This is a genomic window from Burkholderia sp. BKH01, assembly GCF_025685725.1.
GTDB lineage: Bacteria > Pseudomonadota > Gammaproteobacteria > Burkholderiales > Burkholderiaceae > Burkholderia > Burkholderia pyrrocinia_C.
The window spans coordinates 1-57,218 of the sequence record NZ_JAOTQT010000001.1 but is presented as its reverse complement, the minus strand read 5'-3'; the positions used below and the strand labels follow the sequence as shown (position 1 = coordinate 57,218).

Annotated in this window: 50 protein-coding genes and 4 pseudogenes; 39 read left to right on the top strand and 15 right to left on the bottom strand. The window is 66.5% G+C overall.

Annotation, left to right across the window (positions count from 1 at the left end):
- Positions 1 to 131 precede the first annotated feature (131 nt).
- Positions 132 to 413 carry a XapX domain-containing protein gene (locus OEJ37_RS00270; RefSeq protein WP_174419840.1) on the bottom strand — a complete coding sequence of 94 codons (282 nt, stop codon included), beginning with the start codon at positions 411 to 413 and terminating at the stop codon, positions 132 to 134.
- 309 nt (positions 414 to 722) lie between these two features.
- Here OEJ37_RS00270 and OEJ37_RS00265 point away from each other — a divergent pair, with 309 nt between their 5' ends.
- The 19 genes and pseudogenes from OEJ37_RS00265 (at position 723) to OEJ37_RS00175 (ending at position 20,486) form a co-directional block, all read left to right on the top strand.
- Positions 723 to 1,409, top strand: coding sequence for a hydrolase (locus tag OEJ37_RS00265; protein WP_174419839.1), 687 nt, complete (start codon positions 723 to 725; stop codon positions 1,407 to 1,409).
- A gap of 170 nt (positions 1,410 to 1,579) precedes the next feature.
- The gene (locus tag OEJ37_RS00260) at positions 1,580 to 1,747 is read left to right on the top strand and encodes a DUF1427 family protein (protein WP_044847131.1); all 168 of its coding nucleotides are present in this window, start codon (positions 1,580 to 1,582) and stop codon (positions 1,745 to 1,747) included.
- Positions 1,748 to 1,766: 19 nt separating this feature from the next.
- Positions 1,767 to 3,656, top strand: a complete 1,890-nt coding sequence (locus tag OEJ37_RS00255; protein ID WP_263342783.1) for an amidohydrolase — start codon at positions 1,767 to 1,769, stop codon at positions 3,654 to 3,656.
- A gap of 1 nt (position 3,657) precedes the next feature.
- On the top strand, positions 3,658 to 4,104 hold the full coding sequence (locus tag OEJ37_RS00250) for a DoxX family protein (protein WP_175919606.1): 447 nt from the start codon (positions 3,658 to 3,660) through the stop codon (positions 4,102 to 4,104).
- Positions 4,105 to 4,144: 40 nt separating this feature from the next.
- Positions 4,145 to 4,596 (top strand): annotated as a pseudogene (locus OEJ37_RS00245) (glyoxalase); the annotation flags it as partial.
- A gap of 388 nt (positions 4,597 to 4,984) precedes the next feature.
- On the top strand, positions 4,985 to 5,875 hold the full coding sequence (locus OEJ37_RS00240) for a transporter substrate-binding domain-containing protein (protein ID WP_411859224.1): 891 nt from the start codon (positions 4,985 to 4,987) through the stop codon (positions 5,873 to 5,875).
- A 107-nt stretch (positions 5,876 to 5,982) separates the two neighbouring features.
- Positions 5,983 to 6,705: an ABC transporter permease gene (locus OEJ37_RS00235; protein WP_174421774.1), complete on the top strand. Its 723-nt coding sequence runs from the start codon at positions 5,983 to 5,985 to the stop codon at positions 6,703 to 6,705.
- A gap of 12 nt (positions 6,706 to 6,717) precedes the next feature.
- Complete coding sequence (locus tag OEJ37_RS00230; protein ID WP_175919604.1) at positions 6,718 to 7,464, top strand: ABC transporter permease; 747 nt, start codon at positions 6,718 to 6,720, stop codon at positions 7,462 to 7,464.
- A gap of 27 nt (positions 7,465 to 7,491) precedes the next feature.
- Positions 7,492 to 8,283, top strand: coding sequence for an ABC transporter ATP-binding protein (locus tag OEJ37_RS00225; protein WP_174421776.1), 792 nt, complete (start codon positions 7,492 to 7,494; stop codon positions 8,281 to 8,283).
- 7 nt (positions 8,284 to 8,290) lie between these two features.
- Complete coding sequence (gene hutH, locus OEJ37_RS00220; protein WP_263342782.1) at positions 8,291 to 9,784, top strand: histidine ammonia-lyase; 1,494 nt, start codon at positions 8,291 to 8,293, stop codon at positions 9,782 to 9,784.
- Positions 9,785 to 9,854: 70 nt separating this feature from the next.
- A complete protein-coding gene (gene hutC / locus OEJ37_RS00215) occupies positions 9,855 to 10,610 on the top strand; it encodes a histidine utilization repressor (protein WP_263342781.1) in 756 nt (251 codons plus the stop codon).
- A gap of 614 nt (positions 10,611 to 11,224) precedes the next feature.
- Complete coding sequence (locus tag OEJ37_RS00210; RefSeq protein WP_263342780.1) at positions 11,225 to 12,727, top strand: MFS transporter; 1,503 nt, start codon at positions 11,225 to 11,227, stop codon at positions 12,725 to 12,727.
- A gap of 9 nt (positions 12,728 to 12,736) precedes the next feature.
- The gene (locus OEJ37_RS00205) at positions 12,737 to 13,324 is read left to right on the top strand and encodes a hydrolase (protein WP_263342779.1); all 588 of its coding nucleotides are present in this window, start codon (positions 12,737 to 12,739) and stop codon (positions 13,322 to 13,324) included.
- Between the two features lie 57 nt (positions 13,325 to 13,381).
- The gene (locus OEJ37_RS00200) at positions 13,382 to 14,545 is read left to right on the top strand and encodes a zinc-binding alcohol dehydrogenase family protein (protein WP_263342778.1); all 1,164 of its coding nucleotides are present in this window, start codon (positions 13,382 to 13,384) and stop codon (positions 14,543 to 14,545) included.
- 102 nt (positions 14,546 to 14,647) lie between these two features.
- Positions 14,648 to 15,886, top strand: coding sequence for a CaiB/BaiF CoA transferase family protein (locus tag OEJ37_RS00195; RefSeq protein ID WP_263342777.1), 1,239 nt, complete (start codon positions 14,648 to 14,650; stop codon positions 15,884 to 15,886).
- Positions 15,883 to 16,755, top strand: coding sequence for an HpcH/HpaI aldolase/citrate lyase family protein (locus OEJ37_RS00190; RefSeq protein WP_263342776.1), 873 nt, complete (start codon positions 15,883 to 15,885; stop codon positions 16,753 to 16,755). Before OEJ37_RS00195 ends, OEJ37_RS00190 begins: the two co-directional genes overlap by 4 nt.
- Complete coding sequence (locus OEJ37_RS00185; protein ID WP_263342775.1) at positions 16,752 to 18,245, top strand: MmgE/PrpD family protein; 1,494 nt, start codon at positions 16,752 to 16,754, stop codon at positions 18,243 to 18,245. The genes OEJ37_RS00190 and OEJ37_RS00185 overlap by 4 nt, the downstream gene beginning before the upstream one ends.
- On the top strand, positions 18,242 to 19,261 hold the full coding sequence (locus OEJ37_RS00180) for a cyclase family protein (RefSeq protein ID WP_263342774.1): 1,020 nt from the start codon (positions 18,242 to 18,244) through the stop codon (positions 19,259 to 19,261). Before OEJ37_RS00185 ends, OEJ37_RS00180 begins: the two co-directional genes overlap by 4 nt.
- 295 nt (positions 19,262 to 19,556) lie before the next feature.
- Positions 19,557 to 20,486, top strand: coding sequence for a LysR family transcriptional regulator (locus OEJ37_RS00175; RefSeq protein WP_175945835.1), 930 nt, complete (start codon positions 19,557 to 19,559; stop codon positions 20,484 to 20,486).
- Between the two features lie 8 nt (positions 20,487 to 20,494).
- Here OEJ37_RS00175 and OEJ37_RS00170 read toward each other — a convergent pair whose 3' ends face one another.
- The 3 genes from OEJ37_RS00170 to OEJ37_RS00160 form a co-directional block, all read right to left on the bottom strand.
- Positions 20,495 to 21,973 (bottom strand): MmgE/PrpD family protein, encoded by a 1,479-nt coding sequence (locus OEJ37_RS00170; protein ID WP_263342773.1) that lies wholly within the window; start codon positions 21,971 to 21,973, stop codon positions 20,495 to 20,497.
- Between the two features lie 46 nt (positions 21,974 to 22,019).
- Complete coding sequence (locus OEJ37_RS00165; protein WP_263342772.1) at positions 22,020 to 23,102, bottom strand: porin; 1,083 nt, start codon at positions 23,100 to 23,102, stop codon at positions 22,020 to 22,022.
- A gap of 193 nt (positions 23,103 to 23,295) precedes the next feature.
- Entirely contained in the window at positions 23,296 to 24,198 is a 903-nt protein-coding gene (locus OEJ37_RS00160) for an HpcH/HpaI aldolase/citrate lyase family protein (RefSeq protein ID WP_263342771.1), read from the bottom strand.
- A gap of 231 nt (positions 24,199 to 24,429) precedes the next feature.
- On the opposite strand from OEJ37_RS00160, the gene OEJ37_RS00155 reads away from it, so the two are divergent.
- From OEJ37_RS00155 to OEJ37_RS00080, 16 genes are all read left to right on the top strand, one after another.
- Positions 24,430 to 25,194: an IclR family transcriptional regulator gene (locus tag OEJ37_RS00155; protein WP_175945828.1), complete on the top strand. Its 765-nt coding sequence runs from the start codon at positions 24,430 to 24,432 to the stop codon at positions 25,192 to 25,194.
- A gap of 73 nt (positions 25,195 to 25,267) precedes the next feature.
- Positions 25,268 to 26,548 (top strand): CaiB/BaiF CoA transferase family protein, encoded by a 1,281-nt coding sequence (locus tag OEJ37_RS00150; protein WP_263342770.1) that lies wholly within the window; start codon positions 25,268 to 25,270, stop codon positions 26,546 to 26,548.
- 66 nt (positions 26,549 to 26,614) lie between these two features.
- Positions 26,615 to 27,634, top strand: a complete 1,020-nt coding sequence (locus OEJ37_RS00145; RefSeq protein WP_263342768.1) for a cyclase family protein — start codon at positions 26,615 to 26,617, stop codon at positions 27,632 to 27,634.
- Positions 27,635 to 27,717: 83 nt separating this feature from the next.
- Positions 27,718 to 29,208: an MFS transporter gene (locus OEJ37_RS00140; RefSeq protein WP_263342767.1), complete on the top strand. Its 1,491-nt coding sequence runs from the start codon at positions 27,718 to 27,720 to the stop codon at positions 29,206 to 29,208.
- Between the two features lie 348 nt (positions 29,209 to 29,556).
- The gene (locus OEJ37_RS00135) at positions 29,557 to 30,819 is read left to right on the top strand and encodes an MFS transporter (RefSeq protein ID WP_175945813.1); all 1,263 of its coding nucleotides are present in this window, start codon (positions 29,557 to 29,559) and stop codon (positions 30,817 to 30,819) included.
- Between the two features lie 139 nt (positions 30,820 to 30,958).
- Positions 30,959 to 32,638 carry a flavin-containing monooxygenase gene (locus OEJ37_RS00130; RefSeq protein WP_263342764.1) on the top strand — a complete coding sequence of 560 codons (1,680 nt, stop codon included), beginning with the start codon at positions 30,959 to 30,961 and terminating at the stop codon, positions 32,636 to 32,638.
- A gap of 82 nt (positions 32,639 to 32,720) precedes the next feature.
- The gene (locus tag OEJ37_RS00125) at positions 32,721 to 33,425 is read left to right on the top strand and encodes a CoA transferase subunit A (protein ID WP_263342763.1); all 705 of its coding nucleotides are present in this window, start codon (positions 32,721 to 32,723) and stop codon (positions 33,423 to 33,425) included.
- Position 33,426: 1 nt separating this feature from the next.
- Positions 33,427 to 34,068: a CoA transferase subunit B gene (locus tag OEJ37_RS00120; protein WP_174379066.1), complete on the top strand. Its 642-nt coding sequence runs from the start codon at positions 33,427 to 33,429 to the stop codon at positions 34,066 to 34,068.
- A 151-nt stretch (positions 34,069 to 34,219) separates the two neighbouring features.
- A complete protein-coding gene (locus OEJ37_RS00115) occupies positions 34,220 to 35,617 on the top strand; it encodes a KamA family radical SAM protein (protein WP_263342759.1) in 1,398 nt (465 codons plus the stop codon).
- Entirely contained in the window at positions 35,614 to 36,522 is a 909-nt protein-coding gene (locus OEJ37_RS00110) for an N-acyl homoserine lactonase family protein (RefSeq protein ID WP_175945804.1), read from the top strand. The genes OEJ37_RS00115 and OEJ37_RS00110 overlap by 4 nt, the downstream gene beginning before the upstream one ends.
- Positions 36,519 to 38,456 (top strand): FAD/NAD(P)-binding protein, encoded by a 1,938-nt coding sequence (locus tag OEJ37_RS00105; protein ID WP_263342758.1) that lies wholly within the window; start codon positions 36,519 to 36,521, stop codon positions 38,454 to 38,456. The genes OEJ37_RS00110 and OEJ37_RS00105 overlap by 4 nt, the downstream gene beginning before the upstream one ends.
- A gap of 5 nt (positions 38,457 to 38,461) precedes the next feature.
- Positions 38,462 to 39,115 carry a maleylacetoacetate isomerase gene (gene maiA, locus OEJ37_RS00100; protein ID WP_411859223.1) on the top strand — a complete coding sequence of 218 codons (654 nt, stop codon included), beginning with the start codon at positions 38,462 to 38,464 and terminating at the stop codon, positions 39,113 to 39,115.
- A 2-nt stretch (positions 39,116 to 39,117) separates the two neighbouring features.
- Positions 39,118 to 39,636 (top strand): cupin domain-containing protein, encoded by a 519-nt coding sequence (locus OEJ37_RS00095; RefSeq protein ID WP_175945791.1) that lies wholly within the window; start codon positions 39,118 to 39,120, stop codon positions 39,634 to 39,636.
- Between the two features lie 61 nt (positions 39,637 to 39,697).
- Complete coding sequence (locus OEJ37_RS00090; RefSeq protein ID WP_175945789.1) at positions 39,698 to 40,519, top strand: acetoacetate decarboxylase family protein; 822 nt, start codon at positions 39,698 to 39,700, stop codon at positions 40,517 to 40,519.
- Between the two features lie 136 nt (positions 40,520 to 40,655).
- On the top strand, positions 40,656 to 41,093 hold the full coding sequence (locus OEJ37_RS00085; protein WP_175945787.1) for an acyl-CoA thioesterase: 438 nt from the start codon (positions 40,656 to 40,658) through the stop codon (positions 41,091 to 41,093).
- Positions 41,094 to 41,493: 400 nt separating this feature from the next.
- A complete protein-coding gene (locus tag OEJ37_RS00080; protein ID WP_263342756.1) occupies positions 41,494 to 42,813 on the top strand; it encodes an MFS transporter in 1,320 nt (439 codons plus the stop codon).
- A gap of 202 nt (positions 42,814 to 43,015) precedes the next feature.
- Here OEJ37_RS00080 and OEJ37_RS00075 read toward each other — a convergent pair whose 3' ends face one another.
- Positions 43,016 to 43,939 (bottom strand): LysR family transcriptional regulator, encoded by a 924-nt coding sequence (locus OEJ37_RS00075; protein ID WP_175945783.1) that lies wholly within the window; start codon positions 43,937 to 43,939, stop codon positions 43,016 to 43,018.
- A 236-nt stretch (positions 43,940 to 44,175) separates the two neighbouring features.
- Positions 44,176 to 44,980, bottom strand: a pseudogene (locus OEJ37_RS00070) (IS5 family transposase).
- A 215-nt stretch (positions 44,981 to 45,195) separates the two neighbouring features.
- Between OEJ37_RS00070 and OEJ37_RS00065 the strand changes: the two are divergent.
- From OEJ37_RS00065 to OEJ37_RS00050, 4 genes and pseudogenes are all read left to right on the top strand, one after another.
- The gene (locus OEJ37_RS00065) at positions 45,196 to 45,552 is read left to right on the top strand and encodes a lysozyme inhibitor LprI family protein (RefSeq protein WP_263342754.1); all 357 of its coding nucleotides are present in this window, start codon (positions 45,196 to 45,198) and stop codon (positions 45,550 to 45,552) included.
- Positions 45,553 to 45,561: 9 nt separating this feature from the next.
- Positions 45,562 to 45,863, top strand: a pseudogene (locus OEJ37_RS00060) (PAAR domain-containing protein).
- Positions 45,864 to 45,990: 127 nt separating this feature from the next.
- Positions 45,991 to 46,239 carry a hypothetical protein gene (locus OEJ37_RS00055; protein ID WP_263342753.1) on the top strand — a complete coding sequence of 83 codons (249 nt, stop codon included), beginning with the start codon at positions 45,991 to 45,993 and terminating at the stop codon, positions 46,237 to 46,239.
- 176 nt (positions 46,240 to 46,415) lie between these two features.
- Positions 46,416 to 46,568 (top strand): annotated as a pseudogene (locus tag OEJ37_RS00050) (ISNCY family transposase); the annotation flags it as partial.
- A gap of 144 nt (positions 46,569 to 46,712) precedes the next feature.
- Here OEJ37_RS00050 and sctC read toward each other — a convergent pair.
- From sctC to OEJ37_RS00005, 9 genes are all read right to left on the bottom strand, one after another.
- Positions 46,713 to 48,533, bottom strand: coding sequence for a type III secretion system outer membrane ring subunit SctC (gene sctC, locus OEJ37_RS00045; protein ID WP_175947122.1), 1,821 nt, complete (start codon positions 48,531 to 48,533; stop codon positions 46,713 to 46,715).
- Positions 48,534 to 48,649: 116 nt separating this feature from the next.
- The gene (locus tag OEJ37_RS00040; RefSeq protein WP_263342752.1) at positions 48,650 to 50,332 is read right to left on the bottom strand and encodes a type II secretion system protein; all 1,683 of its coding nucleotides are present in this window, start codon (positions 50,330 to 50,332) and stop codon (positions 48,650 to 48,652) included.
- Positions 50,332 to 50,811 carry a type IV pilus biogenesis protein PilM gene (gene pilM / locus OEJ37_RS00035; protein WP_263342751.1) on the bottom strand — a complete coding sequence of 160 codons (480 nt, stop codon included), beginning with the start codon at positions 50,809 to 50,811 and terminating at the stop codon, positions 50,332 to 50,334. The genes OEJ37_RS00040 and pilM overlap by 1 nt, the downstream gene beginning before the upstream one ends.
- A gap of 36 nt (positions 50,812 to 50,847) precedes the next feature.
- Positions 50,848 to 51,399: a type 4 pilus major pilin gene (locus tag OEJ37_RS00030; protein ID WP_263342750.1), complete on the bottom strand. Its 552-nt coding sequence runs from the start codon at positions 51,397 to 51,399 to the stop codon at positions 50,848 to 50,850.
- Between the two features lie 32 nt (positions 51,400 to 51,431).
- Positions 51,432 to 52,508: a type II secretion system F family protein gene (locus OEJ37_RS00025; protein WP_263342749.1), complete on the bottom strand. Its 1,077-nt coding sequence runs from the start codon at positions 52,506 to 52,508 to the stop codon at positions 51,432 to 51,434.
- Positions 52,498 to 54,108: a GspE/PulE family protein gene (locus OEJ37_RS00020; protein WP_174416980.1), complete on the bottom strand. Its 1,611-nt coding sequence runs from the start codon at positions 54,106 to 54,108 to the stop codon at positions 52,498 to 52,500. Before OEJ37_RS00020 ends, OEJ37_RS00025 begins: the two co-directional genes overlap by 11 nt.
- Positions 54,105 to 54,593, bottom strand: a complete 489-nt coding sequence (pilP, locus tag OEJ37_RS00015) for a type IV pilus biogenesis protein PilP (RefSeq protein ID WP_174417221.1) — start codon at positions 54,591 to 54,593, stop codon at positions 54,105 to 54,107. The genes OEJ37_RS00020 and pilP overlap by 4 nt, the downstream gene beginning before the upstream one ends.
- 13 nt (positions 54,594 to 54,606) lie before the next feature.
- The gene (pilO2, locus tag OEJ37_RS00010; RefSeq protein WP_263342744.1) at positions 54,607 to 55,896 is read right to left on the bottom strand and encodes a type 4b pilus protein PilO2; all 1,290 of its coding nucleotides are present in this window, start codon (positions 55,894 to 55,896) and stop codon (positions 54,607 to 54,609) included.
- 11 nt (positions 55,897 to 55,907) lie between these two features.
- Positions 55,908 to 57,218, bottom strand: a 1,311-nt coding sequence (locus OEJ37_RS00005; RefSeq protein WP_263342743.1) for a PilN family type IVB pilus formation outer membrane protein, incomplete at its 5' end; no start/stop codon positions are given.

The following is a 57,218-nucleotide window of genomic DNA, read 5'->3' as shown; positions in this document are numbered from 1 at the left end:
ATGGGGGAGCCGTGCCGAATGGGCCCGGGTTTCGCGGGTGCTTCGCGTTGCGGCTCGCCTGCGTGTCGTCGGCGTCGGGAGATTGACCGGCCCGCCGATCGGCCTCCCCGAATCCGGTCGGTCAACGTGGGTCACGACGGCGTCGATTGACGTTTCTTCGCGGCGGCATCGGATGCCTGGGCGCCGGGCAGCGCGCCGAACATGTGCTGGCTGCACTTCGCCTCGTTCCACGCGGCTCTCAGATGAATCCCCGCGAGCATCCGGCGTGCGATCGGCAGGATCTGTTCGCCGGCAAGGATGCCCAGCAGGCCGGCCAGTGCGATCGTGGGCGGAGCCGGCGACGGCACGCCAATCAGGTAGTAGACAGCACCGGCGAGCATTCCGGCAAGTAGCGATGAAATGTACGGCTTCATGATGCAGTTACAAGTGAATGACAACCGTGTGAAAAATACGGATAACTACCGATCCGGAGACGAGCGTGAATTCATTCGATAGCGTAGCAGGTCTTTTCTGATGTGATCATTCAATTCGACGGTTTTAAGATCTTTTAAGGCCTGGTTTTAGGGATTTTATTAATAGAATTGATTAAGTGGCGTTACCATGAATTCGCGTGTTGAATGACAACGGCTGGCAGGCGAACCTTCCGGCACAGCGCATTGGGCGCCTCCCTGCTTGCCGGCGAGGCAGGCAATTTTTTCTCCGCATCAAAGGACATGACCGCCATGAGCAATCCGAAGCTTGAAGTACTCACCCCCCATAACAGCCAGCTGATCTTCATCGACCAGCAGCCGCAGATGGCGTTCGGCGTGCAGTCGATCGACCGCCAGGCGCTGAAGAACAACGTCGTCGGGCTCGCGAAGGCCGCGAAGGTGTTCAACATCCCGACCACGATCACGACGGTGGAATCCGAGAGCTTCTCGGGCCACACCTATCCCGAGCTGCTCGACGTGTTCCCGAACCAGAAGACGCTCGAACGCACGTCGATGAACTCGTGGGACGACCAGAAGGTGCGCGACGCGCTTGCTGCGAACGGCCGCAAGAAGGTGGTCGTGTCGGGCCTGTGGACGGAGGTCTGCAATACGACGTTCGCGCTGTGCGCGATGCTCGAAGGTGACTACGAAATCTACATGGTGGCCGACGCTTCGGGCGGCACGTCGAAGGACGCGCACGACTTCGCGATGCAGCGGATGGTGCAAGCCGGCGTGGTGCCGGTGACGTGGCAGCAGGTCCTGCTCGAGTGGCAGCGCGACTGGGCACACCGCGAGACTTACGACGCCGTGATGGCGATCGCGAAGGAGCACTCGGGCGCGTACGGGATGGGCGTCGACTACGCGTACACGATGGTCCACAAGGCCGAACAGCGCACCGCGACGCCGCACGAGTCGATCGCGCCCGTGCCGGCGAAGTAAACGAAGGCAGTCTCGACTGTCGACGCCGATGCGGCGTGTTCCATGCGTACACGTGGCATCGGCAATACGAAATCGCGGGCGGCGTACGTGGTCGATTCACGGATGCCGCCCGCAGCGTGTTTGCCAGGACGTTACGACCTGCATTCCAACCTGTCCGAGAAATTGATCGTATGGAACCTTATCTGGTTTCCCTTGGTGCGGGCTTGCTGATCGGTGTCATTTACAGCGCAATCAAGGTCCGCTCTCCGGCACCCCCGCTGATTGCCCTGGTCGGGCTGCTCGGCATGGTGATCGGCGTGCAGGCCATCCCCACCCTCAAACAGCTCTTTGGCTTCTGATCGAAACGAGGTGATGTATATGACCGCAACCGAGTCCCAACCGGATCTGATCCTTCACAACGGAAGGTTCACGACCCTCGACCGCGCAAACCCCACCGCGACAGCGGTGGCGATCGCCGCTGGCCGCTTCGTTGCGGTCGGCACCGAAGCGGACGTGATGCCGCTCGCCGGCCGTGCGACGAAGGTCGTCGATCTCGGCGGCCGCGCCGTGCTGCCGGGTCTGATCGACAACCACTGCCACGTGATTCGCGGTGGCCTGAACTACAACATGGAGCTGCGCTGGGACGGCGTGCCGTCGCTCGCCGTCGCGATGGACATGCTCAGGCGGCAGGTCGCGATCACGCCCGCGCCGCAGTGGGTGCGCGTGGTCGGCGGCTTCACCGAACACCAGTTCGTCGAGAAACGCCTGCCGACGATCGAGGAACTCAACGCGGTCGCGCCCGATACGCCGGTGTTCATCCTGCACCTGTACGACCGCGCGCTGCTGAACGCGGCCGCGCTGCGCGTGGTGGGCTACACGAAGGACACGCCGGAGCCGCCGGGTGGCACGATCCTGCGCGACGCCGCGGGCAACCCGACCGGGCTGCTGCTCGCGAACCCGAACGCGACGATCCTCTACGCGACGCTCGCGAAGGGGCCGAAGCTGCCGTTCGAATACCAGTACAACTCGACGCGCCATTTCATGCGCGAACTGAACCGCCTCGGCGTGACGGGCGTGATCGATGCGGGCGGCGGTTCGCAGAATTACCCCGACGATTACGAAGTGATCCGCAAGCTGCACGACGCGGGCGAGATGACGATCCGGATCGCGTACAACCTGTTCACGCAGAAGCCGAATGCCGAGAAGGAAGACTTCGTGAACTGGACGAAGAGCGTCAAGTATCACGACGGCACCGACTATTTCCGCAACAACGGCGCGGGCGAGATGCTGGTGTTCTCGGCGGCCGACTTCGAGGATTTCCGCGTCGCGCGCCCGGACCTGCCGGCGCAGATGGAGGACGATCTCGAAGGCGTCGTGCGTGTGCTCGCACAGAACCGTTGGCCGTGGCGCATGCATGCGACCTACGACGAAACGATCAGCCGCGCGCTCGACGTGTTTGAAAAGGTCAACAAGGACATCCCGCTCGAAGGCCTGAACTGGTTCTTCGATCACGCGGAAACGATCACCGAAAAATCGATGGATCGTATCGCGGCGCTGGGCGGCGGCATCGCGGTGCAGCACCGGATGGCGTACCAGGGCGAATACTTCGTCGAGCGCTATGGCGCGCAGGCGGCCGAAGCGACGCCGCCCGTCGCGAAGATGCTCTCGAAGGGCATCAAGGTGTCGGCCGGCACCGACGCAACGCGCGTCGCGTCGTACAACCCGTGGGTGTCGCTTGCGTGGCTCGTGACGGGCAAGACGGTCGGCGGGCTGCGCATGTATCCGCAGCGCAATCTGCTCGATCGCGAGACCGCGCTGCGGATGTGGACCGAATACGTGACGTGGTTCTCGAACGAAGAGGGGAAGAAAGGGCGCATCGCGGTCGGACAGCTTGCCGACCTGATGGTCCCGGATCGCGATTTCTTCACATGCGCGGAGGACGATATCGTGGATACGACCGCGTTGCTGACGGTGGTCGGCGGCAAGATCGTATGGGGTGCGGGGCCGTTCGCATCGCACGATGCGCCGATTCCGCCCGCGATGCCGGATTGGTCGCCGGTGCGCGAGTACGGTGGTTACGGCGGCTGGGGTGCGACGCAGCGCAACGGCGCACCGCTGCAGCGTGCGGCGGCCGCCGCGATGTGCGGCTGCGCGAGCGCATGCAACGTGCACGCGCATGCACATGCGAGCGCGTGGGGGAGCGCATTGCCTACGTCGGACGCGAAGGGCTTCTGGGGCGCGTTCGGTTGTTCGTGCTGGGCGATCTGACATGTCGACGACAACCGGCCGGTGCAGCCCCGGGTGGATTCGTGTCCTGCTGGCGCAGCCGTGGGTCGGCGCGCTGGTACGACTTGCGCTGGTGTCCGCCTTTCTGATCGGCGGCGTCAACAAGGCGATGCACTTCGGCGATGCGATCGCGGAGCAGGCGCATTTCGGCCTGCACCCGCCCGCGTTCTGGGCTGCACTGGCGGTTGTGGTCGAGATCGGCGGTTCGCTGTGCGTGGTATTTCGCCGGTTCACCTGGATTGGCGCGGGTGGACTCGGCGTGCTGACCGTCGTCGCGATGCTGGTGGCGAACGACTTCTGGAACCAGACGGGCGTGGCGCGCTTCATGGCGCTCAACAGCTTCTTCGAGCACCTGGGGCTGATCGCCGCGCTCGTCCTCGTCACCATGCTTGGCGATGTCCAACGCGGGGAAGGGGACGGTCGCGCCTGATCTTTTTTTCGGCGCATTGAAGCAGGAAGAAAATTCAATCCTGGAGCACGTTCGTGCAGCATTGCTTGCGCTGATGCTGGCGAACGGCTTCGTCGTCGCTCCCGCTTCGTGCGCGACGCCTCTCAAGCCCGCCGCTACGCTTGCGCCTGCGCTCGCGAAGTGGGCAAGCAGGTTTGCCATACGACACGACGCACACGTGCGTCGCCCCCGACGATTTCGACCGTTTCACCGACAGCTTCGTCGCGACGTTTGACGGCAGCAAGTCGAAGCAGGTGTCTTCCAGGTGACGCCGACACCCGGTCGGCCCCTGTCTCAGCTCGTCCTTACGCCATCCGGCACGATTTCCGCGTTCTGCTGCAAGACACCGATCCCCTGGCCGCTCGAAGCGGCGCACACGGGCTACCTTCATGGCCGTGTCCATGTCGGCCACGAAGGTGGCCCGAGCATGGCGCGGATGGGGGCGTCGACACGTTCCCCGATCCGATCGGTCGTGCTCGCGTCGACTTCCGGAAAACGCGAACGCGCGGCCGGATCGGCACGCGTGCGATGTCGAAGCGTGGCCCGCAATACTCGATCGAGCATCGACCGGAGATCCAATCCGCAGACCTTATGCCGGTCAGTCCGACCTTCCCGTCTCCGCATGTCGAATGGTCGGCGCCCGGCGATCCAATTCGAAATTTGTCTAGTCATCCTAGCGATTTGTCCATGTCAATTGCACCAAATCCGTGCCCGAATTCCCCGCAATGAGGCGCGCTGGAGCCGCGTATTTAGGGGATTTCCCGCGTTTACGCGGTTTTTTTTGATCAGCGCTTGTCCCGCTGTTTTTCTTCTTGCATGCTTGTATAGACAAATTCCTGAGGCGGCTTGCATGACCGAGGGGATGACGAACTTCAACGCAAGGAGAAATCTCGTGAACGGCAAGCGCATCAAGTGGGCAATCAAGACGATCGGCGCCATCGCGGCCGCTGCGGCGACGCTCGCCGCGCCGGTGCAGGCGAAGGAATGGAAGACGGTGACGGTGGCGCTCGAAGGCGGCTACGCGCCGTGGAACCTTACGCTGCCGGGCGGCAAGCTCGGCGGCTTCGAGCCTGAACTGCTCGCCAACGTGTGCGGCCGGATCAAGGTCCAGTGCAACATGGTCGCGCAGGACTGGGACGGGATGATTCCCGGCCTGCAGGCCGGCAAGTTCGATGTCCTGATGGATGCGATCTCGATCACGCCGGAGCGCGAGAAGATCCTGCTGTTCTCGCGCCCCTATGCGGCCACGCCGGCGACGTTCGCCGTCACCGACACGAAGATCATCCCGAAGGCCGCGCCAGGCGCGCCGGCCGTCAAGCTGACCGGCGACGCGAACGCCGACAAGCCGACCGTCGACGCGCTGCGCAAGCAGTTGAAGGGCAAGACGATCGGCATCCAGTCGGGCACCGTCTATACGAAGTTCATCAACGACAGCTTCAAGGACATCGCATCGATCCGCGTGTACAAGACCTCGCCCGAGCGCGATCTCGACCTCGTCGCCGGGCGCATCGATGCGTCATTCGACGACGTCACGTACTACGCGGCGAACATCGAGAAGAAGGAAAACGCGTCTATCGTGCTCGCGGGCCCGAAGCTCGGCGGGCCGATCTGGGGGCCGGGCGAAGGTCTCGCGTTCCGCAAGCAAGATGCCGACCTGAAGACCAAGTTCGATGCGGCGATCGGCGCGGCGCTCGCGGACGGCACCGTGAAGAAGCTTGCCGACAAGTGGTTCAAGACCGACGTCACGCCGTAAGCGCACGTCCGGCCGCCGCCGCGTAGTTGACGTCACGACGCAACGACACGGCGACGCACGGCGGCGCGCATCCTGCAGATTCACTCAACGCTTGCCGGGAGGCACGCATGGCGATTCTTGAAATGCTCGGCTTCGGAACCGAAGGCTGGGGCGGCGTGCTGTTGCTCGCCGCACTGATGACGGTCGCGCTGACGCTCGCCGCGCTCGCGGTCGGCGCCGTGATCGGCGCCGCGATCGCGGCCGCGAAACTGTCGCGCCACCGCAGCGCCCGGCTGCTCGGCGATCTCTACACGACGGTGTTTCGCGGCGTGCCCGAACTGCTCGTCATCTACTTGTTCTATTTCGGTGGCTCGACGCTCGTCACGACCGTCGGCCAGTGGTTCGGTGCGGAAGGCTTCATCGGCGTGCCGCCGTTCGTGATCGGCGCGCTGGCGGTCGGGATGATCTCGGGCGCGTATCAGGCGGAGGTGTACCGCGCCGCCGTGCTGGCCGTGTCGAAGGGCGAGCTCGAAGCGGCGCGTTCGGTCGGCATGTCGCGCGGCATGGTGCTGCGCCGCATCCTGATTCCGCAGGTGCTGCGCTTCGCGCTGCCCGGCATCGGCAACGTGTGGCAACTGAGCCTCAAGGACTCCGCATTGATCTCGGTCACGGGGCTCGCCGAGCTGCTGCGCACGAGCCAGATCGCCGCGAACTCGACGCACCAGTACTTCGTGTTCTTCGTCGCGGGCGGCGCGCTCTACCTCGTGATGACGGGCCTGTCGAACCGCGTGTTCAACCGGGCGGAAGCGATCGTCGGCCGCTCTTTCCGCCGCAATTTCGCGCGCAACTGACGGAGAGCACGCATGTCCATCGATTTCGATTTCCTCCTCGACACGCTGCGCCAGTTGCTCGCGGCCGTGCCGACCACGCTCGGCCTGTTCTTCGCGTCGCTCGTGCTCGGCGGCCTGCTGTCGCTCGTGATCGTCACGATGCGCGTGTCGCCGCGCTGGCTGCCGAACCGCGTCGCGCGTGCGTACATCCTCGTGTTTCGCGGTTCGCCGCTGCTGATCCAGATGTTCCTCGTGTATTACGGGCTCGGCCAGTTCGGCGTGATTCGCGAGAGCTTCATGTGGCCGCTGCTGCGCGAACCGTATGTGTGCGCGGTGCTGTCGCTGGCGTTGTGCACGGCCGGCTATACGGCCGAGATCGTGCGCGGCGGGCTGATGGCCGTGCCGGTCGGGCAGATCGAGGCCGGTTATTCGATCGGCCTGTCGGGCTTCGCGCTGCTGCGGCGCGTGATCGGCCCGATCGCGTTGCGCCAGTGCCTGCCCGCGTACTCGACCGAAGCCGTGCTGCTCGTCAAGTCGACCGCGCTGGCCAGCCTCGTCACGGTGTGGGAAGTGACGGGCGTCGCGCAGCAGATCATCCAGCAGACCTACCGCACGACCGAGGTGTTCGTGTGCGCGGCCCTCATCTACCTCGGCCTGAACTTCATCGTCGTGCGCGTGCTCGGCGCGCTCGAATGGCGGCTGTCGGCCCACCTGCGTGCGCCGAAGCCGGCCGGCGCGCCCGCCGCGGCGGCGCGCAATGCCCGGCGCGTCGCGTCCTGAGCGCATCCATCCCTTCCGGAGAATCCGATGAACACCGCTGCTCCCGTTGCCCTGTCGGTCAGGAACATCCACAAGTCGTTCGGCGATCACCATGTGCTGAAGGGCATTTCGCTCGATGCGCACGAGGGCGACGTCATCTCGATCCTCGGCGCGAGCGGCTCGGGCAAGAGCACGTTCCTGCGCTGCCTGAACCTGCTCGAGACGCCCGACGACGGCACCGTCGCGCTCGCCGGCGAGGAACTGAAGATGAAGCGCACGCGCGACGGCAAGCTGCAGCCGGGCGACCGGCGCCAGGTCGACCGGATCCGTTCGCAGCTCGGGATGGTGTTCCAGAACTTCAACCTGTGGTCGCACATGACGGTGCTCGACAACCTCGTCGAAGGCCCGCTGCGCGTGCAGAAGCGCAGCCGCGCGGAAGCGGTCGAGGAAGCCGAGACGCTGCTCGCGCGCGTCGGCCTCGCGGACAAGCGCGGCTACTATCCGGCGCACCTGTCGGGCGGCCAGCAGCAGCGCGTCGCGATCGCCCGTGCGCTCGCGATGCATCCGAAGGTGATGCTGTTCGACGAACCGACGTCGGCGCTCGATCCGGAACTGGTCGGCGAGGTGCTGCGCGTGATGCGCTCGCTCGCGGAGGAAGGGCGCACGATGCTGGTCGTCACGCACGAGATGGGTTTTGCGCGGCACGTGTCGAACCGCGTGATGTTCCTGCATCAGGGCGAAGTCGATTCGGACGGCACGCCCGACGATCTGTTCGGCGGCCAGTGCTCGGAGCGCTTCCGGCAGTTCGTGTCGAGCCACCACGACCGTTCCGCGAACTGAGGCTGCCATGACCGTATTCCGTTCGGCAAAACCGCTCGACTGGCGGCAGGTTGCGGCAGTGGCCGCCGGCGAGCCGCTCGCGCTGGCCGATGAGGCGCGCGTACGCGTCGTTGCGGCGCGCGAGCTCGTCGACGAAATCGTCGCGCGCGGCATCCGCGCGTACGGCGTCAATACGGGCGTCGGCGCGCTATGCGACGTGATCGTGTCGCCGGCGCAGCAGAGCACGCTGTCGCGCAACATCCTGATGAGTCACGCGGTCGGCGTGGGTGCACCGCTCGGCGCGCCGGAAACGCGCGCGATCATGGCCGCGGCGATCAACAACTACGCGCACGGGCATTCGGGCGTGCGCGCCGACGTCGTCGACCAGCTCGTCGCGTTGCTGGAGCACGATTGCCTGCCGGAAGTGCCGGCGCACGGCTCGGTCGGTTATCTGACCCACATGGCGCATGTCGCGCTCGTCTGCATCGGCCATGGTCATGCGCGTCACCGCGGCGAGCGGATTCGCGGCGACGAGGCGTTGCGCCGCATCGGCCGCGAGCCGCTCGTGCTCGGTGCGAAGGAAGGGCTGAGCCTCGTCAACGGCACGCCGTGCGTGACGGGGCTGGCCGCGCTCGCGCTCGCGCGTGCGGAGCGGCTGCTCGACTGGGCCGACTGGGTTTCGGCGATGAGCTTCGAGAATCTCGGCGGGCAGCTCGCCGCGTTCGATCCGGCGTCGCTGGCGTTGCGGATCTCGCCCGGCATCGGGCACGTCGGCGCGCGCTTGCGTGCGCTGCTCGCCGATAGCGGGATGCTCGCGGCGGCAAGCGGCCGGCATACGCAGGATCCGCTCAGCCTGCGCACGATTCCGCACGTGCACGGCGCCGCGCGCGACGTGTTCGACGTGACGGCGGAAGTGGTCGATCGCGAACTGGCGTCGGTGACCGACAATCCGATCGTGGCCGGCACGCGCGATGCGCCGGCTGTCCATTCGCAGGCGCATGCGGTCGGCGCGGGCATCGCGCTGGCGATGGACAGCCTCGCGGCGGCGATGGCCCAGGTCGCGGCAATCGCCGAACGGCGTCTCGACCGGCTCGTCAATCCGCTCGTGAGCGGGCTGCCGGCATTCCTCGCGACGCCGGGCGGCACCTGTTCGGGCTTCATGATCGCGCAGTACACGGCGGTCGCGCTCGTCGCGCAGAACCAGCGGCTCGCGGCGCCGGCGAGCCTCGACGGCGGCATCACGTCGGGCCTGCAGGAAGATCATCTGTGCCATGCGACGCCGGCGGCACTGAAGGCGCTCGACATCATCGAGAACACGACGCGCGTGCTGGCGATCGAGCTGCTGGCCGCCGCACAGGCCTACGATCTGCAGGCGGGCAGCGCGTCGCGGTCCGCGCCCACCGACGCGCTGTGGCGGCATGTGCGCGAACGCGTGCCGGCGTACCAGGACGACCGGCCGCTCGCGGACGACATCGCGATCGCCGCCGGCATCGTCGCGGGCGTGCCGCCGCCCGTGATGTAACGACGGGAGTCCGGCCGCCGAGCGACGCGGCGGCCGGCGGGCGATCCATCATTCAATCGGTCGAGGGCGCATGAACGAAGCGGAACGACAACTTGCCGGCCGGCTGGCCGGCGCACCGGGTGGCGACGTGCCGGCGCGCGCGTTGCCGGCCTACCAGCAGATCAAGCGCTACGTCGTCGAGCGGATCGCGAGCGGCGACTGGAAGCCCGGCGGCGCGATTCCGACCGAGGCCGAACTGGTCAAGGAGTTCGGCGTCGCGCGGATGACGGTGTCGCGCGCGCTGCGCGAGCTGACCACCGAGCGCGTGCTGACCCGGATCCAGGGGGCCGGCACGTTCGTCGAACGTCGGCATTACGAATCGACGGTGCTGGAAATCCGCAACATCGCGGACGAGATCGCTGAGCGCGGCCATCGGCACAGCGCGCGCGTATTGCTGCTCGAAAGCAGCGACGATCAGGAGGCGGTCGAAGCGCTCGGGCTGCGTTCGGGGCCGGTGTTCCATTCGCGCATCGTGCATTACGAGGAAGACGAGCCGATCCAGTTCGAGGATCGTTACGTCAATCCGGCATTGTTTCCCGCGTATCTGGAACAGGACTTCACGGTCGAGACGCCGAATCACTACATGGTGCGGCTCGCGCCGATCCAGCGCGCGGAGTTCCGGAGCTACGCGCAGAAGCCCGACGCGCAGGTGCGCCGGCACCTCGTGATGGAAATCGGCGAGCCGTGCCTGTTGCTCAAGCGCCGCACGTGGGTCGGCGAGCAGGTCGCGACGTCGGTGCGGTTGTGGCATCCGGCGTCGCGGTTTCATCTGGCGGGGAAGGTGTGAGCGTGCAGGCCGCCACCCGGCGGCTCGCCCCGGGCAGCGACATGCGTTCCGTTGAGCGCGCCCCTGCCGAGCCAGGAATTCCAGCGCTTCGCGCCGGCCGGTCGCGGTGCTCACTTTTCAACCGAACGCCTCGAGATCGTCGACCACCCGCATCTGCCCGGCAATCGGGCGCTTGAGCCGGCCGTTCTACGATTCCAGTTCCTCGAGCCGACGCACGTCGGCCACGTCCATACCGCGGAACTCGTCGCCGAACGCGTTCCGCCAACGATGGAACGTCCGTTGTGCCGGTCTAGAGCCATCGCTCTGAATCCCTGTCGCACCGCCGCATAAAACGGTCGCCGGCCGGTGGAAGCACACGGCGCAAATCATTTCGTACGTTCTCGGCAAGATCGGCCGCGCTCCCGGGATATGCCCGTCCGGCAAGGGATACGGCTAGTTTGCCGATGTCGTTCCCGACTCGCCCGGGCCGCTTTCGCGCATCCGGCTCGCGATCTGCATTCAAGCGACGAATGTGTGCATCGCAACAATCCATTTCATTCACGGCAATCGTAACGGTAAGGTGAACGCACGTTCGAATTTGATCGAGTGATGCGAAACCACCACGTGACGATGCCATGAAAACGAATCACGATCGACCTGCGCAAGCAACACCCTCGTCCCCCGGCGGCACGCCGGCAGGCGGCGGCAATGCGCGCGCGGCGGGCCTGCGTCTGCCGAGCAGGCTGGTGGGTCCGATCGTGCTCGGCACGCTGCTCAACGCGCTGAACTCGTCGATGATCGCGGTCGCGCTCGTCAGCATCCAGCAAGCGTTCAACCCGCAGGGCGCCGCGCATGAACGCATCGACACGATGTGGCTCGTGTCGGGCCTCTATCTCGCGACGGCCGTCGGACAGCCGACGATGGGGCGGCTCGCCGATCGCTTCGGCGCGAAGCGGATCTTCTGCATCGGCCTCGCGATCGTATTGATCGCGTCCGCGCTCGCGCCGTTCGCGCCGTCGCTCGGGTGGCTGATCGCGTCGCGCGTCGCGCTCGGCATCGGCACGTCCGCCGCGTATCCGGCCGGCATGGCGATGATCCGCACGTGGTCGCAGCGGCACGCGAACGGCGCGACGCCGACGGGCGGCCTCGGCGCGATCTCGGTCGCGGCGCAGGTGGCCGTCGCATTCGGGCCGCCGCTCGGCGGCGCGCTCGTGCAGTTCGCCGGCTGGCGCGCGATCTTCTGGATCAACCTGCCGATCGTGCTGCTGGCCTTCGTGCTGGCGTGGCTGTGGATTCCGGCCGACGTCGTCCCGCGCGGCGCGCTGGCACGCCGCACGCTGCGGGGCACGCTGATGGAGCTGGACCTGCCGGGCGTCGCGCTGTTCATCGTGACGCTCACGAGCCTGCTGCTGTTCCTGCAATCGGTGTCGCACGAGCCCGACTGGCTGCTGCTCGTCGCGACGCTGGTCCTGTGCCCGCTGCTGGTCCGGCGCGAGCGGCTGGCCGCGACGCCGCTGATCGACATCCGCATGCTGAGCGACAACCGTGCACTCACGAGCACGTACCTGCGCTGCGTCGGCACCTACGCGGTGTTCTACGCGATCTTCTATGCGCTGCCGATGTGGCTGCAGGAGGCCAGGCGCCTGTCCGCCGCCGACGCCGGCCTCGTGATGCTGCCGATCGCCGGAGTCGGCACGGTGGCGACGATGCTCGCGACCCGCATCGCGCACCGTCACGGCTCGCGGCCGGTGCTGATCGTCGGCTCCGCGATGCTGTGCGTCGGCAGCGTCGTGATGAGCCTCCTCACCAGCGCGATGCCGGTCTGGTCGATCGTGCTGCTGTCGATCGTGTTCGGCGTGCCGAACGGCTTCAACAATCTCGGCAACCAGGCAGCGCTCTACCAGAGCGCGCCGCACGACCGGATCGGCACGGCCTCGGGGCTGTATCGCACCGCGCAGTATGTCGGCGGCAGCCTGTCGTTTGCGCTCGTCGGGCTGGCGCTCGGCCATCCCGCGAGCGATCGCGGCCTGCGCGAGCTGGCCATCGTCCTGGCGGTCATCAGCGTGCTGCTGCTGCTCAACGCGGCATCGAGCCGGCACCTCGATGCCGCCGCTTCTTCCATCTCCCAACAGAAGTGAGGTTTCACCATGTCCATTCCGACGCTCAATCGCACGGCCGCGCTGGTCGCAATCGATCTGCAGAACGGCATCGTGTCGCTGCCGGTCGTGCCGTACACCGGCGCACAGGTCGTGGCGAAGACGGTCGAGCTGGCGACCGCGTTCCGCGCGCTGCAGCTTCCCGTCATCTACGTGCACACGAGCTACCGGCCGGACGGCGGCGTGGCGCTGAAGGTCAAGACGGATGCGCCGTCGGCGCCGCCGAATCTCGATCCCGAATGGAGCGCGTTCGCGCCGGCGCTCGGCGTGGGGCCGTCCGACCTCGTCGTGACGAAGCACCAGTGGGGCGCGTTCACCGGCACCGACCTCGACGTGCAGCTACGCCGGCGCGGCATCACGGACATCGTGCTGACGGGGATCGCGACCAACATCGGCGTCGAATCGACGGCGCGCCAGGCATACGAGAACAACTACAACGTGGTCGTCGTCAGCGACGCGGTCAGCACGTCGTCCGCCGACGCGCAGACCTTCGCGCTGACGCAGATCTTCCCGAAGCTCGGGCAGGTCGCCGCGACGGCCGACGTGGAGGCGGCACTGGAGCAGGCGTATTCGCGCTGAACGAAGCGGCGTGTTCGGCGTGCACATTCATACAGAGTCATTTACCGAGGCATGACGATGATCAAGACCGATGCATGGGTTCTCTACGCAGGACCGGAACCGAGCAGGAAGCAGGCGCCCGTGGCTGGCGAGCTGCGTCGCGAGACCTTCGAATTCTCCGATCTGGAAGCCGACGAGGTGCTGGTCGAGCCGCTGTTCGGATCATGGGAAGCGAACCTCGACCACGCGCTGTCGCGCAATCCGGTCGACATCTGCCGGCAGCGCCGCGAGGACAAGATCGTGCTCGGCAACGGTGCGCTGGTGCGCATCGTCGAGCGCGGCAGCGGCGTGAAGACGTTGAAGGAAGGCGAGATCTGCATGGTGATGCCGTTCGGCAAGCGCGACGAATACGGGTTCGCCGAGCTCGTCTACGCGTACGACGCGCCGGGCACGATCGGCGTGATGGCGCAGCGCACCAAGATGCGCGCCGACAACCTCGTCGCGGTGCCGACTGACAGCCGGCATTCGCTGCTGCAATGGGCGACGTACGGCCGCTACTTCACCGCGTGGGACAACTGGAAGGTGGCGTCGGCGTGCTGGCGCTCGCAGCTGCCGGACGTCGATCCGGCCGACTACCTGGTGTTCGGCTGGGGCGGCGGCACGACGCTCGCCGAGCTGCAGCTCGCGAAGCGCGAGGGCTTTCGCGTCGCGATGACGGCGAGCAACGACCGGCGCCTCGAGGAGCTTGCGAAGCTCGGCATCACGCCGGTCGATCGCCGCAAGTTCCCGAATCTCGCGTATGACGACGAGCGCTACAAGACCGATCCCGAATACCAGGCGAGCTATCGCGAGTCGGAGCGCGTGTTCGCAGAGACGATCGCGGAACTGAGCGGCGGCCGCGGCGTCGCGATCTTCCTCGACAACCTCGGCGGCGCACTGTATCGCGCGACGATGCGCGTGGTCGGCCGCACCGGCATCGTCACGACGGTCGGCTGGAAGACCGGGATGCGCCTGTGGAACCTGCGCGCGACGGAATGCATCAACCGCCGCCTGCATATCCACACGCATGCGTGGCGCTACGACGACAGCATCACGATCCGCGACTTCCAGGAAACGAGCGGCTGGATCGGCCAGGAACCGACCGAGATCTTCGATTTCGACGAGGTGCCGAAGCTCGCGTCCGACTACCTGAACGGGAAGATCCAGACGTATTTCCCGATCTACCGGATCAACGCCGTCTGAGCGACAGGTCGCGCGCCGCGCCCGCATCTTTTCAGGTTGATTAGTCATGCAGATGATGTTGGTACGCGGCGCGCCGTGCAATCCATTTGACGGGAGAACGGCATGGCCACTGTGGAAATCGGGGACGTCGACGCCGGCGCGGCGTCGGACGCCTCCAGACCGGCGCCGCTCGACGGCATTCGCGTGATCGACGCCGCGACGCTGTTCGCGGGCCCGCTCGCGGCGACGATGCTCGCGGACTACGGCGCCGACGTGATCAAGGTCGAGCATCCGGACGGCGATCCGGCGCGCAAGTACGGCGCGCGCCGTGACGACGTGCCGTTGTGGTGGAAGGTGCTCGCGCGCAACAAGCGGGCGGTCACGCTGAATCTCGGCACGGCCGACGGCCAGCGGATCTTCCGCGAACTGGCGGCGCAGGCGGACGTGGTCGTCGAGAATTTCCGGCCCGGCACGCTCGAACGCTGGGGGCTCGGCTACGACGTGCTGTCCGCGATCAACCCGCGGCTCGTGCTCGTGCGGGTGACGGGCTTCGGCCAGTTCGGCCCGTATGCGAGCCGGCCGGGCTTCGGTACGCTGGCCGAGGCGATGAGCGGGCTCGCGTCGATCACCGGCGACGCGGACGGGCCGCCGCTGCTGCCGTCGTTTCCGCTTGCCGACACGGTCGCGGGGCTGACCGCCGCGTTTGCGATCATGACCGCGCTGAAGGCGCGCGAGCACACCGGGCGCGGCCAGGTCGTCGATCTCGCGATCATCGAGACGATGCTTGCCGCGATGGGCGCGCAGGTCGCGAGCTACGACCAGACGGGCCGAGTGCCCGAGCGCACCGGCAACCGTTCGCCGAACAATTCGCCGCGCGGCGTCTACCGCACGTCGGACGGCAAGTGGGTCGCGCTGTCGACATCGGCGCACAGCATCGCCGAGCGCGTGATGCGCCTCGTCGGCCGCGCGGACCTGATCGACGAACCGTGGTTCGCGAACGGCGCCGAACGCGCGAAGCATGCGGACGAACTGGATGCGGCGGTCGGCGGCTGGATCGGGCAGCGCACACGCGACGACGTGATCGCCGAATTCGAGCGCGCGCAGGCGGCGGTCGCGCCGATCTACGACGTCGCCGACGTGCTGCGCGATCCGCAGTACGCGGCGCTCGGCTCGATCGTGTCGGTGCCCGACGCGGAGCTCGGCGCGTTCCGCACGCACAACGTGCCGTTCCGGCTGTCCGACACGCCCGGCGCGATCCGCTGGGGCGGGCCTGCGCGCGGCACGCACAACGACGAAGTATTCAGCGCATTGGGACTGGAGCGGCGCGAGATCGCCGATTTGACCGAGCGAGGCATTTTATGAAAACCAGCGCAACTTACCGCAGTTACCTTTACGTGCCCGCGCACAAGGCGCAGGTGGTCGAGAAGGCGTATGCAAGCGAAGCCGATGCCGTCGTGCTCGACCTCGAGGATGCCGTGCCGGCCAGCCACAAGGCCGACGCACGCCAGGCGGCTGCCGCGATTCTCGCGGAAGGTCCGCCGAAGCCGACGTACGTGCGGATCAACCCGATCGGCAGCCCGTGGTGCCGCGACGATGTCGACGCGATCGCGCAGCCCGCGCTGCAGGCGCTGCGCCTGCCGAAATGCGACCTGCCGCAGCAGATCCAGGAAGTCGCGGGCTGGCTCGACGCGCTCGGCTGCGAGGCGGGCATCCAGATCCTGATCGAGTCGGCGTACGGCGTCGAGACGGCTTACCAGCTCGCGACCGCGTCGCCGCGGCTCGAACGGATCGGGCTCGGCGAGAGCGACCTGCGCGCGGACCTGCAGATCGGCGTCGACAACTTCACGCTCGAGGTGTGCCGTGCGCGCTGCGTGGTCGCGTCGCGCGCGGCGGGGCTGAACGGGCCGATCCAGACCGTCTATCACACGCTGCCCGATCTCGACGGGCTGAAGGAATCGACGCTGCGCGCGAAATCGATGGGGTTCGTCGGCCGCTTCGCGATCCATCCGTCGCAGCTTCCGGTGATCAACGAGGTGTTCACGCCGTCCGACGACGAGATCCGCGCGGCCGAGCGCGTGCTCGAGGCGGTCGATGCGGCGGCGGGCAAGGCCTCGGCGTCGTCGGTGTTCGTGCTGCCGGACGGCCGCGTGGTCGCGCCGCCGCTGATCGCCAACGCGCGCGTGACGCTCGCGCTCGCGAACAATCTTCGACTCAGTGGAGCCCTGGCATGAGCACACCCGAGACGCTTTCCGCTCCGGCGGCGGGGGCTGATCCGGCCGCAGCGAGCCGGCCCGCGCTGCCCGACGGCATCGTCGGTGCGCTCGGCCGCTTTGCGGCGGAGGTGCGCGCCGAAGGGCTGGATCGCAGGCTGCGCGTCGAGGCCGCCGCGCGCGTGCTCGACGTGGTCGGCAACAGCCTGATCGCGCACGACGAGCCGGTCGCGCAGTCGGTGCTGCAGGTCGCGCGGCGCTGGGCCGGCGCCGGCCCGGCGAGCGTGATCGGTGCGCCCGACCGGCTGCCGGCCGCGAGCGCCGCGCTGGTCAACGGCACACTCGCGCATGCTATGGATTTCGACGATTCGCACATGCTGTCGGTGCTGCACCCGAGCGCATCCGTGATTCCGGCCGCGCTTGCCGCCGCGCAGGCGAGCGGCGCGTCGGGCGCGGCGCTGCTCGATGCAATTACGGTCGGCACCGAGGTGTGCATCAGGCTCGGGGTCGCCGCGTACAACGAGCGGCTCGGCAATTCGGTGTTCTTCGAGCGCGGCCAGCACGCGACGTCGATCTGCGGCACGGTCGGCGCGGCGGCAGCCGCGGCGATGCTGTTCGGGCTCGACGCCGCGCAGATCGCGGCGGCGCTCGGCATTGCCGCGAGCATGGGCGCGGGCCTGCTCGAAGCGAACCGCACCGGCGGCTCGGTGAAGCGGATCCATTGCGGCTGGGCGGCGCACGCGGGCGTGAGCGCGGCGGAACTGGCAGGCGCGGGCGTGACCGCGCCGCCGACCGCGCTCGAAGGCCGCTTCGGCTTCTTCCACGCGTGGTGCGGCGACCTCGCCGATGTCGACGCGGTGCTGCGCGACCTGGGCGACGAATGGGAGACGAGCCGGATCATCTTCAAGCCGTATCCGTGCAACCACTTCACGCATCCGGGCATCGACGCGGCGCTGCAACTGAAGGCGCAAGGCGTGACGGCGGACGACGTGGTGTCGGCCGAGCTGCGGGTCGCGACGTCGACGCTGCGCACGATCGGCGAGCCGGCGGAGCTGAAGGCGAATCCGCCGAACGGTTATGCGGCAGCGTTCTCGGGGCCGTACACGGTCGCGGCGGCGCTGCTCGGCGGCGGCGGGCTCGGCGTCTGGTTCGACGATTTCGGCGATGCGCTTGCGCAGGACCCCGCACGGCGCGCGCTGGCCGCGAAGGTGCGCTGCGTGGCCGATCCGTGGTGCGACGCACGCTTCCCGACTTTCCTGCCGGCCGTGCTGCGCGTCGAGTTGCGAGACGGGCAAGTACGCGAGGCGCGGATCGAGTCGAGCAAGGGCACGAATTCGCGGCCGCTGACCGAACAGGAGCTCACCGCGAAATTCGTGTTGGCGGCGAGTTCGGCGCTCGGCATGGCGCGCGCGCTCGCGCTGCGCGATGCCGTGCAGGCGCTTGCCGACGATGCGCCGCTCGACGCGCTCGCGGCGCTCACGTCAGGTACTGAAGGAGGGCATCGATCTTGAATGCACCCCGCTGGAAAAAACGGCCGCCCGGCTCGAACTGGGGCGATTTCGGTCCCGACGATCAGAAGGGGCGGCTGAACTGGCTGACGCCGGACAAGGTGCGGCAGGGCACGGCCGAGGTCCGGGAAGGGCTGTCGTTCTCGTTGAGCCTGCCGCTCGATGTGCCGCGCGGCGGCGGGCTGAACGCACGGCGCCGGCCGCCGGCGATCATGCCGGCGCTGCTCGGCGGCAAGCCGTACTTCGGCTATCGCGCTGACGAACAGGTTGCGAACGCAACCGACGTGGTCTGCGACGATTCGTTCTGCATGCACTCGCAGTTCTCGACGCAATGGGACGGCCTGTCGCACGTGGGCGGCCTGTTCGACGCGGACGACGACGGCGTGCCTGAAATCGTGTTCTACAACGGCTTCCGGATGGGTGAGCATCTGCGGGTGCCGCAGGAAGGCGACGCGACGGGCGGCGCGCGCGCGCTCGGCATCGAGGTGATGGCGCAGACGGGCGTGCAGGGGCGCGGCGTGCTGGTCGACCTGCGGCGTCATTTCGGCGACGCGCGCACGAAGGTCGGCTTCGCGCAACTGATGCAGGTGATGGACGCGGACCGCGTGCAGGTCGAGCGCGGCGACATCGTCTGCCTTCACACCGGCTTCGCGGATCTGCTGCTGAACGACGACGGCGGATCGCCGGCGACGGTCGCGAGCGCGTGCGTGCTGGACAGCAGCGATGCGCGGCTGCTGCAATGGATCGACGAATCGGGGCTGGCCGCGCTCGTGGCCGATAACCATGCGATCGAGGAACGTCCGCAGCATGCGCAGCCGCTCGCGCAACCGGGCGCACTGATGCCGTTGCACGAGCTGTGCCTGTTCAAGCTCGGCATTCACCTCGGCGAGCTGTGGCACCTGACGCCGCTCGCGAACTGGCTGTATGCGCACCGCCGGAACCGGTTTCTGCTGACCGCGCCGCCGCTGCATATCCGCGGGCTGGTCGGCGCGCCGGTGAATCCTGTCGCGACCGTTTGAGCGTGCGGGCGGCGGCTGTGGCGGCGGCCGCCCGTACTTTTTTGCAACGCGATCGGCTTGCGCAAAGCGTGAATTCAATTGCCGATTGACAAGGTATTCGGAAGAATCGACTCGAAACGGGCGATTTATAATTTAGAAGCGCAAATAATATCGGCCGTTATCTTAAAACTATCGGCGCGTCAAGATTGGACTATTCTTGTGCATTGCACTAAATATCAGGGGATTACTCCGATTGCGGAATATCGCAATCGTAATCGGAGGCGGTGATTAACCTGTTTAGTGGATGGTCGCAAACATGAATCTACGTTCGATCGATTTGAACTTGCTGGTCATACTCGATGCGCTATTGACGGAGAAACAGGTCACGCGGGCCGGCCAGAAGGTCGGCCTCACGCAGCCGGCCGTCAGCAACGCGCTGGCGCGGCTGCGGTTCGTGTTCAAGGACGAGATCCTGGCGCGCACTGCGGTCGGCATGGAATTGACGCCGCGCGCGCAGGCGCTGGCCATGCCGATTCGACAAATCATGCAACAAATCGAGGAATTATTTGAATCGGATTATCAATTCAATCCTTTTACGTCCGAGCGCCATTTTACGGTGCGCATGTCGGATCTCACCGAATTGCTTTTGCTGCCGTCCCTGCTGCGCTGCATGCGCCTGACCAGCCCGAATATCGGCATGGACGTCGTGCACATGAGCGCCGCCAAGACCGCCGACGCGCTCGAATCGGGGCTGCTCGACCTGGCGGTCAGCGCAGGCCTCGAACATTCGGGCACGCTGTCGTCGCAAATCGTGTTTCATGACCGGATGGTCTGCGTGATGAGCCGCAGCCATCCGGACGCGGGCAGGCCGCTGACGCTCGAACGGTTCCTCGCGCTCGACTTCCTCAACGTGACGATCAACCCGGTCGACCACAGCCTGGTCGACAACCTGCTCGCGAACATGAACTGCACGCGGCGCATCGCGCTCAACGTGCCGCACTGGCTCGTCGTGCCGAACATGCTGGATGCACTGCCGTACGCGGTGATCATGTCGGAGCGGCATGCGGTGAGCCTCGACGATGCGCGGCTCGTGATCCGCGAGCTGCCGCTCGCGATGGAGCCCGTCGCGTGGTCGCTGTACTGGCACCGCCGCTACGACGGCAGCAACGCGCACGCGTGGCTGCGCGGCCGCATCGTCGAGGTCGCGGAGGCGCTCGAACGGCACGGCGTCGCGGCGGAGGCTTAAGGGGCCGTTCACGCGGGCCGGCCGACGACGAGCAGCGGCGGCAGCGCGGCGGCGTCGGGCTGCTCGTCGAGCCGCCACAGGTAATCGAGCGCAGTGCGGATCTGCGTCGGGCTCCAGTGCCGCCGGCAGTTCTTCGTGAACTTCGCGTCGTAGTCGTCGCGCCGCATCGGCCGCGTCGGCGAGCCGGGCAGGTCGTCCACCTGCTTCGCGCAGGTCGTGCCGTCGTCGCACACGGCCGTCACCCGGTTCGGCGCCTGCGCCGGATAGCGGGCGGTCAGCGCCGGGTCTTCGTGCACCGTGATCCGCTCGATCAGCGCGCGCAGCGCCGGATCGCGCAGCGCATCGTGCCGGTAGCTCTCGGTCGTGATGTCGCCGTCGAGCATCGCGCGCGCGACGATGTACGGCAGGCTGTGATCGGCGGTCTCGTGGGTCGACGGCGCCCATTTTTCGCGGTCGCGGCCGGCCGTCACGTAACCGACTTCGGTCGTGTGGATCTCGATGCGCCGAATACGGCGCAGGTCGCCGACCTGCGCGGCGACGTCGAGCGCGGCCGGAATCGCGGTTTGCGTGAGCCCTTGCGCGGGATAGAACTTCACGAAGCACTTGCCGATCCGGAACGCGCCGCCGCGCCCGCCGAATTCGCGCGTGTCGACGGCGAACGGCCCGGATACCTGCGGAAAGAACCCCGCCATGCCTTCGAAGATCGGTGACGGGCCGGTCAGCCCGGCGCGCGCGAGCTGCGTCGAGAACACCGCGTTGCGCGCCGCGTCCGCATCGGCGAGCGCCTTCCAGTTCGACAGCTGCTGGACGCGCGTCTGGTTCAGAGCGAGATGGCTGTTGATCGACAGGTTCACCGCCTGCACCAGCTGCGGCGCGGGCATGCGCATCAGCTTGCCCGCGGCGAGCGCGACGGCGGGCAGGCTGTAGCACGTGTGGTCCCAGCCGCGCGGGCTGATCGCGGCGGCGTCCATCAGCCGGCACGCGATCTCGTACGCGATCGCGATCGACAGGATCAGGTCGCGGCCGTTCGCATGCTGCGCTTCGGCGACGGCGAGGCACGCGGACATGTTGTCGCTCGGATGGCCGGTCTCCTTGCTGGCGTACGCGTCGTTGAAATCGTAGTAGCGCAGCGCGGTGCCGGTCGCGAACGCGGCGAGATCGGGGCTCGTGCGCCGGTTCGTGCCGACGATCGTCGACACACCGCCCGGCGACGCGAGCGCCGCGTCGCGCGCGATCCGCACCGGGCGTTCGTCGTGTGCGGCGATCGCGCAGCCGAGCGCATCGATCAGATGCGCCTTGATCGTCTCGATCGTTGCGGCGTCGAGGTCGCGATACTGCAGCCCGGCCGCGTAGTCGGCGAGCTGTTGCGCGAGATCCGGGCGGCCGGTGATGACGCCGGCGGCCGGCAGCGCGCCGGCGCGGGCATGGGCGAGCGGCAGCGCGAGTGCCGCGCCGGTCAGCGTGGAAAGGAAGTGGCGTCGGTGCATGGTGAGAGGACTCCGAAGGTTCCTGAAACTGGGGGGAGAGGCGAATTCAGAACAGCTTGCGCAGGCCGAGTGCTGCGCCCGCGCTGCCGGCGCGGTCGGCGGCCAGCGAGTAGTGGAGGAAGTTGTAGTTGTAATTGTCGAAATCGAGCGCCGCGCGGCGCGCGTAGCCTCCCGCCAGGTACAGCGTGACGGCTTTCGACAGGAAGTAGTTCAGCTGCAGCGTGACCTGCTGCGGGTTGGCCGGGTGCGGCGCGGGCGTCTGCGCGTTCGGCGGATTCTGTGCGCGGATGTCCTCGTAATAGAACGCGCCGATCGCTTGCAGGAAAGGGGTGATCGCGTAGCGCACGCCGGCCCACCAGAACGTGTAGTTCGTCACGACCGACGGTGCGGCAACACCGCTCTGGCCGTGCGTGACGCCGGCCAGCAGCTGCGCGCGGTCGACGGACACGATCGCGGCGGCGGCGTAGCGGCGGAAATGCGCGAAGCCGCCCGGCTGCGGCGTGTTGACGTTGTCGAACGCGGCGGCGACCGAGAATGCGCCGCCGGCATAGTCGAAGCCGGCGCCGTAGGCGGCGTTCGACTGGAACGCGCCGGGCGTGCCGCCGAACGAATAGTGCGTTTCGAGCGTCAGCGAGCCGATCTTCGCCAGGTACTTGGCGACGTTGTTCTCGCGGAAGTTGACGCCGACAATCGCGCCGGCCGGCTCGTACAGCGTCGAGTACGCACCCGTCGGCGAATAGCGTTCCATCACGTCGAACAGCGTCGAGTACTGGTGGCCGAGCCGCAGCGCGCCCCAGCGCTCGTGCTGCAGCCCGACCCACGCGGAGCGGTCGAAGCCGCCCGCGCCGGTGCCGGTACCGTTGTTCAGGTTGATGCCGCTTTCGAGCCGGAACGCGGCCTGCCAGCCGCCGCCGAGTTCCTCGACGCCCTTCAGGCCCCAGCGCGAGCCGCTCTTGCCGCCCGACGCCATCCGCACGAGCGATGCCGACGACTTGTCGCCGGGCGCGGCCTGGTGGGTGAGGAATTCCGTATAGATGTCGGCCACGCCATACAGCGTGATCGTGCTCTGCGCGCAGGCGCCGGCCGATATGAGGCCCAGTCCGCACAGTGCGGACATTCGCTTGCCCATGGCTTGTCTCCTTCCAGGGTTTGTTATTTATTTGAATGCGGCGCCACGCCGGTCGAGCGGCGCGGCGGTGCTGCGGGGCGACGCTATCCGGGCCGGGCGGCGAACGGGCGGCGTCGTGGCGGGACGCACGCGCGCACCGCGCGACGTGCGCGTGCGCGGGTACGAAACACGACGATGAAGGGCGGCGCGCGCATCACCGGGGTGTGCCGTCGGCACGCGCCTGCACGGCCGCGTGACGCGCGAGCACGCGCTTCGCGCGTGCGACGCCGGGCGCGTCGACCATCCTGCCGTCGACGCGCAGCGCGCCGCGCCCGTTCGCGCGCGCGTCGTCGTAGGCGGCCAGCACCGCGTTCGCGTCGCGCACCGCGTCGTCGTCCGGCCGGAACGCGCGGTTGAGCACGCCGACCTGCCGCGGATGGATGCAGGTCGCGCCCGCATAGCCGAGCTCCGCGGACGCGCGCGCGAGGTGCTCGAACGCGTCGAGATCGCGCAGCTCATCGAGCCCGCCGATGAGACCGAGCGGCAGGATGCCGGCGGCACGCGCGGCGATGATCAGCAGCTGCTTCGGCACGCGCAGCACGTCGGCGCTCGCGCCGCTTTCGCAGTTCAGCGCGAAGTCGCCGCCGCCCAGCATCATCGCGACGACGCGCGACGATGCCCGCGCGATCCGGTCCATCGCCTGGAACGCGCGCGGCGTTTCGACGATTGCGACGATCCGCGTGCCGCCGGGCGGCGCGCCGGCTTCCTCCTCGAGCGCAGCCAGCAGCTCGTCGATCGCCTCGACGTGAGAGCCGCCGCGCACCTTCGGCAGCACGACGCCGTCCACGCCGGCCCGGACGGCCGCGCGCAGGTCGGGCACCAGCAGGTCGAGCGGGCCGTTGGCGCGCACCAGCATGTCGCGGCCGGGCGCGCGCAGCGCCGGCACGGCGTCGGCCAGCCCGTCGCGGGCAGCCTCCTTGCATGCGGGCGGGACGCTGTCCTCGAGATCGAGGATCAGCGCGTCGGCGTCGCTCGCGGCGGCCGATGCGACGAAACGGGGGACGTGGGCGGGGACGTACAGCAGCGAGCGCCAGACGGGTTGAGGCGATGAGTTCATCGTCGATCTCTAAAAATGAAAGTCACTTTCATTTTTGTGATGGATGAGGGCATTCGTCAAGATTATCGTTAACGCCTAGTTTCAAAGGCTGTTGCAAGAAGATGAGCGACCGAAGCCGTGCGGATTCATGTTGATGTCATCGATGATCTGCGTATAATGAAAGTGACTTTCATTTTTATGGTGTCGGCCAACGCGGCTCGGCACGGATGCCCGGCATCGCACGAGGTGGACATGAGCAAGGTGGAGACAAGCAATCCGGCAGAGGGCGGCGTGGCCGCGGTCAACCGCGCGCTGACCGCGCTGCTGGCGTTCGGCAACGCGCCCGGCGGGCTGATGCTCGCGCAGGTCAGCGAGGAGACGGGGCTCAACATGAGCACGCTGTTGCGGATGTTCGAGTCGCTCGAGCAGTTCCGCTTCATCAAGCGCCTGCCGGACGGGCGCTACGTGCTGGGGCCCGCCGTGTTCCAGCTCGGGATGATGTATCGCGAGTCGTTCCAGCTGCGCGAGTACGTGATGCCGATCCTGTCGAAGCTGTCGGCGGAAACCGGCGAGACGGCCGCGTTCTACGTGCGCGAAGGCGACCAGCGCGTGTGCCTGTTCCGCATCCAGGCGCAGCGCTCGGTGCGCACGCATCTGCGCGAGGGCGACCGCTTCCCGCTCGACGTCGGCGCGGCCGGGCGCGTACTGCTCGCGTTCAGCGGCACGCGCGGCGGCGACTACGAGAAGACGGCCGAGCAGGGCTACGCGGTGTCGATCGCCGAGCGCGACCCGGAAAGCGCGGCGATCGCGTGCCCGGCGTTCGGCGTCGGCCGTGTGCTGAGCGGCGCGATCTCGCTCGGCGTGCCGCGCTATCGCTTCAACAAGAAAGTGCTGGCCGACTACCTGCCGCGCGTGCAGGCGGCCGCCGCCGAGCTGACGCATGCGCTGGGCGGCGATCTGCCCGCCGCGGGCGCGGCGTTCCGCGCGGCCGACCAGCTCGGCGTGCTGCTCGAGTAGCGTCGGCGCGCAGCCGAGCGCGCGCCGGACCGGCATTCCGCATCGAACGACACACACCAACCAGGAGACAAGCATGTTCGTTCCCGATCCGCAGGCCGCTCACGCGGCCGGCGCGCACCGTCGCGCGTCCACCGGCCCGATCCATCCGAAACCGTTCGACGCCGGCGCGCAGGGGCCGCTCGCGGGCGTGCGCGTCGTCGACCTGTCGCGCCTGATGGCGGGCAACATGCTGAGCGTGCAGCTCGCCGATTTCGGCGCGGACGTCGTGAAGGTCGAGAGCGAGCGCGGCGATACGCTGCGTGCGGTCGGCGCGGGCGGGATCAGCACGAACTGGAAGGTGTACGGGCGCAACAAGCGCAGCGTGTGCGTCGACCTGCGCGCGCCCGAGGGGATCGACATCGTCCGCCGGCTGGTGCGCGACGCGGACGTGTTCGTCGAGAGCTTCAAGCCCGGTGTCGCCGAGAAGATGGGGCTCGGCCCGGACGACCTGCTCGCGATCCGGCCGGAACTGGTGATCGCGCGGATCTCCGGCTGGGGGCAGACGGGGCCGTACCGCCACAAGCCGGGCTTCGGCACGCTCGCGGAAGGGTACGCGGGGTTCGCGGCGATCAACGGCTTCGCCGATCGCGAGCCGGTGCTGCCGCCGATGTTCCTCGGCGACATGACGGCCGGGCTGTCCGGCGCGATCGCCGTGCTGGTCGCGCTGCATGCGCGCGACGCGCACGGCGCGGCGGGGCAGGTGATCGACGTGTCGCTGTTCGAGCCGCTGCTGTCGATTCTCGGGCCGGCCGCCGCGAACTATGTCATGACCGGCGAGATCAAGGCACGCACCGGCAGCCGCTCGTCGAACACCGCGCCGCGCAACGCGTATCGCACCCGCGACGGCAAGTGGCTGTGCCTGTCGAGCTCGACGCAGGCGATGGCCGAGCGGCTGTTCCGCGCGATCGGCCGCGCGGAGCTGATCGACGATCCGCGCTACGCGACCAACGTGCAGCGCGTGCAGCACGCGGAAGCGCTCGATGCGATCGTCGGCGAATTCATCGCCGCGCGCGATCTCGACGCCAATCTCGCATTCTTCGAGGAAGCGGGCGTGACGGTCGGGCCGATCCAGGATATCGCGCAGATCGTTCAGGATCACTACGTGATCGAGCGCGAGGCGCTCGTCGAGCTGCCGGACGACGACGTCGGCAGCCTGCCGATGCACAACATCACGCCGCGCCTGTCGGCCACGCCCGGCACGTTCCGCCGGCCGGCGCCCGCGCTCGGCGAGAACAATCGCGAGATCCTGCTGCCGCTGCTCGGCGAACGCGAATACGAGCGGCTCGCCGGGCTGGGCGTGATCCGCACGCGCTAGGCGCGACGTGCGACGCGGCCGCGAAGGACGGCCGCCGCACCCTGGACATTGCATGGAGGAGACACCATGAAGCCACGCTGGACCCATCGGCCGCCCGGCTCGAACTGGGGGGATTTCGGCCCGGACGATCAGAAAGGGCGCTTGAACTGGCTGACGGCCGACGCGGTGCTGTGCGGCGTCGCGGAGGTGCGCGAAGGTCGCGTGTTTTCGTTGAGCCTGCCGCTCGACGTGCCGCGCGGCGGCGGGTTGAACGCGCGGCGCCGGCCACCGGCGATCATGCCGGCGCTGCTCGGCGACAAGCCGTACTTCGGCTATCGGGCGGACGAACAGGTTGCGAACGCAACCGACGTGGTCTGCGACGATTCGTTCTGCATGCACTCGCAGTTCTCGACGCAATGGGATGCGCTGTCGCACGTCGGCTCGCTGTTCGATCCGGCGGGCGACGGCGAGCGATCCCGCGTGTTCTACAACGGCTACCGGATGGACGAGCACATCCAGGTGCCCGAAGCGGGCGCGCGGCGCGGCGGTGCGCGCGCGCTCGGCATCGAGGTGATGGCGCAAACCGGCGTGCAGGGGCGCGGCGTGCTGGTCGACCTGCGCCGCCACTTCGGCGACGAGCGGCGCAAGATCGGCTACGCGGAATGGATGGCGGTGCTGCGCGAGGACGACGTGGTCGTCGAGCGCGGCGACATCGTGTGCGTGCATACGGGCTTCGCCGATCGCCTGCTCGACGCCGACGCGCGCGGCGAGCCCGGCGCACCGGACGTGTGCTGCGTGCTCGACGGCAACGACCCGCGCCTGCTCGAATGGATCGACGCATCGGGGCTCGCCGCGCTCGCGGCGGACAACCACGCGGTGGAGGAGCGCCCGCGCCATCCGTCGGCGCGCGAGCGGCTCGGCGCGCTGATGCCGCTGCACGAGCTGTGCCTGTTCAAGCTCGGCATTCATCTCGGCGAGCTGTGGCACCTGACGCCGCTCGCCGACTGGCTGCGCGCGCACCGGCGCAACCGCTTCCTGCTGACCGCGCCGCCGCTGCACCTGCGCGGGCTCGTCGGGTCGCCGGTCAATCCGGTCGCTACCGTCTGAACGCCGGCGTCGCGCGCACGCCGCGCCGGCGCCTTGTCCGCCGCTTCGCGCACGCCGCGCGGGCGGATCATCGAGGAGTCGCCATGTCCCATTCCCATGCGGCGTCGATTGCCGCGCGCATCGACCGCCTGCCCGCGACGGCCAGCATCTGGACGCTCGTGCTGTTCCTGAGCGTCGGCGGGTTTTTTGAGGTCTACGACCTGTTCCAGATGACCTACCTGCCGCCGGGGCTGATTCGCGACGGCATCTTTCACGCGGGCTCGCACGGCGTGCTCGGCATGTCGGACCAGGGCGCGCTCGGCGCGGCGACGTTCGCCGGGCTGTTTGTCGGCGAGATGTTCGTGTCGCGGCTCGCGGACAGCTTCGGGCGGCGCGTGCTGTTCACCGGCGCGCTGCTGCTCTACACGGCGGGGAGCCTTGCGATGTGCGTGCAGACGCATGCGCTCGGCATTCTCGTGTGCCGCTTCATCGCGGGCTGCGGCATCGGCGCGGAGCTGATCACGATCGGCGCGTTCCTGACCGAGCTGGTGCCGAAAGCGGTGCGCGGTCGCGCGTTCGCGCTGTGCTTCGCGGTCGGCTATCTCGCGATGCCCGTGCTCGCGCTGGTGTCGTGGCTGTGGGTGCCGCACGATCCGCTGGGCATGTCCGGGTGGCGCTGGGTCGTGCTGCTCGGCGGCAGCGGCGCGGTCGTCGTCTGGTGGCTGCAGTCGCGGCTGCCGGAGTCGCCGCGCTGGCTCGCCCGCACCGGCCGCGAGGCCGAGGCCGAAGCCGTGCTGCAGCGGCTCGAGCAGGCGGTCGAGCGGGAGTCCGGCCGGCCGCTGCCCGCGGTCCGGATGCCAGCCTCAGTCGCAACGCCGGCCACGCGGCGCGCGCCGTCGATGTGGGATGCGCGGCATCGCGGCCGCACGGCGATGCTGATCGTGTTCAATGCATTCCTGAGCATCGGCTTCTTCGGTTTCAGCCAGTGGCTGCCGACGCTGCTCGCCGCGCAGGGCGCGACCGTCACGAAGAGCCTCTGGTATGCGTTCGTGATCGCGTTCGCGTATCCGGTGTCGCCGTTCGTCGCCGGCCTGCTTGCCGACCGGATCGAGCGCAAGTGGCTGATCGTCGCGTCGGCGTTCGGCGTCGCGCTGTTCGGCACCGCGTTCGCGATGTCAGCGCAGGCGCCGTTCGTGATCGCGTTCGGCCTGCTCGTCACGCTGTCCAACACGGTGCTCGCGAGCAACGGCACCGCGTACCAGTCGGAAGTGTTTCCGACCGAAATCCGCGGGCGCGCGCTCGGCTTCGTGCATTCGATCGGCCGCCTGACGGGAATCGCGAGCAGTTTCGTCGTTGCACTGCTGCTCGAACGCGCCGGGGTGTCCGCGGTGTTCGTGCTGATCGGCGGCAGCATGCTGATCGTGATGGTGTCGATCGGTGTGTTCGGGCCGTACACCAACAACCGGGCGCTGGACGAGATCACCGGCTCCGGCGAGGATGGCGCCGACAACGCGGCGGCGGTACGCGGGCTCGCCGCATTGCCGACTCGGCGTGTCGATGGGCGGCGTAATGGCGCCAGGGATGGGGCGGCTTAATGGCACCTACGGAGTAGGACGCGGATTCGAACGGCGTCAGGACGGCAGGCACCGTCGCGTAGTCGTCAATAAGCTTCCCGGCACCCCGCATCGCCGACCGTCCCTATTGCGACAGAGCCCAGGAAAGTCTTCGTCGATCTGTCCGTCTATTACGTCGTCCTATTAAATTTCCGTCCGTGTACCAACGCCCGGCCGGGCCGCAAACCCGCCACCATCAGCCATTTCTTACATTTCCGAAAGGAAGCCATCGGTTATCAGTAACTACGATAATTTCTATTGCAGATACGTCTCTACTCGCAAAACCGGCCTTCGACTACTGTAGCTGTCACGTTACTACCGAGGCCATACATGTCCAAACTCAATATCAAACTGCTGGGTCCATGCCTGCTCGCCATTGCGATCGATGCGATGGGGTTCGGGCTCGTGTACCCGATCATGGCGGCGATCTTCTCCGATCCCCAATCCGGCATCATCGGGGCCGATACGAGTCCGCAACTCCGCAATTTCTACCTGGGGCTCGGGTACGGCGTCTATCCGTTCTGCATGTTCTTCGGCTCCTCGCTGATGGGTGAGCTGTCCGACGGCTACGGCCGGCGAAAGATCATGCTGCTGTGCGTTTTCGGCCTTGCTCTCAGCTACCTCCTGATGGCGCTCGGCGCGCTGCTGCCGAGTATCGCGCTGTTGCTGGTCGGACGCGGCCTGAGCGGCCTGATGGCCGGTTGCCAAGGAATCGCGCAGGCCGCAATCACGGACATGAGCACGCCGGAAACCAAGGCGTACAACATGAGCATCATGTCGATCGCGTTCAGCGCGGGCGTCATCGTCGGCCCCGTACTCGGCGGCGTCACGTCGGACCGCACGATCGCACCGTTCTTCAACTACGGCACGCCGTTCCTGCTGGTCGCCGTGCTGTCGGTCGTCTGCGGGCTCTGGACGTTCTGGTCATATCGCAACGCGGTCGCGCCGACCGGCAACACGCGTGTGGACCTGCTGATGCCGCTGCGGATCATCTACCAGGCCGGCACGCACCGCCGCATCGCGTTCCTGTCGATCGTGTTCTTCCTGATGCAGGTCGGCTACGGGCTGTATCTGCAGACGATCATGCTGGTGCTGCAGACGAAATTCCAGTACACGAGCTCGCAGCTCGGCCTGTTCAGCGGCCTGATCGGCCTGTCCTTCGTGTTCGGGCTGATGGTGATCGTGCGGCTGATGCTGAAAATCTGGAACGTGGTCGACATCGCGAAGACGGGCCTGCTGATCGCGGGCATCGGGCAAGTGCTGTCGGCGCTGTTTCCGCACGAAAACACGCTCTGGGTGCTCGGCATGGTGGTCGGCTGCTTCGACATGGTTGCATACACCACCATGTACACCGCGTATTCGGACGCGGTGACCGAGGACCGCCAGGGCTGGGCGCTCGGCGTCGCCGGCTCCGTGATGGCGATCGCCTGGGTCGTGACGGGCTTTCTCACCAACCTGTTGCCCGTGCTCGGCGAACTCGGCCTGCTGATGGTCGGCGGCCTGAGTTTCGTCCTCAGCTTCGTGATGATGCTGGCGTATGGCCGAAAGTGGTCCGCGCCGACCGTGTCCGTCGGCTCGCGCGCCTACGACTGATGTGTCTTCTCCCGGCGCGCGCATCGCTGCCGCGATGCCGCCCGGGCGCCAGCCGGATTCCAGGCCGGCGCATGCTCTCCCTGTATCGAAACGGAAGTACCCGATCAATCCAGCAACACGTTCATATTGAAGGACTGACATGGTGAATATCGTATCAAGAGACGAGGAAGCCGCATTCGATATGGTCATCGTCGGCGCCGGCGTAGCCGGCCTGTACATGCTGCATCGGGCCAAGGAAGCCGGTCTGTCCGTACGGCTCGTCGACGCGGCGGACGGCATCGGCGGTACCTGGTTCTGGAATCGCTATCCCGGCGCACGCGTCGACATCGAGAGCTTCGAGTATTCGTACTCGTTCTCGCGCGAACTCGAACAGGAATGGCGCTGGACGGAACGCTATGCATCGCAGCCCGAACTGCTGCGCTATTTCGATCACGTCGCGCACCGCTTCGGGCTCTATGAACACATCCAGCTCGGCACGCGGATCGATGCCGTGACGTTCGACGAATCGCACGCCCGCTGGACGCTCGTCACTCACGCCGGCGAACGACTTCACGCCCGCTACTGCGTGATGGCGACCGGCTGCCTGTCCGCACCGAAGGTGCCGGACGTCCCCGGATACGGCAGCTTCGCCGGAGAAACCTACTTCACGTCGCGCTGGCCGACCGGCACGGTCGACCTTGCCGGCAAGCGCATCGGGGTGATCGGCACCGGCTCGTCGGCGATTCAGTTCATCCCGGTTGCCGCGCAATCGGCCGCGCACGTCACCGTGTTCCAGCGCACGCCGAACTACAGCATCCCGCTGCGCAACCATCCAATGGACGCGGAATACGAGCAGAAAATGAAGGCGAACTACGCGGAACTGCGCCGCATGGAATGGCAATCGCCCGGTGGCTTCGTCTGTGTCGGCGGCGAACCGCGTCAACCGCTGCGGATTTCCGCGCTGTCCGTCACGCCGGACGAACGCCTGCGCGAATACGAAGCGCGCTGGGCCGCCGGCGGGCTGTGCTTCTACACGTCGTACAACGATCTGCTGACGAACAAGGAGGCGAACGACACGCTCACGGCGTTCGTCCGCGCGAAGATCCGGGAGAAGATCGACGATCCCGTGCTGGCCGACAAGCTCACGCCGAGCGGCCATCCGATCCTGACGAAGCGCCTGTGCGCCGACAGCGGCTATTTCGAAACCTTCAATCGCGACAACGTGTCGCTGATCGACCTGAAGGAAACGCCGATCGAGTCGATCACCCGCAACGGCATCGTCGCGGACGGCCGCGAGATCGAACTCGACATGATCGTATTCGCAACCGGCTTCGATGCGGTGACGGGCGCGCTGCTGAACGTGGACATTCGCGGGCGTCACGGCGAATCGCTGCGCACAGCGTGGAAGAACGGCCCGCAGACGTATCTGGGGCTCATGAGCGCGGCGTTCCCCAATCTCTTCAACATCGCGGGTCCCGGCAGCACCGCCTCGCTGAGCAGCGCGGTGCCGTGCGACGAGCACCAGGTCGAACTCGTGATGAAGCTGATCGAGCGCGCCGCGCATCACGATGCGGCTACCGTCGAGCCGACTCGCGCAGCGCAGGAAGCGTGGACGGCACGCATCCAGGCGATCGCGGAGAAGACGCTGATCCATCAGAGCAACTCCTGGTACGTCGGCGCAAACGTGCCCGGCAAGCCGCGTGCCGTCCTGCTCGATCTCGAGGGATTCGATTCCTACATCGCCGTATGCGAAGGCATCATCGAACGCGATTACGAAGGATTCCTGTTCAACAGTGAAACTGAAGATCATTCTCTTCCCGAAAGCGTGGCCGAAGTCTGACCCCGCGACATCCCCCCGCTGAATCGGTTTCCTGCACCGGCGATTCGCGTCCGAAGGGCGCGAATCTCAATAAGGATTACGTATGAGTAAAATTCATTCGAGCGCTGCTTCAGCGCTCCGGGACATCGTGCGCGACGGCCAGACCTTCGCGATCGGCGGCTTCGGCCTGTGCGGGATTCCCGAGGCGCTGATCGGCGCGTTGCGCGATTCGGGCGTCAAGGGCATCACCTGCATCAGCAACAACGCGGGTGTCGACGGCTTCGGTCTCGGCCTGCTGCTGGAAACGCGCCAGATCAAGAAGATGATCTCGTCGTATGTCGGCGAGAACAAGGAGTTCGAGCGCCAGTACCTGGCCGGCGAACTCGAGCTCGAATTCACGCCGCAAGGCACGCTCGCCGAAAAGCTGCGCGCGGGCGGCGCGGGCATCCCCGCGTTCTTCACGAATACCGGCTACGGCACCGTGATTGCGGAAGGCAAGGAAACGCGCCAGTTCGGCGATCGCCACTACGTGCTCGAGCCGTCGCTGACGGCCGACGTCGCGCTCGTGAAGGCCTGGAAGGCCGACAAGTCCGGCAACCTGATCTATCGCCGCACCGCGCGCAACTTCAACCCGATGTGCGCGATGGCCGGCAAGATCACCGTGGTGGAAGTCGAGGAGATCGTCGAGAACGGCGCACTCGATCCGGACCAGGTCCATACGCCGGGGATTTTCGTGCAGCGCATCGTGCTGAACGCGACGCCCGAAAAACGCATCGAACAACGCGTCGTACGCGCGAAAGGAGACTGACATGGCCTGGAATCGTGACCAGATGGCCGCGCGCGCGGCGAAGGAACTGCAGGACGGCTTCTACGTGAACCTCGGCATCGGCCTGCCGACGCTCGTCGCGAACCACGTGCCGGAAGGCGTCGAGGTGTGGCTGCAGTCGGAGAACGGCCTGCTCGGCATCGGCCCGTCGCCGACCGAAGACGAGGTCGACGCCGATCTCATCAACGCCGGCAAGCAGACCGTCACGACGCTGCCGGGCTCGTCGATCTTCTCGTCGGCCGACTCGTTCGCAATGATCCGCGGCGGCCACATCAACCTCGCGATCCTCGGTGCGATGCAGGTCAGCAAGCAGGGCGACCTCGCGAACTGGATGATCCCCGGCAAGATGATCAAGGGGATGGGCGGCGCGATGGACCTCGTCGCCGGCGTGAAGCGCGTCGTCGTGCTGATGGAGCACGTCGCGAAGGGCGACCAGCACAAGATTCTCGACGAATGCAACCTGCCGCTGACGGGTGTCGGCGTGGTCGATCTGATCATCACCGATCTCGGCGTGATCGAAGTGACGCCGGCCGGCCTGAAGGTCCTCGAGCTCGCCGACGGCGTGAGCGCCGGCGAGATCAAGGCGAAGACCAGCGCGCCGCTCGATGTAAGCGCCGTGTCCTGAGCACCGGCGGCGAACGGCAATGCAACACGCCGTTCCATCGATTTCGATTTGCATTATTCGTTTCGCTGTACTTAACGCATCACCTTTATCACCAGGAAGTTGAATCAGATGTCGTCACATTCATAAATCTAATCTGCTGGAGAGGGCCGTCATGAGTCAGGATCAGATGTGGAAGTTCAAGCCGTATACGAGGCACACTGTTTCCCAATCGCCGCAATGGCAACTGTTGCCGGGCGAGCTTCAGGAAGCCGTCGACGTCGTTTCGCGCGTGCTGCCGTTTCGAGTCAATCCCTATGTGCTGAACGAGCTGATCGACTGGGACAAGGTTCCCGACGACCCGATCTACCGGCTCACGTTCCCGCATCGCGACATGTTGAAGGACGACGAGTATGTGGCGATCCGCGATCTCATCCAGGAAGGTGCCGACGAAGCGCGCATCGAAGCCGTCGTCCGCCGGATCCGCCTGCGGATGAACCCGCACCCCGCCGGGCAGCTGACCCACAACGTGCCCTATCTCGACGGCGTGCCGTTAAGCGGTCTGCAGCACAAGTATCGCGAGACGGTGCTGTTCTTTCCGAGTGCCGGGCAATCCTGCCACGCATATTGCACGTTCTGCTTCCGCTGGCCGCAGTTCGTCGGCATGGACGAGCTCAAGTTCGACGCTCGTTCGTCGCAGGAGCTCACCGCCTATCTGCGGCGTCATCCGGAAGTCACCGACATTCTCGTGACGGGCGGCGATCCGCTCGTGATGAGCGCCCGCGCGCTCGGCGAATACCTCGAGCCGCTGCTCGCGCCGGAGTTCGACCATCTGCAGAACATCCGGATCGGCACGAAGTCGGTCGCCTATTGGCCGCAGCGCTTCGTGAGCGACAAGGACTCGGACGACCTGCTGCGCGTGTTCGAGAAGGTGGTGGCGTCCGGGCGCAATCTCGCGATCATGGGCCATTACAACCATCCGCGCGAACTGCAGCATCCGATCGCGCAGCGGGCCATGCGGCGCATCATCGGCACCGGCGCGAGCGTGCGTATCCAAGCGCCGCTGATCCGGCACATCAACGAGGACCCGGCCGCCTGGGCCGAGCTGTGGACGACGGGCGTGCGGCTCGGAGCGATCCCGTACTACATGTTCGTCGAACGCGACACCGGGCCGAGCGACTATTTCAAGCTGCCGCTCGCACGCGCCTACGAGATTTTCCAGGCCGCCTACCGCTCGGTATCGGGCCTCGCCCGCACCGTGCGCGGTCCATCGATGAGCGCGTTCCCGGGCAAGGTGATGGTCGACGGCATCGTCGAGCTGGCCGGCGAGAAGGTGTTCGCGCTGCAACTGCTGCAGGCCCGTAACCCCGAATGGGTGCGCCGGCCGTTCTATGCGAAGTTCGATCCGAAAGCGACCTGGTTCGACGAGCTCGTCCCCGCATTCGGCGAAAAAACCTTCTTCTTCCAGGACGAACTGGCGGCGATGGAGCATGGCGCTGGCGGATCGGGCCGGACCATCGCCGTGGCCCATCACGACGCTGTGCGCCCCGATTTGCTGGAGGCAGTGGAATGAGCGGCCTTCTCGATCAGGAAAGCGCTGAGTACGAAGTCTTTGCGCTGCGTTACGCGACGCACGACGATCGGCGCAGCGGCGAGAACTATCTCGGCGACGATCCGCACGACGACATCTCCATGCCGCTCGACTTCTATGTGTGGGTGATTCGCGGCATGGGCCGCACTGTGCTGGTCGACACAGGGTTCGACGCGCCGACGGCCGCCCGGCGCAAGCGCCGCTATCTGCATTCGCCGGTGGCGCTGCTGGGCGAGCTCGGCATCGATGCGGCAGACGTGGACGACGTGATCATCACGCACATGCACTATGACCACGCGGGGAACATCCGCGCGTTTCCCGGTGCGACGCTGCATATCCAGGATGCGGAGATGGCGTACTGCACCGGGCGCTGCATGTGTCACGAAGCGATTCGCAAGCCGTTCGAGGCGCATGACGTGTGCGCGGCGATCGAACGGCTGCACGCGGGCCGCGTGCGATTCGCCGACGGCGATCACGCGGTGGCATCCGGCATCCACACGCATCTGATCGGCGGCCACACGGCCGGCCTGCAGGTGGTGCGGGTGCGCACGGCTCGAGGCCATGTCGTGCTGGCCAGCGACGCCGCGCACTACTGGGACCACATCCGCTCGAAGCGCCCGTTCCCGATCGTCTTCAACGTCGCGCGCATGCTCGACGGGCATGCGGCGATCGAAGCGCTGGCGGACGGCCCCGACCACATCATTCCCGGCCACGATCCGGCGGTGCGCCAGCGCTTTCCGCGCTGGAACGGGCATCCGGACATCGTGGCGCTGCACGCGCCGCCCTTGAGCGACGCGCACCTCGCCGCCGATGCGTCGCGCGTGGCGGCATCGAACCCGGCGACAGCATCGGCCGACGTTCAACTCGAAACGGGAGAAACACAATGACGAACACGATTTCGATTGCGATCATTGGCTTGGGGCCGCGCGGCGTCACCGTGCTCGAGCGCCTCGTCGAGCACGCGCGCAATATCCCGGCCGGCGTCGCGCTTGACATCACGGTGTTCGACGCAGGCGAATGCGGGCAGGGCGCTCATCCGTCGCGCCAGCCGGATCACTTGATGATCAACACCGTCGCGTCGCAAGTGACGATGTTCGCGCCGTCGAGCGAGCTGGGCCGGCACGGCGCGCCGTCGCTCGTCGAATGGGCGCATGACAGCGGATATCGCTACGTCGACGGCGCGTTCCGGAAGACGTCGGTCGATGCGGGCCGCCCGCTCGACGATGCCGACCATCTGCCGCGCAGCCTGCTCGGCGAATACCTGTCCTGGGTTTATGCACGGATCGTCGCAGCGCTGCCGCGCAGCGTCGCGGTGACGCATCGCCGCGCCCGCGTGGTCGATCTCGTGCCGACCAAGCGTGGCTACGAAGTGCACGTCGACAACGGCGCGTCGGCCTTTGCGCACTACGTGTTCCTGACGACGGGCCACGGCACGCGCCGGCCCACCGAGAGCGACCAGCGACTCGCGCAGTTCGCGGAGCGGCATCAGGCCAACAACGCGCAGCTCGCATACGTGCCGTCGCCATACCCGATCGAGACGCTGAACGATATCGCCCCCACCGCGACCGTCGCCATACAGGGGTTCGGCCTGACCGCACACGATGTCGTGTCCGCGCTGACGATCGGTCGTGGCGGACGCTACGTCGAACGCGACGGCGAACTCGAATACCAGAAGTCCGGGCTAGAACCGCAGATCCTGCTGTTTTCCCGCAACTGCCTGCCGTTCGCCGCGCGCGGGATCAACCAGAAGGGGCTGACGGGGCGCCACCGCCCGCGCTTTTTCACGCCGGACGCGGTGGCGGCATTGCGTGCGGCCGCGCTGGACACGACGGGCAACAGCCGGATCGATTTCCGCGTTGACGTGCTGCCGCTGATTATCAAGGAAATGGCTTACGCATACCGGCTCGTGCTGCAAGGCGGCAACGTCGATGCCGACGGGTTCGAGCCGCGCCCGGATGAGCTGCACGCGATCGGCCAGATTCTGTGGCCGCTCGAGGGCAGGACGTTCGAATCCTTCGACGCGTTCCGTACGTTCTTTTTCGCGCTCATGCGCGACGACCTGCATCACGCGCTGCTCGGCAACCTGACGAGCCCGGTCAAGGCGGCGACCGACGTGCTGCGCGATACGCGCGAAGCGTTGCGCGCGGCCGTCGAATACGGCGGGCTGACGCCCGATTCGCATCGCTACTTCGTCGACGAATTCAACGCCATCACCAACCGCGTGTCGTTCGGCCCGCCGCTGCGGCGCAATCGCGAGCACCTCGCGCTGCACCGCGCCGGCTTGCTCGACATCGCCGGCGGCCCCGGCGCGCGGCTTGTCGCCGACGAGACGTGCGCGCATTTCCGCATCGAGGCGCAATACGGCGAGCGGGTGGAGCGCCGCTACGCGGACGTGCTCGTCGTCGCACGGCTCGATCCGTATTCGCCGGCCACCGACGGTTCGCCGCTCTCGACCGCGCTGCTCGGCCGCGGCATCGTCCGCCCGTACCGGAACGGCGACTACCACCCGGGCGGACTCGACGTCGATACGGGTATGCATCCGCTCGGCCGCGACGGCGAAGCGCAGTCGCGCCTCTGGGCCATCGGCTTTCCCATCGAAGGCGCGCACTTCTACACGCATGCGCTGCCGCGTCCGGGCATCGCGTCGCGACAGACGCGCGACGCCGAGCGCTGCGTGCTCGAACTGCTCGACATGATCGCGGCCGAACAGGCCACCGGCCCGGCCCGCATCGGCGTGCCGGGCGACGACACCACCGCGGCGCGCGATTCGCTCGCAGCCGCACCCGAAGCCGCCTTGACAGCGGCGCTGGAGGGTAACTGAACATGCTGACCCTACACGATTTCCACCGCTCGTCGGCATCGTTCCGGGTGCGTATCGCGCTCAATCTGAAGGGCGTCGCCTACACGGCGGTCGTTCAGGATCTCGATGCGCGCGCCCACCGCGCCGACCCGTATCTGTCGATCAATCCGCAAGGCCTGCTGCCCGCGCTGCGGATCGGCGACCGCGTGCTGACCCAGTCGTCGGCGATCGTCGAGTATCTCGACGACGAATATCCGGACCCGCCGCTGCTGCCTGCCGGCACGCAGGAACGCGCGCGCGTGCGCGCGCTGTTCCAGACGGTCGCGGCGGACACTCACCCGATCACGGCCATGCGTGTCGCCCAGTACCTGAAAGAGGCGACCGGCTGCGACGACGGCGTGGTGCTCCGCTGGAAGCAGCACTGGATCACCACGAGCCTGGGCGCGCTCGAGACGATGCTCGCCGGCAGCGCCGAGACAGGCCGGTTCTGTCACGGCGATCGCCCGTCGCTCGCGGACCTCGCACTGGTGCCGCAAATCGTCTCGGCCCGCAACGTCAACATCGATATCGCGCCGTATCCGACCGTATCGCGCATTTATGACGCATGCATGCAGCTCGCGGCGTTCCGCGATGCCCATCCGGATACCTGTTCATCCCACCCTGCGTACAACAAGGAGTAACCATGCAGACGATCGAAGGCGACATTCTCTCGTTTTCGGAATATCTCGAACTGACGTCGAAACCCCCGGCCGACCCGGTGGTCTGGAAGTGGCAGTCGATCGAGTCAATGACGCGCAGTCGCCCGCATAACCCGCAGGGCACGCTTGCGCTGTCCGGCGGCAGAGTCGACGAGCACGGGACAGTCGCCCCCGATCTGTCGCTCGTCATCCAGGTACTGAAGCCCGGCGAGATGACGGAGCGGCATCGCCATTCATTCTGGCATCTGTACATCGTTCATTCGGGCTCCGGAGAAATGGCGTTCGGCGAAGACCAGACGTGCGAGCGACTCGAGCCGGGCGACACGGTGTTCGTGCCCGCCTGGGGTTATCACGCCATCGGCAACCCGTCGGGCACCGAGCCGTTCGTGCTGTTCCGCCTGCAGAACCTTCCGCAGAACGCGAGTTCGGGCAATCTCATGCGCGAGATCCAGGGGGAGCTGCAAATCATCTATGCCGGCGCGGGTCTGGCATCCCATCGGTAACGCGACGCGCGGGCCGGCCGCACACGACGGCCGGCCCGCGTACAGACGAAGGAGGTGTTCGTTGGCTTACACGTTCGAGAAGGGGCGCATCTATCGAATGCCCACTCACTTCGGACCGGCACCGGGCCCCCGGCAGGTGCCGAACGCGCTCGCAGTCGACCCGCACCGCAATCCGACGCGCATGACGGTATCCGCGTCGTTTCTCACCGACGCCGCCCGGCTGGAACGGCATCTTCCGGAACGTTTCACGCTCGACGGCGAGCCCGTCGTGACCGTCGAGTTCCACTACCTGACCGGCATCGACTGGCTCGCCGGACGCGGCTACACGATGGTTCACGTGAGCTGGCCCGCGATCTTTGCGGGGACGCGCGACCGCGCTGCCGGAAAGTTTCTCGCGGCGGTATGGGAAAACCTCGCGGATCCGATCATCACCGGCCGCGACGAAATCGGTCATCCGAAGCTCTATGCGGACGTCGCGGCGCCGCGGCAGTTCAACGGCGAACAGCATTGCGAAGCGAGCTGGATGGGCTTTCGCTTTCTCGAGCTCGGCGTGACGGGATTGCGGGAGCCGGTCGCCGACACGCCGCCGGCCCGGTCCGACGGTACCTTGATGCTGAAGTACACGCCGCGCACCGGCGACTGGGGCGAGACCGAGCTGTGCCAGGTCACGCTGACGCCGCTTCACGACCCGTACGTCACGGTCGACCGGCGGCACGTCGGAGATGCGCGCGTGCGCTTCAACGTCGCGAGCTGGTCGGACCTGCCGACGATGGCGCACGTCGTCAATGCCCTCGCCGAGTTGCCGATCGTCGAGATGCGCGGTGGCTCGATCGTGCACGCGCATGGCGGGAAACCTTACCTCGACCAGTGCGTGCTGTCGTAACACGCATGCCCCGGCCCGTCCCGCATCGCGCCGCAAGCTTTCGCGCGATGCGCGGATGCCATCGGGCATTCAACCTTTGCTTGACCCGATCCGCCGGGCAGTCCGGCGGGTGCAACCTCAACCCACAGGTGCCAAGATGACCCGAGCCTTCACACAGAAATTCGACGTCACGTATCGCGACCAGGATCCCGCCGGCCACGTCAGCGCGACGATGTATTACGTGTACATGCTGAATGCATACATGGCTTACGCGCATGAACTGCTGGAGGTGCCGCTCGATCAGGGCATTCCCCAGATCATGCTGAAGACGTCGTGCGAATACGTCCGTTCTGCGAAATGGGGGGAGTCGCTCGAATTGAGCGCGCGAATCACGCGCCTCGGCACGAAGAGCTTCGACCTCGAATACCTGATCACGCTCGCGGACGACGCCGACGCCGTGATCGCGCGAGGCGCGTCGACGCACGTCGCTTACGACTACGTGACGGAATCGACGGTGCCGCTTTCGGACACGTTCCGCGCGCGCGTCAGGCAATACCAGGAGGAGGAGGCGCCCGAATTGTCCGAAGTCGCCTGACAAACCGCGCTCTCACTGCGCCCGGTCCGATGCCGGGCGCTGTGCCACGGTCGGCCGGGGAGAGCGGATTGCGGGGATCGAATACCGGATTCACGGCGCGCGAGCGGTGTTGACTCATGCGAAGGCGCCCGGCTCACGACAGGTTGTACCGAAAAGGCTTCGTTAGCGTGAAACCGGCCAGAACGGCACACGCGAGCGAGAAGATCAACGTTCAATACAGGGTGAACGTAGAAAGGTTGCGCAGTAATCGAGTGTGGTGACAAGCCAGGCAGGACCGGGGTTCGCCAATCCTGAATGCCTGCACCAGGAGAACAACGGGCGATATGGAGCGCTGCGACCCGTCCTGCCTGTCGAAACACATGAAAACTGTTGCAAACGGGACGCGTTCATATGGACTGGCATGTCCACTGTCGTCTCGATCCAGAATGGCGATCGCACGTCGGCGCTGTATCGCCGGCTCGACCGCCGCCTGCTTTCCTTTCTGCTCATCTGTTATTTGTTTGCATGCCTTGACCGGCTCAATGTTGGTTTCGCGCGGCAGCAAATGCAGTCCGACATCGGCTTGACCGATGCGCAGTACGGCCTGGCCGCCGGCATATTCTTCATCGGATACGCGCTCTTCGAGGTGCCGTCCAACCTGCTGCTGCCGAAAACCGGCGCGCGCAAGGCCATCAGCAGGATCCTGGTGCTGTGGGGCCTGACGTCCACAGCCATGGTCGCGACGCGCGATGCGACGACGTTCTATGTGCTGCGCTTTCTCCTGGGCGTCTTCGAGGCCGGATTCACGCCGGGCATCCTCTTCTATCTGACCTGCTGGTATCCCGAATCCCGCCGTGCGAAAGCCATCGCCGCGGTGATGATCGGCGGCCCCCTCGCGGGCGTGCTCGGCGGCCCGCTGTCGATGTGGATCATGACGACCTTCGCAGGCTTGGGCGGCCTGTCCGGCTGGCAGTGGATGTACCTGATCGAAGGGCTGCCGTGCGTCGCGCTCGGCATCATGGCCCGCGTGCTGCTTGCCGATCGCCCCGAGACGGCATCGTGGCTGTCACCCGAGGAACGGCAGGAACTCGTCGACATGGCCGCGAAGCCTCAACATGCGGAGCGGCACGGTTTCGCGGAAGTCGTGAAGGACCGCTACGTCTATTTGATGAGCGCCGCCTATTTCTGCGTCATTTGCGGCATCTACCTGATCAATTTCTGGCTGCCCGGCCTGCTGGAGGCCAGCGGCGTCACCGATCCGATGAAGATCGGCCTCTATTCGTCGATTCCGTTCGTTGCCGCGACCGTCGGCATGATCGTCGCCGGCCGTAGTTCCGATCGCCGCAACGAGCGGCGCTGGCACAGCGCGATTCCGGCGCTGGTTAGCGCGATTTCGCTCGCCGCTACGGCCGTGTCGAGCGACAGGCTCGATGTTTCGCTGATTTGCATCACGGTGGCGACGACCGCAATGTGGATGGCCTACACGGTATTCTGGACCATTCCATCCGCCTATCTGAAAGGACCCGCCGCCGCGGGCGGTATCGCGCTGATCAATACGATCGGCGTGTTGGGCGGCTTTTTCAGTCCTGCGGCAATCGGCTGGCTGCGGACGTCGACCGGGAGCTTCCGCGCGTGCCTGCTGTTGATGGTGGCCATCATGGCCATCGGCGCCGCGCTGCTTGCGGCCACCCGACCCGCTCCCGTTTCCGCGCGCGGAAAAGGTGAAATATGCGGACGTTGATGTACGGATGAGGATTTGTTTTGTCGATCGTCACCGTCTCGGGCGCGCATCCGGCATCGGCTTGATCGGCTCTCGCACCGTTTGATGTCGTCAGCTTTTCTGACCGTCCTTGCTGCGGCATCCGCCCGGCGGATTCGCGGTCGGTGCCGTCGCCTGCCAGCCGCGCGCGATGTGCCGCCGATCGATCCGGCGCGGCGGCGCGCTACATGTCGAGCGCGCCGTCCGCAGCCCGCGCCATCGCCTTTGGCAGATACTCCTCGATGATCTTCACTACGACCTGTGTCTTCGAAGGAACGGGCCGCGTGACCGGCAGCAGCGCATGCAGGTCGAATCCCGGTACCGTGTAATCCGGCAGCAGCCTGACGAGCCGGCCGGATTCCAGGGCGTCGATGCAGACGTGTTCCTGAAGGACGCCGATACCCGCGCCGTTCAGCAGTAGCTCGTAGACCGGCCGCCAGTGGCTGGTGCTGATGACCACGTTGATCGGCGTCGGCCGCACCGATTTCGACGGGCTCATCAGGCGAAGCTGGCCGTCGTTGAAGAGCCCCGTGACGCGAATGAATGGGTGCCCGACGATGTCGGTCGGTTCCTCCGGCAGCCCGTGCTTTTCAATATAAAGCGGCGACGCGACCAATACGCGTCGTACGTAACCCAATCGACGCGCGACGAAATTGCCATCGCCGATCTGGCCGAGCCGCAATGAAATATCGACGCCCTCGGTGACGGGGTCGGTGATTTCGTCATTCAGGACGAGATCGATATAGAGTTGCGGATTATGTTCGCGGATTACCGTGAGGATTTCCGGCAGCACGACTTCGCCCAACCCATGTGGCGCGGCAATGCGAATGCGTCCACGCACGATCTTGTTGCCGAGCGTGACGACGGCCCGCGCCTCGTCGGCCGCGTCGAGCACGATCTTGCTTCGCTGATAGAACAGAATGCCTTCATCGGTGCACGACACCGCACGCGTGTTCCGGAGCAGCAATTTGACGCCGAGAAACCGTTCGAGTCGATCGACGCGATCGCTAACGGTAGGTTGGCCCAGGCCGAGATCTTTCGCGGCCCTCGATAAATTGCCACGCTCGACAACCCGCACGAATATTCGCATGGCCGCCAGCAAATCCATAGTCCCTCGATAATCGGAAGAATTTAGTTATTCTGGAAGACGAAAAAACAGGTTCGTCCGTTGTTTTCCGGCCGGCGGCGAGCGATGGAGCCCATTTGGAATGTTGCGATCTCGTTACGTGGGGCGGATGCGTAACTATACCCAATCCTGTCAACTTAAGCTGGAACTTTTGATGGAAAGGAAATTCAAAAATGCCGGAGGCGGTCTGGCGCGTCGTGAGCGGCAATTACGAGTCGCTAACGCAAGTCATCCACGAAGCGCGAGCAGATGACGGCGGTGGCCAGGAAGAGAAGTGCGACTTGAATATAGAGTCGGCGCTCGAATCAAATACGAAGTTTTCCGAAACCCGCAAACCATGCATGCATGCGCTCGACGACCCATCGATGTCGCCCGAGCCGCTCACTGCTTTCCACGTAGCGGCGGGCGATACGGGCCTTGATGCCACGCTGCTTCAGATAACGCCGGCAGCAGGCGAAGTCTTGGCCCTTGTCTGCATGCAACTTGCCCGGACGTTTGCGGGGCTGGTCGCTCAAGCCCGGCACCGCCGGGATGGCATCAAGCGTGGGCTCGAATGCCATCGAATCGTGTCGGTTGGCGCCCGTGACCGTAACAGCCAGAGGGATGCCGCGTGCGTCTACGACGATGTGCCGTTTCAAACCAAGCTTTCCCCGGTCCGTCGGGTTGGGGCCGGTTTCCTGGCCCCGGGGGACTGGAGACACTGGCGCCATCGAGGCTTGCGCACCTCCAATCAATCTGGTCGTGTTCACGTAATCGACGAAGCATCGCCAGATGCAATCGCTCCTAAACGCCCGCGGCTTGCCAGTCTCGTAAACGTCGCCAGCATGTCACGCCACTGCCGAAACCAAGCTTCTGCGGCAAGTTTTCCCATGGGATACCGGTTTGCAGGACATACAAGATGCCGTTCAAGGCTGCGCGGTCATCGACCGTTCGACGTCGACCGCCTTTGGGCGACGGTGTAAAAACCGGGATCAGCGGTTCCAGCGCTACCCACAATTCTTTGCTAATTTTGCATCTCGCCATACCGCGAGGATATGGCGTGTGCAGCCTCATGTCCAGGTTGTGTCAGCGACTCTAAATATACAATGGATGATGGTCGGCAATGCGTGATGTTCCAAGGAACTCGAAAGGAGGTTGACTCGCGCGGCACCTCTTATCTGTTCGTTATCGTGTTGGTTGAATGTTGAAGGGCCATAAAGCTTCCATATTCAGATGGTCACTAATACTTGGAGGGTGCCATGAAAAGAATCATCCCTTTGATGTTGTTATTGTTGTCTCTGAGTTCATTTGCTGAGGCGTGCATCGGCGGCGGGAATGTGTATGGCGATTTATCCTGTGCCGAGCGCGACCTGGCTAAATCAAAAAGAGATCTCAATGCGATTTATCAGAAGATATATTCGTCCACGCAGTACAAGAATGAGCTTGAGCAATCGCAGAAGGCTTGGCTTAATTACAGGGAAAGGCAGTGCAATGGTTATATTGCAGCCGAGGCTTCACAATCTCAAGGTGCTGGTCCCGGCCTGATTACGAAAGACTGTCTCGTCACGATCACCAGGCAGCGAGTTGATTATTTGAAAACTCTTCTCGAGAAATAGCAGGTTGATATGGGGAGTCTGATCCGTGTCGGGGACGATGTCGATCACTGGAAAGAGGTCGAAACAGGCTCATGAAGATGCGTTTTGATGGCCGTTTCGTTGCGAGAAAGGGTGACGTTGTCTCCTGCCCGCAGCATCCCGGTGTCTCACCGAATGTCATCGAGGCAGGCGATCCGTGGATGACGGACAACGGCGTGCCGATCGCCCGGCACGGCCACTGCGCCACGTATGGCTGTCACCTGATTTCGAGCCTCGTCCGAAACGCGACAAGGTTTGGCGCTCGGCCCCTTCCAAAAAACAATATTCAATAAAATCAAACGTTTCCCGACACGCCATTTTCTCGACCTGAACACGGCGTCGCCGAGCTCCTGCGGGGCGATATAATTCGCGATCCGAAGGCATTCGAGCCCGACCGCGAATACAAGAGAAGAAGCAGACATGGCTCCATCTCAACCGCATGCATTGCAGCGGCCGCCGGCTGAAGTCCTGTATGCCGACCAGCTCGCGGAACTGAAGGCGCAGGACGGCGCCCGTCCGCGACCGCCGGGCTGGCAGCTCAGCCTGACGGCCGCCCGCGCATTCATTGCCGGCGATCACTCGCTCGGCATCGCGCCGAAGATGGTAGCGCCGATCGCGAGCATCGAGCGCATGCTCGTCACACGCCAGACGGTGCCGGTAATTTTCTAAATGGAGCTGGCACGTCGTGCGGTCCTGGGTAGTTGGGGCCACTCCGACGCTCCAAAGCTCGAGCGCTGAGCAATCCATTATTTTACATAATATGTATTATCACCAAATTAGGTGTAAGAGCAAAGTTGTAATGTCGCATCTTGGCGTGCGGTCGAACGGCTGGAGTTGACGACGCGTACGTCGACGACGCGACGAGCCGGCTGATGATGCTGCACTTCACGCAGACCGAATCGACCTTCGGCTACTTCGAGGCGACGCGGGCATATCTGGAGCGCTACGGCAAGCCGGTGGCGTTCTACAGCGACAAGTCTCATTCGCCACGTGTTTCACTCGCAAGCGCTCGATCGAGTGCAACCAGCGTTAGACCGACAGCCCGCCGGGTTCCCACTGAGGGTCGACCGGCGGACGCGATTCGCGTCGATACCCCGCCCGCACGCTCGCCGATCGACACGGAGCAGCCGGCCGCCGCCCGTTCAAGGCTCGATCACACGCGGCGTCACGAGAAAGAGCCGCTCACTATGGCCGTCCTGTCTGTCGGTCGCGCGGAACAGCGCGCCGACGAGCGGCAGCTTCGACAGCACCGGTATGCCCGATTGCGTGCTCGAGCGCGCATCCACCTTGTAGCCGGCGATCAGCAGCGCCTGCCCCTGCTCGATGAACGCCTGCGTGTTGATCTCGTTCGACACGATCACCGGAATGTTGTCGACTGTTTGCTGCGACAGCTCGCCGTCGACGATCCGCACGTCGAGCTTGATCTGCGTGCGCCCGCCCTCCTCGACGACCATCGGCAGCACACGGAGCGACACGCCCGTCGAGATGCTGTACAGGTCGGCCGACGTGTAGCCCGCGACGCGCACGAAGAACTGCTTCTTGTTGTCCATCACCGCTTCGACGTTGTCGAGCGTCGTGACTTTCGGGCTCGCGTCGGTGCGTGCCTGGTTCGACGATTCGAGCGCGTTGATCCGCGCGAGCAGATAGCGGCCCGCGTCTCCGAGCACGGCCGTCAGCGACAAGCCGAACGGGCTCGCCGGCAGGCCAACCGAATCGTTGCCGGGCAGCGTGATTGAACCGAACGTGGGATTCAGCGAACCGTTCGCATACGAGTTCTGCGACGTGAGTCCCGTGCCCGTCTGCAGATCGATATGGCTGTTGTGTGCGCGCCAGTCGACGCCGAGCTGCTTGAGCGCGCCTTCGTCGATCTGGATGATGCGCGCCTCGATCTCGATCAAGCGTGGCTTCACGTCGAGGAGCGCGATCAGGTCCGGATACTGCGCCATGTGTTCGGGCACGTCACGCACGAGAATCGAGTTCGTGCGCGGATCGGCCTGGATCACCGGCAGGTCGGTCGAATCGCTCGAGCCCACCGGTACGCCGTTCGCGCCGCCGCTCGCGTCGGGCCAGCCGGCGCCCGACACGCGCGCCGCGCCCGGATTTGCGATCGCGGCGGCGACCATGCCGCTCGGACGCGGATCGCCGCCCTGACCGCCGAGGCCGCCGGCCGGCATGCCCGCGCCATCGCCCGACTGCGCGCCCTGCATGTACGGCGGCAGCGGCGGCAATTGCGGCACGCCGCCGCGCCCGCCGCCGAGATCCGTCATCGGCATGGCGCGGCTGATCGGCTTGCCGACCGTCGTCTGCGACGCGCGCTTGCCGTCACCCGGGTGATACATCCGGTTCAGCAGCGACGCGACGCCCGGCATCGTCACCGTCGTGCCGTCGACGTTGACGTCGCGGTCGGCGGCCCACGCGTGCTTCAGCGAGAACACGCGGATCGTCGTGCCGCCCGTGCGCGCGGAATTCTCGTCGAGCCGCGCGGCGACGCTCGTCACGAGCTCGACGTAGCGCGGCGGCCCCGCGACGAGCGCGGTGCGTTGCTGCGCGTTGTAGGTGACCGGATAGCGCGGATCGGCGACCTTCATCTGCTCGAGCAGGTCGCGCAGGTCGCCCGTGTTCGCGTGATCGAGCTTGACGAGCGTGCTCTTCATGTCGCTCGCGGGCGTCACGTACAGCACGGTGCCGTCGTAGTACCAGACGAAGCCGAACGATGCGGAAAGCGTGTCGAGGAAGCGCTGCGGCGACATCTTCATCTTGCCGCTGACGGCGCCGCTCACGCCGGGCGCGACGTTCGCCGCGATGTTCTGGCTCGCGGAGAGGTCGCGCAGCACGTCCTTCACGTCCTTGCCTTCCGCCGCGTATTGGATTTCGGTGCTGCGCCAGCGGATCGGCGCGGCATCGACGGAAAGGCTCGCAAGCGAGCACGTCAGGGACAGCAAAATGGAAATCTTGGCCTTCATGGTCCGTCCGGTGAGGACGCGCGGCCGTCGGTCGGACAGGCGCGCGCCGCGAATGGGAGACCCGTGCAGTTAACCGCATCCGGGCGCGGCGGCGGCCGCGCGCGGCGAAGGTCCGTTCAATAGAACGAATTGATGGTCCAGCCGGTTGCGAGCGGCGTCTGGAGGAAGGTCTGGCCGCCGCCGCAATAGGAGGACGTCCACGGCGTCTTCGCGTAGCCGTCGTACGTCGCCCATTTGCTCGAAAGCCTGACCGTGTATCCGCTGCGCGGCTCGGCGGCCACGTTCAGCGTGACGTTGATCGTCGCGGCGTCTTCGCGCAATTTCGGCGACTGCGCCTCGTTGTGCGCGATCACCTTGTCGCCCTGACGGTCGATGACTTCGACGACCAGACGCATCTGCCCTTCCCGCCCCTTCAGGTCGCAGGTCGCATAGCTCATGTGCATGTATGCGCTCACCGCGATCAGCCCGTTGTTGTCGAGATTCACCGGCCGGTCGATCGTGTACGTGTACGTGCCGTCCCGTTCGTACGTGATGAGCGGCGGATTCGGATACCCGCCACGGTAGGTGAACCCGCACGAAAAATCACTCGCGCCAGGCGTCTCCATCAGGATCGCGCATGCCGTGTCGGTGCCACCGATCTTGATCCCTGACTGCGGCAGCCACTTGCCGTCCTGGCATGACAGCACTTGTCCGTCCTTGCCCATCGATATGAGGCCGGCAGTTGGACGATTTTTGTCGGGCGCGCACGGCGTGTTGACGACGACACGCCCGGTGATCTCGTACTGGTTCGCGGAGACGACGCCAGGCACGATCAGGTTGTCGTTCTGATCGACCGCGAGCGCCTGCCAGGCGGCGCCCGTCCACGCATAGGCGCGGAATTTGTCGAGCGTGAGGCGCACGTCGCCTTTCTCGTTCGATGCATCGGTGGGCAGATCATTGGTCTCTTTGACAGGATCCTTCCAGTGACCGCCCGCGCCGCGCCACACGCCACTCTTGCAACTCAGCAGATTGCCGAGTGCGTCCGCGCCAAGCTTGCCGTTCGTGAAGTTGCCGGCCGTTCCGCAGTTCGCCGCGTCGGGGTCGCCGTCCGTGAACGTGTGCGTGAGCCAGATCGGCACCTGCATCGCGTTCGCCTCCGGGTGGCCGCCGACGCCAACGCGGTACAGGTAATCGCTGTTGATGTGCTGGCCCGGGCCGTTGAAGAAGATCTCGTTCGCGAGGTGTCCCACATTCGGCGGCGTGGCGCCGTTCGGACCGCAGGTTGGCGAGCTGCCGCCGAGAAACGTGCCGAGCGGCATCCGCCACGCGTCGAATGCGCCGCGCGCCTCATTCGGAAACGCCCTGCTGATCGAGCCGCCACCCGGCCCCGCACTCGCGGCGACGAGCCCGAGTTCCTTGTCGCCGATCGTCTCGCCGCCGGTCGTCACGACCAGCGCGTCGAGCCCGGTGCCGAGCGCGCTCCGCTTGACGAGTACGCACGTGTTCTGGCCGTATGCATTCGTTGGCCGAAGCGCTGCAGGCAGATCATTCGTCACCTGCAGATCGGCGAGCTTCATCACGATGGGCGTCTGCTTGTTCGCGCGCTGCAGCCAGGTATCGTAATCGCGCTGCAACGCCCGCGTGGCGGCGGCAGTCACCTGCGCCTGGTATTGCGCGACCTGCTGCGCACGCACGTCGTCCAGCGACGAATCCATCATCATCGCGATGCCGGCGAGCATCACTGCAGCGATTGCCAGCGCGCCGAGCACCTCGATCAGCGCGATGCCGCGCGCGCGGCGGCGGGAAGACTTGAAATGCATCAGTACGCTTGCCCCATCCAGACCGGCATGCCGTTCGCAATCTTCAACCCGGCGGGCAGCGGCACGCCGATCGCCGGCGCGTTCGGATTCGCGTTGCCAGGGCGCACGACCGCATTGCGATACGCGACGCCCGCGAACAGCGAACCGTCGGCGAGCATCGTGATTTCGCCCGTGATATTGACGGACGGCGCCGCCGACGCATACGCGACAACGGTGCCGTCCATGACGTAGTTGCGCCATAGCGGGTTCGCGCCCGGATACCACGCCGGAAATGAAAGCCGCATATTCGGCACCGCGCCGCGCGTGCCCGGATGCACGCGCGCGTAGTCGAGCGTCGCCTGCCGGTAGATGGCGAGGTTTTCGGCGAGCGCTTGCGCGGTGCGCGGCGGCTGCAGCGCGGGAATGGCGGACGGGCCTTGCAGCGTCGCATAGACAGCGGCGATCGACGCGAAGGCCAGTGCGACGGCGAGGGCGTACATAAGTGACGTGGGCGATGGCGAATGAGTCTGGTGGTGTCAGTTCGACGTCCAGACAATGGTGGCGCTATCGGTGCAAGCGCCCGTCGCAGCGCTCGGCGAGACCGGATAATCGACGGAATTTTCGCCAATCTTCGCCGATTTCCAGTTTCCGCCGGCCGTCAACGTGTTGACGCAGACTTCTCTCGGCACCTGCGTGTAAGTGACTGTGAAAGTCTGGCTCGCACCCTTCACGGTCACAGTCCCTCCCCACGTATTCGAAACACCGCCTTTGTCGTCCTGCGTCAGCGTCCCCGGAAACACCTTCGCCGCACTCAAATTCGCGTTCATCGACTCCGTGCCGTAGTTGTTCACCTGCCCCATGTAAAGCTTTTTGGTGCCCGTCTGAATCGCATTCAGATCCTCAGTCAGCCGATTCGTATTCGCGCTCGAGAACGCCGACCCGAGCAGCGCGATCGCGCCGACGATCACGATCGCCGCGACGCCGAGATACGCGATGCTCTCGAGCAGCGACGCACCGCGCTCCTTGCGGTGCCTCCGGCAGAAAGCCGGTGTGTGTCGATAGGCGGGAGGGTTGGCGAGTGGTTCCATAGTGTCTTCTCCTGAAGTGAAAATGCGCGACGTCAATGCATCGCGCGCGCCATCGTGGCGATTTCCTGCTGGATGCCGAAGAAGCCCGTCACGAGCCAGCCGATCAGCATCGCGAGCACGACGATCGCGATGCCGTTCAGCACGCGCATCTGCGCGGTAATCCGCGCGACGCCCTCTTCGAGCCATTCGTCGGCGAGCATCTTGAGCGCCGCGTCGAACCCGCCGTATTCGGCGTAGATGCACAAATCCTCGACGATCTCGCGCGACGGAAACTGATAACCGGCGTTGAGCAGCGCCTCGCCGGCGTTGAGGCCCGACTTCACGCCGACCAGCGTGTCGTCGATCCGCTCGCGCAGCCACGGCTCCGCGACCGTGCCGATTTTGAGCAGCGCCCTCTCGACCGTGACGCCCGACGCCTGCAGCGCCGAGAACGCGATCAGGAAGCTGCTGCCCGTGACGAGCCGGTAGATCGAATAAGGCGGCACGCGATCCGCGTAGATGCGCAGCGGCCCGCGCCAGCGCGGCAGCGACCACGCGAGCGCGGCGAGCACCGCAACGAGCGCCGCGACGACGACGAACATCCAGCCCTGCACGAACAGCGACATCAGGTACAGCGAGCGCGCGGCGCCGCGCCAGTGCGCAGGATCGGCGATCAGCGCGAACTTCGGGATCACGTGCGTGCCGAACAGGTACAGATAGCCGATCACCATCACGACGAGCCCGACTGGATACGCGACGCCACCCGTGACCGCGCGGCGGATCTTGCGGCTCGACTGCACGATGTCGGCGACCGACACGAGCGCGTCCTCGATATGTCCCGCCTGCTCGCCCGCCGCGACGATCATCTGCTCGGTCGCGGGCACCCATGCCTCCATCGCCTCCGACAGCATCCGGCCGTTCTGCACGGCGAGCCGCCAGTCGGACAGCACGATCGCGAGCGGCTCGCGCGGCTTGCGCCCTTCGCGCGACGCGCGCCATTCGAGTTCCTCCAGCACCTTGAGGAGCGGCAGCCCGTTGCCGAGCATCTTCGCGATCTTCCGATAGACGCGCAGCCGCTCGTCGGCATTCAGGCAGAACTTCGCCCAGCGGCGATTCAGCTCAAGTGCCATAGCTGAATCCGACGAGCGACAGTTGCTGTCGCGCTTCGCCCGCAACCGGCGCGAGCGTGCCGACGACGCGCTCGACGCCGCGCGGATCGACGAGCCCCGCCGCGACCTTGCGCAGCGCGTGCTCGCCAACCGTCATCCCGCCGCGCGTGCCGGTCCAGTACTCGAGCGCGCCGACCTTGTCGCCGTCGCGCAGGTATTCGAACAGCCGCGCGTCGGGCAGGATCACTTCGGCGACGACGGTGCGGCCGATCGTGCCGACCGTGCGGCAGTGCTCGCAGCCGTCGCCCGCGATGCACACGTCGTGCATCCGGCTGTCGAGCGCAAGCCGCAGCCGCGCGAACAGGCCCGGCTCGATCCGGTCCGGATGATCGACGAGCCGCAGCTTGCAATGCGGACACAGCAGCTTCACGAGACGCTGGCTGATGAGCCCGGAGATCACCGTGTGATCGGTGACCATCCGCGCGTGCAGGCCGAGATCGATCAGGCGGTCGGCGATCGCGAGCGCGCTGTTCGCGTGCACCGTCGTCCACACCTGGTGGCCCGTCATCGACGCGCGCAATGCCGTCTGCCCGGACGCGCGGTCGCGGACCTCGCCGATCATGATCGTGTCCGGATCGAGCCGCATCGCGTTCGTGATCGCCGCCGCGAACGCGAGCGCGCGCGCGTCCTCGGTCGGCGCGTTCGCGACGGGCGTCTGCACCGCGCCGTCGATCGGATATTCGATCGGGTCCTCGACCGTGATCACGTGCAGGCTGCCGCGCGACTCGTCGATCTGCGCGGCGAGCATCCGCTGCAGCGTCGTCGATTTGCCGGAACCCGTCGGGCCGCTGATGATGTTCATCCCGTGCGGCTGTGCGCGCAGCGCACGGAACGCCGCGACGTGCTCGGGCGCGAAGCCGAGCGCCGCGAGATCGGTCGCGTCGCCCGCATCGTTGTACAGGAGCCGCAGCACCATCAGGCTGCCTTCGTTGGTCGGCGTCGTCGCGATCCGCACGCCGTACAGATCGTCCGGCAGCTTGTCGCGGTCGCCGATGCTCGCGTCCTGACGTTCGCTCGGCCGGTAGCTGTTGTCCGACACGGTCGTCATCGCGCCGTACAGCGTCGCGAGCAGCCGCTCGCCGTGCTCGCGCGTGTGCTCGTTCACGCGCATGAGCTCGTTGTGGATCCGGAAGTAAACCTCGGTGCTGAAGCGGCGCACGCGGATATGGATGTCCGATGCGCGCTCGCGGCACGCGCGGCCGATCAGCTCCTTCGCGAGCACCTGCATCACCGTGTGATCGAGCCGCTCGCCGCCGCCCGCGGCGTTCTGCAGGTACGCCTCGCGCACCTGCATCAGCGTCGCGGGCGTCGGCCGGTACGGCCGGCCCATCCGGTCAAGCCGCGCGCGATACGACAGCACGAACGGATTCATCTCGTGGCCGTCGGCAATCAGGAGACGCCCGTCGTCGAGCAGGCAGACGAACTTGCGTTCCTCGACGCTCGCGGCGAAGTCGCCCGCTTCGCTGACGGCGCGCGGGCCGCGCGGCGGCGCGGCATCGCCGCTGGCGGGCAGCGCCGCGCGTACGGGCGGCGCGTCGGGTCGTTGCGCGGCGTGGCTCATGATCCGCTCGCCGGCAGTGCGGGCAGCATCGGCGGCGGCGCGGCCGGGTCGGCCGGCAGCGGCGGATTGCCCGCGTACGACGGCGACGCCGTCGACAGCCTCGTGGTGCGCCCGCGATTCGACACGACGACCGCACGCGGCTCGATCGCGACGACGCGTCCACCGTCCGGCAGCGCGTCGCCGCGCTGCACTTCGAATTCGGCGCCCCCGTTCATCCGCAGCGTCGCGAACGCGCGCTTGCCGACGCCTTCGATCGCCGTCACCGCGAACTGCCCGGCCGGCGCGCCGCCGCGCACGCGCGCGAGCTGCGCGGATCGCTCGGCTACCTGTTGCTCGGTCTCGAGCTTCTTCAGCTGCGCCTGCAGCAGCACCGTCTCGCTTTGCAACTGCGTGAGCCGCGCGGCGGTCGCGCCGTCGTCGTCGGACGACACGGGCCCCGCCGCGCGCACGGCGCCGGCGAGCACCGCCAGGCCAAGTGCGCACATCCATCGGACGCGACTATTTCGCATAGAGCACTCCTTCGAGAGTCCACTGATTGTTCTGGTAAGCGAGGCGCTGCACGCGCAGCCCCGGCACGTCGATCGCGCGCACGAACTCGGGCGGCGCGACGCCGCCGAGGCTCGCGCTCAGCCGGTACGCGCGCCACCCGACCGCGGCGGCCGCCTGCTGCGCGAAATTCGCGAGCGGGGCGCGCGCCGCCTGATCGGGAAGCAGCGGGTCCAGTTTAGCCACGGCATCGAGCCATTGGAGACGCGACAGAAGTTGCGTCCTGACAACCGAATCGTCGACGAGCGGCGTGTCGCCCGCCGTCGGCGCGGCGAGCGGCACCTCGAGCGTCGCGCGTTCGCCGTCGGTGTCGACGATCGCGTCGGGCTCCGCGGCGAGCAGGTAGCGCACGTTCGAGCCGTTGCGCGCCCACGTGTAGTGCGCAGCGTCCGGCGTGCATTCGTAGCGATCGAGCCGCCAGCCGCCCGGCGCGAGCCGGCCGAAGCGCGTCGTGCACGCGCGCGCGAACCCGACCGCATCGGGCAGCGCCGCCCACGGCGGAACGACGGGGCCGCTCTTCGCCTGCCGCGCGGCGAGCTCCGCGCGCACGCGTTCGAGCGCCGCCTCGCGTTGCTCGTCCTCGACCTTCGCGCGATGATGCCAATAGGCGAACGCGCCGCCGCCCGCGACGCACACGACCGCCGCGGCGACCAGCGCGGCGCGCGGAGACAAGCGCCGCTCGATGGGCCGCAACGCCCACCAGCGCTCGGTACGCGGCCGGCCGCCACGGCGCGGCAGCAGATCGTCGAGCCGCTTCGGCTGAAAATTCTGGAAGCCCTGCTTCTCGAGCTCCAGCTCGCCGATCACGACGTTCCAGCCGCCCCACGCGTAATCGGTATGAAGCCGTTCCAACGCTTCTTCGCGAGTACCGACCCAGTCGCCGTTCGGCATGAACGCGTGGTCGCGCACCGCGAAGTACGCCCAGCGTCCGTCGGGCAGCGCGAACGCGCCGAGCCAGTTCGGCGCGGGCTGCCGGCGTCCGTTGTAGAACGCGCCCTCGAGCGCGATCGCGCGCGACACCATCGCGCCGAGCGACAGATGCCCGGGCGCGAAGCCGTCGCGCGTGTTCGCATAGCCCGCCGCCGCGCCGCCGCGATCGATCCGCAGCACCATCAGGTCGAACTTCAGCTTCTTCGCGAGCTCGACTGCTTCGGCGCGCAGCTCGTTGCGCCTCGACAGCGATTGCCAGAACAAGCCGCCGACGAAGCGCTGGCGGCCGATTTGAATCACCTGCGCGCTCATTGCCGGCTCCGTCAGGCGCCGCCGCGCTGCGTGACGGGCGTGATCAGGATCACGATCACCTCGCGCGAGCGTTGCGCCTCGTAGCCGCCGCCGAGCGCGATCATCTTCGGCGTGCCGATGCCGCGCTCGTCGAGCGAATCGTTCGTGCCTTCGTAGCCGCTGATGACGAGCGTCTCGCCCGACTTCATCGCGACCCGTTGCAGGAAGTTGCGCATGTCGACGTCGGGCGTCTGGATCCGCGTCGCGCCGCTGCCCGTGCTGCTCGACACTTCCTTCAGCTGGAGCAGCGACGAGATGTTCGTCGAGAACTGCAGCATCACGGTGCCATCGTCGAGCACGTGCGGCAACAGCGTCATGTTGAAGCCCGTCGTTACGGTGCCCGGCGTGAGCGCGGTCGACGAGCCGACGTTCGCGGTGTTCGTCGTCGACACCGACGCGAGATAGCCCGTCTGCGTCGCGACCTGCACGGGCACCGGCTGGTTGTTGAGCGTCGTGACCGACGCCGACGTCTTGCGCCGCACCGTCCCCTGCTGCGACAACGCGTGAATCAGCAGCTTGGTGCCGTTGAAGCGGCTCGTCGGGCTGAGCACCGTCGCGGACAGATCGCCGGGCGTCACCGCGGCCGGCGTGAACGGGTTGGAGATCCCGAATTGCGCCGACACCGTCTTGTAGACGAGGCTCCAGTCGATCCCGTATGCGTCGCCCGCCTTCAGCGACACGCTGAGCACCGTCACGTTGAGCATCACCTGCCGCGACAGCGAGCGGTTCTGCTGCGTCATAAACGCTGCGACGCGCTCGATCACGTCGGGCGTGTCGGTCACCGAGATCGAGCCGGTCGCGGGCGACGCGACCGAGCTGCCGTAGCGCGACAGCATCGACTGGATCGCGCTCTGCAGCCCGTTGAACACGGACAACTGAGAATTCACCGCGGTGTTCGCCGAATTGTTTGCGGTGAGGCCCGTCGTGCCGGAGCCCGAGCCGCTTACGCCACCGCCCGAGCCGCCGGACTGCGAGCCGCCCGACGTGCCGTCGCTCGTCGCGCCGCTCACCACCGACGCGTTCAGCGACGAGTCGCCGGGAATCGCATTGACCTGGAACGTGCGGGTATCGGTGAAGAAGAAGCGGATCGTCCCCTGCTCGTATTTCCAGAAGACGCCGAAGCGCGCGCATGCCGCGTCGAGCAGGCCGCGCAGCGTGCCGCCCGTGTACAGGATGCGCGCCGGCGCGAACGACGTGCCGGCGCCGCCGCCGTCCGCGCCGCTGCCCGCCTTGCCGCCGCCGGACGACCCGCCACCCGGCATGCCGGGCGGCAGCGGCGGCAC

Bases quoted from the DNA above. Each gene is read 5' to 3' on its own strand.
- OEJ37_RS00150 (WP_263342770.1), top strand. From the start codon at position 25,268: ATGTTCGTTCCCGATCCGCAGGCCGCTCACGCGGCCGGCGCGCACCGT.
- OEJ37_RS00260 (WP_044847131.1), top strand. From the start codon at position 1,580: ATGGAACCTTATCTGGTTTCCCTTGGTGCGGGCTTGCTGATCGGTGTC.
- OEJ37_RS00155 (WP_175945828.1), top strand. From the start codon at position 24,430: ATGAGCAAGGTGGAGACAAGCAATCCGGCAGAGGGCGGCGTGGCCGCG.
- OEJ37_RS00205 (WP_263342779.1), top strand. From the start codon at position 12,737: ATGTCCATTCCGACGCTCAATCGCACGGCCGCGCTGGTCGCAATCGAT.
- OEJ37_RS00065 (WP_263342754.1), top strand. From the start codon at position 45,196: ATGAAAAGAATCATCCCTTTGATGTTGTTATTGTTGTCTCTGAGTTCA.
- OEJ37_RS00230 (WP_175919604.1), top strand. From the start codon at position 6,718: ATGTCCATCGATTTCGATTTCCTCCTCGACACGCTGCGCCAGTTGCTC.
- OEJ37_RS00225 (WP_174421776.1), top strand. From the start codon at position 7,492: ATGAACACCGCTGCTCCCGTTGCCCTGTCGGTCAGGAACATCCACAAG.
- OEJ37_RS00250 (WP_175919606.1), top strand. From the start codon at position 3,658: ATGTCGACGACAACCGGCCGGTGCAGCCCCGGGTGGATTCGTGTCCTG.
- hutC (WP_263342781.1), top strand. From the start codon at position 9,855: ATGAACGAAGCGGAACGACAACTTGCCGGCCGGCTGGCCGGCGCACCG.
- OEJ37_RS00085 (WP_175945787.1), top strand. From the start codon at position 40,656: ATGACCCGAGCCTTCACACAGAAATTCGACGTCACGTATCGCGACCAG.
- OEJ37_RS00175 (WP_175945835.1), top strand. From the start codon at position 19,557: ATGAATCTACGTTCGATCGATTTGAACTTGCTGGTCATACTCGATGCG.
- OEJ37_RS00075 (WP_175945783.1), bottom strand. From the start codon at position 43,939: ATGGATTTGCTGGCGGCCATGCGAATATTCGTGCGGGTTGTCGAGCGT.
- OEJ37_RS00030 (WP_263342750.1), bottom strand. From the start codon at position 51,399: ATGGAACCACTCGCCAACCCTCCCGCCTATCGACACACACCGGCTTTC.
- OEJ37_RS00255 (WP_263342783.1), top strand. From the start codon at position 1,767: ATGACCGCAACCGAGTCCCAACCGGATCTGATCCTTCACAACGGAAGG.
- OEJ37_RS00110 (WP_175945804.1), top strand. From the start codon at position 35,614: ATGAGCGGCCTTCTCGATCAGGAAAGCGCTGAGTACGAAGTCTTTGCG.
- OEJ37_RS00135 (WP_175945813.1), top strand. From the start codon at position 29,557: ATGTCCAAACTCAATATCAAACTGCTGGGTCCATGCCTGCTCGCCATT.
- OEJ37_RS00115 (WP_263342759.1), top strand. From the start codon at position 34,220: ATGAGTCAGGATCAGATGTGGAAGTTCAAGCCGTATACGAGGCACACT.
- OEJ37_RS00105 (WP_263342758.1), top strand. From the start codon at position 36,519: ATGACGAACACGATTTCGATTGCGATCATTGGCTTGGGGCCGCGCGGC.
- OEJ37_RS00120 (WP_174379066.1), top strand. From the start codon at position 33,427: ATGGCCTGGAATCGTGACCAGATGGCCGCGCGCGCGGCGAAGGAACTG.
- OEJ37_RS00270 (WP_174419840.1), bottom strand. From the start codon at position 413: ATGAAGCCGTACATTTCATCGCTACTTGCCGGAATGCTCGCCGGTGCT.
- OEJ37_RS00125 (WP_263342763.1), top strand. From the start codon at position 32,721: ATGAGTAAAATTCATTCGAGCGCTGCTTCAGCGCTCCGGGACATCGTG.
- OEJ37_RS00130 (WP_263342764.1), top strand. From the start codon at position 30,959: ATGGTGAATATCGTATCAAGAGACGAGGAAGCCGCATTCGATATGGTC.
- OEJ37_RS00020 (WP_174416980.1), bottom strand. From the start codon at position 54,108: ATGAGCCACGCCGCGCAACGACCCGACGCGCCGCCCGTACGCGCGGCG.
- OEJ37_RS00095 (WP_175945791.1), top strand. From the start codon at position 39,118: ATGCAGACGATCGAAGGCGACATTCTCTCGTTTTCGGAATATCTCGAA.
- pilO2 (WP_263342744.1), bottom strand. From the start codon at position 55,896: ATGAGCGCGCAGGTGATTCAAATCGGCCGCCAGCGCTTCGTCGGCGGC.
- pilM (WP_263342751.1), bottom strand. From the start codon at position 50,811: ATGTACGCCCTCGCCGTCGCACTGGCCTTCGCGTCGATCGCCGCTGTC.
- OEJ37_RS00195 (WP_263342777.1), top strand. From the start codon at position 14,648: ATGGCCACTGTGGAAATCGGGGACGTCGACGCCGGCGCGGCGTCGGAC.
- OEJ37_RS00190 (WP_263342776.1), top strand. From the start codon at position 15,883: ATGAAAACCAGCGCAACTTACCGCAGTTACCTTTACGTGCCCGCGCAC.
- OEJ37_RS00140 (WP_263342767.1), top strand. From the start codon at position 27,718: ATGTCCCATTCCCATGCGGCGTCGATTGCCGCGCGCATCGACCGCCTG.
- OEJ37_RS00265 (WP_174419839.1), top strand. From the start codon at position 723: ATGAGCAATCCGAAGCTTGAAGTACTCACCCCCCATAACAGCCAGCTG.
- hutH (WP_263342782.1), top strand. From the start codon at position 8,291: ATGACCGTATTCCGTTCGGCAAAACCGCTCGACTGGCGGCAGGTTGCG.
- OEJ37_RS00235 (WP_174421774.1), top strand. From the start codon at position 5,983: ATGGCGATTCTTGAAATGCTCGGCTTCGGAACCGAAGGCTGGGGCGGC.
- OEJ37_RS00040 (WP_263342752.1), bottom strand. From the start codon at position 50,332: ATGCATTTCAAGTCTTCCCGCCGCCGCGCGCGCGGCATCGCGCTGATC.
- OEJ37_RS00170 (WP_263342773.1), bottom strand. From the start codon at position 21,973: ATGCACCGACGCCACTTCCTTTCCACGCTGACCGGCGCGGCACTCGCG.
- OEJ37_RS00145 (WP_263342768.1), top strand. From the start codon at position 26,615: ATGAAGCCACGCTGGACCCATCGGCCGCCCGGCTCGAACTGGGGGGAT.
- OEJ37_RS00160 (WP_263342771.1), bottom strand. From the start codon at position 24,198: ATGAACTCATCGCCTCAACCCGTCTGGCGCTCGCTGCTGTACGTCCCC.
- OEJ37_RS00200 (WP_263342778.1), top strand. From the start codon at position 13,382: ATGATCAAGACCGATGCATGGGTTCTCTACGCAGGACCGGAACCGAGC.
- OEJ37_RS00240 (WP_411859224.1), top strand. From the start codon at position 4,985: ATGACGAACTTCAACGCAAGGAGAAATCTCGTGAACGGCAAGCGCATC.
- OEJ37_RS00025 (WP_263342749.1), bottom strand. From the start codon at position 52,508: ATGGCACTTGAGCTGAATCGCCGCTGGGCGAAGTTCTGCCTGAATGCC.
- OEJ37_RS00185 (WP_263342775.1), top strand. From the start codon at position 16,752: ATGAGCACACCCGAGACGCTTTCCGCTCCGGCGGCGGGGGCTGATCCG.
- OEJ37_RS00080 (WP_263342756.1), top strand. From the start codon at position 41,494: ATGTCCACTGTCGTCTCGATCCAGAATGGCGATCGCACGTCGGCGCTG.
- OEJ37_RS00055 (WP_263342753.1), top strand. From the start codon at position 45,991: ATGGCTCCATCTCAACCGCATGCATTGCAGCGGCCGCCGGCTGAAGTC.
- OEJ37_RS00210 (WP_263342780.1), top strand. From the start codon at position 11,225: ATGAAAACGAATCACGATCGACCTGCGCAAGCAACACCCTCGTCCCCC.
- sctC (WP_175947122.1), bottom strand. From the start codon at position 48,533: ATGAAGGCCAAGATTTCCATTTTGCTGTCCCTGACGTGCTCGCTTGCG.
- pilP (WP_174417221.1), bottom strand. From the start codon at position 54,593: ATGTGCGCACTTGGCCTGGCGGTGCTCGCCGGCGCCGTGCGCGCGGCG.
- OEJ37_RS00165 (WP_263342772.1), bottom strand. From the start codon at position 23,102: ATGGGCAAGCGAATGTCCGCACTGTGCGGACTGGGCCTCATATCGGCC.